The organism is Flavobacterium sp. ACN6 (assembly GCF_002304005.1).
Classification (GTDB): Bacteria; Bacteroidota; Bacteroidia; order Flavobacteriales; family Flavobacteriaceae; genus Flavobacterium.
In genome coordinates this window covers 230,686-278,274 of sequence record NZ_MRCQ01000008.1, presented here as the reverse complement: position 1 = coordinate 278,274, position 47,589 = coordinate 230,686, and the positions used below count along the sequence as shown (strand labels likewise).

Here is a 47,589-nt window from a genome sequence, read left to right as displayed (position 1 = left end):
CAAAATGGTCGACTAAAAAATCAGGAAGCATAAATTTTAAAAGCTCTATAGGATCCATCTTAAATTCTTATAGCGCAAATCTCTTATTTTATTTTGACATTTCCTCCCCAAGATTTGTTCTTGATCCGAAGTAATAACTTTAGGATCTAGGTAAAAGAATCTTGCATTAGGGAATAATTTGGAAATGCAAATATCTAGATTTTAATATTTCCCCACAACAATATGTATTGATCCGTTCTGACTAGGAATATCAAGGCTTCAGAAGGTATAAAAAAACGAAAAGCCGTCAAAAATGACAGCTTTTCCGTTAATGTACCCGGAGCCGGAGTCGAAACCATATATTTTTGTGTTTTTTATAATGCCTGTAAATACTATAAAACATTTATTAAACCGTTGCAAATATGCTAATTATTTGTTTTTAAGCAATGTGTGTTATGATCAATGAAAATCAATGAAAATTAATACGGATGTTAAAATATCGGGCAAATATCGGGCAGGTTCTTAAAGTTGCCCGATAATTAATTATATTTGCGTTGTTCAACTGTTCAACATAAAAATATGGCATCGATTAAATTTAGAGTGCGTAGTAGCGCAAATAAAAACGTCTCAATCAAAGTCCGGCTAATTTTAGGATTTAAAAAAAGTGATTTAGAATTAAACACCGCTTTCTCCATAAACCCTAAAGATTGGAGCGAGACGACAGGTTTTCCCAAACAAAACAACACTGAAAATAAAATCATTTTCAATAACCTTAAGAAGTTAGAGTCTTTTCTATTTAAAAGCCTTAATAGTGATATGGGCGAAAGTGTTGTTATTGATACACTTTGGTTACAATCAAAAATTAATGAATGCTTCAACCGAATAGAAAAAACAGATGAAGGATTAATTGTAAACTACATCCAAAACATAATTGATACTGCTGATACTCGAAAGGTAAAAGTAAAAGGTGGTTATAAACATGGTATTTCATTAAGTAGAAAAAACAGTTTTATAGCGACAAAAAACGTCCTTTTGGAGTATCAAACCAAAACTAAAAAAGCAATTCACTTTATAGACATTAATCAAACACTAATTGACAAGTTTGAACATTGGCTACTAATAACTAAAAAGTATGCCGTAAACACAGCATCAAAACACATTGCAAATATCAAAACCGTTTGTTTAGAGGCGGAAAACAAAGGGATTAAAGTTAATTCGTATGCAAAACAAATTACAATAGCGTCAGAGAGTGATGACGACCGATATATTCAAACACTATCGTTTGACGAACTTGAAAAGATACGAACTGCTAACATTACAGGCGAGGCGCACCAAAACGCTCGCAAATGGCTATTAATTGGTTGTGAGATTGGACAACGTGGCGGGGATTTATTAAATATCACTCCCGACAATATAAGATATAAAGGAGGTAATATGTATTTAGATTTGATCCAACAGAAAACAAAGAAACCCGTTACTATTGGAATAATCGCCCCATATATTATTGACATACTTGAAAATAGTTTTCCTTATAAAATCACAACCCAAAAACTAAACGACCACATTAAAAAGGTTTGTGAGATTGCCAAAATTAACGCAATGACTGAGGGTAAAATATTTGATGCTAAAACAGGACGTAAAGAGTTTAAATCATACGAAAAATATAAACTTATAACAACACATTCTTTTCGGAGAAGCTTCTGTAGTAACTATTACAAAAAAATACCGACACCGGTATTAATGGGTATTTCAGGACATAGCAAAGAATCAATTTTCCGAGTTTATATTAATGCTCCGGAGGACACAGACGAAAATGCTAATTTGTTTATGAAATTTTATAACGAAATACATAAAGACAAAAAACCGGAGATGAAAGTTATAAAAACCGGAACTAAAAACTAAAAAAAAATATACCTATGCTAAGCAATCCGCAAATATATGAAATACAATTGAGGTCGTTTTTATATAAAAACAAGGAGAAGAAAGAGATTGACTTTATAATCTATGAAATTGAAATAAGAGAAAAGTATTTAGAGGAAGTTAATAAGAAAACTGATGACGATTTTAGGACAGAAATAGAAAAGGAATATGAAGGCGTTGAAAAGAAAATGGATGAAAAGCATATGGAATATCTATTAAACGTTAAAAAAGAAAGATTAAAAGAAACAATTAGATTTACTAATAATGAGTTGTTTTCCTTAGGGATCTATAAGGATAGATTAAATCAATCCAAAACAAAAAACACAGATTTACTACACGAAGGAAAAAAATTAAATTTATCCGAACGCTACAAAATATTAAACAAACTTACAGGAATTGACAAAGAGATAAGAAAGTTGAATATTGGCGATTTAAAAAAATATGAATATTTGGCAATTGTACTTGATTGTCATCCGGACAGTGCGCGCGATTTGATGAACGGAAAATATAATAGTAAAGACAGAAATTTAGACGCTTTTTTCGATGAATTTGGTATAATCAAATAAAAAAGGGTAGAAATTTCTTTACCCACAATCTACCCACAACACCTTCATTTAATTCCTTTACTCCATAATAATTAAAACTTTAATTATGGAGAAAATTCAGTTTATTCAAACAACGCCTAAAGAACTACAGGGCGAAATTATTGCATCGGTAAAAACGCAATTAGAAGAATTTCTTAAACATTACAAGCCAACTCAGCCCACCGAGTACTTAACACGTCAACAAGTAGCAAAAATGTTTGACGTAAATATTTGTACTGTAAACAATTGGGCTAACTCAGGAGTAATTAGGCGATTAAGTTTGGGATCACGAATCTATTTTTTGCGTTCCGAGGTAGAAGCTAGTCTTAAACCTCTAAATGTTTGAGCCGTGAAGCATTATACAGAAAAAACCAGAGTCCAATGCTTGCTTATTGGATTGAAAAACTGCGAGCCAATATCAGAGAAATTGCTGATAAGACTATTTGAACGTGTAAACGTTTGTTCTAACTAATTTTTTACGGAAGAAACAAACCTTAGAAAACGAGAGTTATTCCATGCTCTCGTTTTTTGTTCAAAATTCAACTCCTTTAGGAAGCTTCTACTTCAATAAAATTTCCAATTGATTGATTTCATTAGAATATTAATTAAAAATTTATTACCCTCTATTTTGGAGGGGAATCCACTATTGGATTTTTATACGAGTGTAAACACAACTACAGGTGAGTTGGAAGCTATCAATAGAAACGGGCATAAAGTGACTCCTTCAAAAATTGCATTATACAGAGGTTTAGAATTTAAAATTTATGAAACAGGAACTATAATTATATCAGGAAGTTTGCACAAGTATTGGAATGGCGGAGAACATAATTACAATGACTTTAATATTATTGCCGTAATGTGCGTTTTAAATGATTTAAAAACAAAATTTGGAATAGATCCTGAACAATGCGTTTTGAAGTGTTTAGAAATTGGTGTAAATATTACTCCACCAATCGAAACAAATTCCATTTTAGATAATTGCTTTTTGCATAAGACTAAACCTTTCGAGTATCAAAAGAACTCGTTTGAAGGCAAATACAAACAAGTTCAACATGCTCAATATATTATTAAAATTTACAACAAAACACTTCATTGTCTTTCAAAAGGAATTAAAGTTGAAACTGAAATAATGCGGTTTGAAATTAAATATACCAAAATGCAGAAACTTAACCGACTTGGAATTTTTACGTTACAGGATTTAATGAACTATGGGCTTCATAATTTTAAAGAAGAATTATTAAGGGAGTGGCATAATGTTTTGTACTACGATGATTCTATTCAGCAAAATACTTTAGCCGCAAATGAGGAAAAAGTAATTCTAAAATATTCAAATCCAAATTATTGGACTGGCCTATTAAAAAATAAACAAATTAAAAACTTTAGGTACCACAAAAACCAATTAAAAAAAATTACCTACAAAAAATCTATAAACATTCAAAGTTTAATTTCTGAGGTAATGAGCAAAAAGATTGATGAGTTAAATAAAAATCCTATCCAAATTTACAATATATTTAAAAGGTAAATTTGGATAGGATTAAATTATTTGGACTGTCGTAGATATTTGAAATTTTGATTAAACTCCGAAATCTAAATAATTAACATAATTAATGATGGATTGCAGACGTTTTCTGAAGCTGATGGAGTTTTTGTTTTTTAGAAGCCTATTGTTTTTCGTGAAATTAAATTTTGCTTTCAAATCTGATTGAGAGATATTTTTCGCAGTTCTAGTTTCTTGCATTGGTATTCTGACCTTTTTTGTAAGAGCAGCTTCAAAATTAAATTATCTATATTTATCGGATAAAAAAAACATTCAAAAGAAAGGTACCCACAAGCGCAAAAAGTAAGTTTTTATTTGAAAAGGGATTAAAATTGAGAATGAAGGTTTTTAAAGAAAATCAGATGTTGATTGGATGAAAAAAAATAGTGATTATGATTAGAGTAGAGAAAACGTGTTGAGAATAAATCATGTCAGGGACATTTTTTTTGTATAATGAAAACTATATTTATTAGAAGTTCGAAATTATTTTTTTAAAATAAGTCTAATTCTAATTAAGCATTACGAGCTTTTCCAGATTCTTCCTCTAAAACTACTAAAGTTTCGGTTTTGATTGAATTAACAATGTCTTCTAGTTCCTCAAATGATATATTCTGCATCAAAACTTGAAAGCATGCTTTTTTTAGTTCTTCCAATTTGCCTCTAAGAATTGCTTGATTTAACTCGTTAGATAACATTAATTCTGCTTTTGTAATAAGCAAAAGTACTTTGTAGTTGTTTTCCTCTTCCATCTTTTCTGTTTGTGAAATGATGGCAATTACTGATAGTAATTCACTTATTATAGTACGAAAATCACTAACCCATAATTGTATAGTTCCAGAAAGAACGGTTTTGTTAAAGTCTCTTTCACTATTTTTTCTCAATTGCTCCATCTGTTCGGAAGCAATTATTTTAGTGTTTTTTATTTGTTCTAAAGCTATTGAAGCATTGCTTTCTCGAGATTTTTTATTAATAAATAGGTTGCCTATAGTAGTTAGTAAGCAAATTATAATCGCTCCAATCCATGGCATATCTTTAGACCAATCATTCGTGTTAGATTTATCGCTCTTATTTTGTATAAATATGGTATTTGGTATAGAAACTGTTATAGTGTCTTTTTTGCTGGGTTTTGCAATACAAGTGACGGGCACCTCTAAACTTTTAACACGAGAAATAGAGGTGCTGTCTTTTGGATTAGAATATCCTTTTACCATTAGGATAAAAAATACTCCGATAATCAATGTTTTTTTCATGTTATTTTATTGGATTTTTTTCCAAATATCATCTAAAGTTTCAGGTTGTATTGCCCAACGATATCCCATATGTACTTCCCAATCAAATCCAAAATCCATATATGAGCTTGATAAATGACTAGCCTCTTCATAAGATATTCTTAATACGTTTCCATTATCTAGTGATTTGGTCGCGGTTAAGAATCCAATTTTAAATAAAAAACTAATTAAATCTTGCGGTTTCCCAGGAATATTTGAAGCAAACCGGAATTCTCCTTGCTGAGAAAGTTTAAAAAGTTTTTCTCGTAATTCAATTGTTGTAAAATAAAACGATTCTGAAGATGTTTTGCCTTGTTTATTTGGTTTCATGCCATAAATCAAACGATCAATTGATGGCAGTTCGGATTTGTATTCCGCGATTGTGTCAGTAATAATGCTTTTTGAATATTCTGGCAATATAGATTCGATATGCTTAGAATTGATCAGAGAAGAGTTGTTTCTGTAGGCTTCTTGTGCGGCCATAGTGCATAATTTAATCAGATCACGCGGTCTATTGCGGATTAGAGAAAATAAAACATTATGCATTGGCTTATGCTCCCAAACTCCTTTACCTTCAAACTTTTCAGCAAATACTCCGCTTAAGTAATGTGCTGTTTCTTTTTGTGGCAACGCTAATAATTCATTTTCGTCAAATTTTTCACCTTTGAAAGTAAGTATACGCTTAATTAAAAGTACATATATCGCATGAAGTTTGTATCTGTAATTTATTACTAAGCCATCAAATTTATCGGAAGACTCATCTGCTGTTCGTACGGCGTTATAAACATCGGTTCTTAGAGCCAATTTAAAAACAAGGCCATCATTCGCTGTAGCCATGTCTCTAATACTATTAATCAAAGCTGATATCATAGTAAGCCCTTCTTTTCTATTTTGCCAACCACGATCCAAATCATCTAAATAAACTTCAATTGGCATTTCTTCGCTTATTTTAGCAATACACTCACTTTTTTCGTTTGCTTTTTGTCCATTTTTTTCAAGTTTTTTTATACAATCTTCTAAAAGTCGCAATATCTTTCCACCAAACTTAATAGGATCAATATTGATAGATTCAAGTTCAAAAAAACCTAATTCAAGAAGGATTTTTTCAACAATTATTTTTATTAAACCATGTTTCCATTGACGAATGCTAATTAACAAAGATTCATGTTTTATCCCAATTTCGGCAATGTCATCTGGTTTTATTAGAATACATAATTTTCCTTCTTCAATACCCTCTTTAATTGCTATTCGAAATAATGCAGATTTGCCCACCCCTTTACTTCCTACTAGAATTCTAACTGGTAAGTGAGCTTTTATAGAATCGTAAGAGTCTGTTTTTAGATAATATTGACTTAAACGAGTAATGTTTTCTCCTTCGCCATCATAAGCGCCAAATATTTTTCTAATATTCTGATCTGTGAACTTAATTTCGAGTGATTGCATTTGATTCTATTGTTAAATCAATCCAAGTTTCAACTCGGATTTTAAAAAAGGAGACGAATATAGTAAAATTTGCACAAAAAAGTAGCATTAAAAATAAATAAAAGAAGTAGTTGCTTTTATCTGTAGTAATGAAATTTATAATTTCTTAAGTAGAAATATAGAATTTCCTTTTTTAAAGGATTAGCATTAAATAAAATCAATTAAAAAACGAGATGTTTAAATCTTAGGCATTTTGGAAGTTATGAAAACTAGAATTTTAACTATCCAAAATTAAGATTTAAAATTTTAATTCTAATAAATTGCAAATTATGGGATATTTTTCAGGTGTTTATTTTAAATTTAATGCAAAGTCATTAATTGTGATTTTCAATCCATCTTTTTCAAAATGGGAAGTAGCCCACGCAATATCCTGTAGATTATAAAAAATGTAGAGTCGTTCTGCCGTGTGAAATAGTTCGTTTTTAATTTTGGTTGCAATCCACTTTATTTCTTCTTCTGAAATAATTGATTCAAGTTCTAGGGTTATATTACCTTTTGAAGTTAACCGGATAAAATACTTTTCTAATATTTTGAACTTTACAGCATCACGGCCTGTCACAGACGCTGGAATTGCAGTCATATATTTAAGTTCTGACGAAAATGGATTTTTTATATATGTAGCTTTAAATTTGTAAGATTTCTCTAAGTGTTCAATTTGGTAAAATTTAATTTCTCGGTCAGACAACTGTTTCATCATGCGTAATTTTTGATCCTTATCCATTCTCAATCCAAAATAAATTGATTTTACTGCTTCATAGTTATAGGACTGTTTTCCAAAATTATCTGTGACGATTCTGTATTCTTTTTCGTATTCCCAACGTTTAGATTTGTAAGCAGTCATTTTGTAAATTAACCCATCGTTTTTTATTGTTATATCTTTGATGGTGATTTCGGGAGGATTATTTCCATATAAAACCGAATAGGAAAATACTTTTTCGGTTTTAAAACTAGAAATTAATAAATCGGAATCATATTCAATGCAAAATCCCTTATGAGAATTTGCATAATGTGCCCAAAGTAATTCATCGAGATAAGTTTTTGATAATGCATAAATTCCGATCCTTTTATTAAAGGCAAGCAAGTTGTTAAATGCAGTATGTAAATTAACAAAAGCATCATTCCTTTTTTTGCTAAAGAAAGAACTTATCGCTTTAGTTTGTTTAAGGAATTTATCAGAAACAACTACATTTTCGCACGGATCATTCAGTTCGTCAAAGCTTGAGCCCCAGAAATAATTGTTTATTATTGATGATAAATCACGTTCAAATGTTTTTTCGTCATTGCCTCCTCTGTATTTATATACTAACATATAATGAAGTTTATCGATTGTCGTGATCGCTTTTTTTGCTTTTTTATATTTTATGAAAAAGAATGTTTTTCCGCAAAGTAAAATATGATTAAAAATTGCAATCACACTAGTCTTGCGAAAGTACTATTTGTTCTTGGTATTTGATTAAACATTTGTTTGTGTTTAAATCCCAAATTTGTGGGCCATCTGTTGTAAATACTATTTTAAAAAAGGGTTTTTTTGATAAATTGTATTCTTTCATGAATAAATTATTCACTTGTTCTGGGTAAGATTTTATTTCTTTTTCATTTTTTTTGTACCATCGATTGAAATCAATAAGTTTTTTAACTTCTGATATTGCATGCCCCGAAGAAGCTTGTCCGAATCCAGGAGAATGAATCATTTTTCCATTTACATTTATTATTCCTTCATTTATATTGTGTTTTCGTAGGTCAAATCTTTCTTTGGAACTTAGATCAGATGTAAGGTTTATAACGCCTGCTATTTCTTGTAGAACGTTGTTCCAGTTGTTGTCGATTATTTCTAAGAGTTTTTTGTCAGCGAAAGTCTCATGGGGAGGATGTTTTGCTGTGTCTAAGAATAGTACTCTGTTTTTATCAATGTAAACGAAAAGAACTAATTTGGTTCTTTTTGTAAAATACTGGTTGGGTAATTTTTCAAATGATAAATGTAAATGATATATATTCCAATCATATACAAGTTTATCATGGACGTGATAGTTGAGAAGATTTTTTGACTGATGAGCATTTACATCAATACCATTTCCAATCATTTTTTTTAACTGAAGAATTTCCTGAGAATGTTGATAATTATTATTTATCTTATCTTGAAGTTCCTTTGATATGTCTACAGTCCTTCTATATGGGTAAATTATCTTTCGTTGTAATGTAAAAAGTTTTAATAAATCATCATCAATATTTTCCGACAACTTATGTTCAATTGCTAGATAACTAAATTCCGCTAAAATATAATTTGAAATATCTTCTGTAAAATTCATGGTTTTATTTTCGATTAATAATAGCCCTTGGTTATTGACAAGTTTTTATTCAGTACGTTTTTCGAAAATGTCAAGTAATTCAAATGTTGTTTTTTCAGTTCCCGACATGAAATATGTTTTAGAATGTCTAAGATGTGCAGTACATGATTTATTTAGAAATGAGATCACTTGTTCTTCAGGAAGTTTAGGATTTATAAAGCCTGTAAATTTAAAGCCATCTTCATTGACAAATTCAAATTTTGCAGCCTCTAAGAATGCTCCCCTTAGTGTTCCATCTTCAAATAGTTCCAGATCTTCTTTTGTTGCTGCATTAACTCTTTGAAATCCTTTATGTATTAAGTCTTCCGAAATGTTAATTTGTTTTGTTCCAGAGGTCATTTTAAGAATAGACTTTTCTTTATCAATGTGTTTTAAGAAATTTTTTAGGTTATTTAGGTTTCTAGCGGGCGTAGTTTCTAAAATTTCTTCAAACTCTTTATCGCTGTTTGTGGCTGCCTCAACTAATTCCATTACTTGTTGAATTGCATTTGCAATATCTTCTTCTGCAAAAAAATCAGATGATTCAATTTGAGATAATTCCACGCCAAAAGAACCAGTCGGCAAGGCAGTTAAATAAAGGTCTGAGCTTTTAGAATTTTTAGATACGCCTCTTTTGCCAACTTTTCCGTATCTCAATAAGGCCGTTTGAGTTTTAATAAGCTCTTGAAAAGGTTTTAGAGTGTCAGTTACAAATTTAGTTTTAATCCCTTTTGATCCTGAAACAGCTCTCCCACTAAAAAGAAGGCGGACTTTCGGTTCTTTTATATGGTCAGGTAAATTTTTAAGTTTTTCGTTTAATTCTTCAATTTTTTTTGTCAAACTATATGACATTAAAGGATGGTCCTTCACTAAAGATAGCAAATGCTTAGTGTCAATAATTTGAGCTTTTAACTGTTCTTTATCTAAACTCATTTCTTAAGTGATTGTAAATATATTTTCGCTTCTTGATCCAAGGTAGGGGTGTTTAATTCTATACGTAATATTCCTTTCCAAACATCTAATCTATTATGTGAAAACAGTTGAAGCCAATATCTTGTGTTTTCAATTGTAACATCGGGGGAATACCCATAATCTACATTATAATGATCTAATTTGAATGTTGTTTTAGATAATGATGGATCAAAGAATTCTTTAAAATTGGCAATAACATTATTCATTAAAGAATCAATAGAGTTAGCATCAAGTGATATCATTTTATAAAATGTTACTAAATCTAAATCATTTGGGGATCTATTGTCGCGGCTTTCGATATCTTCAGTAAAACTACCATCAATCCATTGAAATCCATCAATTATTCCAAAATTATTTAGCTTACCTCTAAACTCTATAAAGCCTTCGAGAATTTCAATTCTTTCTTTTGATGTTGCAAATTTATGACAGAAATCTAAAATATTGCATTTATATGGACTTAAATCATTTGGCGATGTAGGATTGCCTACATGAGGAGGGATTACATGATTATGATCAAAATCTGGAATCATTCAAGAGTTTTTATAGGAGGTGTTATATTTTATAAGGTTCGTAAATATACTGATTATGAGTTAACGAACAAGAACTTATATGTGGTATTATAGTTAGGGAAAACAATATCACGTAGTTATACGTAAGAAAAGCACCCAAAATAAATAATTTTTTTTTTGATCATGTTCATAAGTTTGGAGTGTAATATTTGGGCACTGTGTTATACCCCAGATTGAACATAAAATTTCAAAATACAAAAGTTCATTTTGTAAAGGGAGGGGGTAATTTCATTAAGTCTGTTTTTTTTAGACTTTTATCTTTTTTGAAAGACTAAACTTGTAATCCATATTAAAACTAAATTTTAGTGAGTAAGTTGTTTCGGTGATATAATCTATAGCCTGAAATTTGAAGTCAAAATATATATTATTTTCATTTAATAATGATTTAAAAACATGTATTATTAAGTGAAAAACATTTTTATTGGGTAATAATAACTAAGGTTTTAATAGAAACTTATTTTTCAATTAAAAATACCTACTTTTTATTGATGTATTTTAAAGCGAATAAAATTTTATGTAAAACTTAATGCTCGAATGTTCCTTAAAGAAAACAGCATAAAAAAAACAGGAGTTGTTCAGGCTCCTGTTTTGCGTTGTTCAAACGTTGGCTTAAAATTGGCATCGTAAACCATATGCAAATGTAAACATTTTAAATTATCGGGTAAATAGCGGGCAGCTCTAAATGAAAAAAACCGTAACGTATTGATTTTCAATACAGTTACGGTTTTAATACGTACCCGGAGCCGGAGTCGAACCGGCACGGTTTCCCACAGGTGTTTGAGACCAGCGCGTCTACCAATTCCGCCATCCGGGCTTAGCAGACGAAAAAATAAATCTTAAACGACTTATTTTAACGCAATAGAATGAAGTCATAAATGGCGTCATTCCTTTAACACGGTGCAAATGTAAAAAATAAAATTAAATCAACTACTAAAAATACTTAAATTTTTCCTTTCAGTGTCCAATAAATTTTATAAATTTGCACCTCGTTAAAACGAAGCACACACAACTAACTACACCCGAGGCATTTATATATGTTTTGCTTTAACTAAAAAGATAAGGCTAAATTATACTAAAAGCAGCGGAGCAAAAACAACAATTATAATGTCGCACCTAGAACCAGAAGCTAAAATTTTTGCTTGTTCACAAAGTGTTTATCTTGCAGAAAAAATTGCAAAAGAGTACGGAATTCCGTTAGGAAAAGTAACGATGTCAACGTATAGCGATGGAGAATTTCAGCCATCTTACGAAGAGTCAATAAGAGGTTTACGAGTATTTATCGTATGTTCGACTTTCCCAAGTGCAGATAATCTGATGGAATTGTTGTTAATGATCGATGCAGCAAAACGTGCATCTGCAAGACACATTACAGCTGTTATGCCTTATTTTGGTTGGGCAAGACAAGATAGAAAAGACAAACCAAGAGTTCCAATTGGAGCTAAGTTAGTAGCTAATTTACTAACAGCTGCAGGAGCAACAAGAATCATGACAATGGATCTGCACGCAGATCAAATTCAAGGATTCTTTGAAAAACCAGTAGATCATTTATTTGCATCTACAATCTTTTTACCATACGTAGAAAGTTTAAAATTAGAAAATCTAACAATTGCATCTCCAGATATGGGAGGTTCAAAAAGAGCATATGCTTACTCTAAGTTTTTAGAATCAGATGTAGTAATCTGTTACAAACAAAGAAAAGCAGCCAACGTTATCGACACTATGGAGCTAATTGGTGAAGTAAAAGGACGTAACGTAATCTTAGTAGACGACATGATCGATACAGGAGGAACTCTAGCAAAAGCTGCCGACCTTATGATCGAAAAAGGGGCACTAAGTGTAAGAGCAATTTGTACACACGCTATATTATCTGGCGGTGCGTATGAGAAAATCGAAAACTCAAAATTAACCGAGTTAATCGTTACAGATTCTATCCCATTAAAGAAAGAATCTAATAAAATAAAAGTGGTAAGCTGTGCGCCTTTATTTGCAGAAGTTATGCAGATGGTTCACCACAATAATTCCATTAGTGGAAAATTCATAATGTAATTTAGCAATAGGCTTTAGGCAGTAAGCTTTAAGCATTTCCTAAAATACATTAAACAAAAAGCATAAAGCCTACGGCCTAAAGCTTAAAGCAAATAAGAATATTTATTAATAACTATATTTTTTTACAATGAAATCGATTACAATTAAAGGATCAGAAAGAGAAAGCGTGGGCAAAGTGTCAACTAAAGCCTTACGTAATGCTGGAGCGGTTCCTTGCGTGTTATACGGAGGAAATCAAGCAGTACATTTCTCAGCAGACGCTGCTGCGTTCAAAAACTTGGTTTACACTCCAAACGCTCACACAGTTGTGATCGAACTTGGAAAAGGAAAATCATTCAATGCAATTTTGCAAGACATTCAGGTTCACCCGGTATCTGACAAAATTTTACACATTGATTTCTTTCAATTATTTGATGACAAAGAAATCACTATGGAAGTTCCAGTAAAAGTTGTTGGTACATCTAAAGGTGTTCTTGCTGGAGGTGTTTTACGTTTAAACACTCGTAAATTAAAAGTTAAAGCTTTACCTAAAAATCTTCCTGATTTTGTTGAAGCTGACATTACTCCACTTGAAATGGGTAACAAATTATACGTTACTAAAGTTGGTGCTCCAGAATACAAAATTATGCACCCAGAGAATACAGTAGTTGCTCAAGTAAGAATTTCTCGTGCTGCTATGAAAGCTGCTCAAGAAGCTGCAAAAGCTGCAAAAGCTCCTGCAAAAGGAAAGAAAAAATAATTTTTTTCAAATTCAATACAAAAAGCCTCAATCTTTCGATTGGGGCTTTTTTTTTGAGGTTCTAAGATGCTGAGGTTCTAAGTTTTCTTCTGTCAGGCTGAGCGAAGTCGAAGCTCTTTACGAGCAATTATCTAATTGCCATATCCTCTTAATTATCAAATTATTTTTTAGAAGCAGAAAGTCTTCGTTTTCAAAAGACGCGACATTCCTGCCATCCGCTATATCTTTTCCCTGCTAAAGAAGCAGGAAAAAGGATACCGCCTCTGTCAGGGCTAGCTAGAAGTTTTGTTTTCATAAGTTTCTAAGATACTGAGATGCTGAGGTTCTAAGGCGCTAAGTTTGTTTTTTTATGTCAGGCTGAGCGAAGTCGAAGCCCCTCGCAAAACTCGACAATCTAAAGTGCAGTACTTTGCGGAACTTCGACTTCGCTCAGTCTGACAAAATTGATAACCAACACTGGCTCAGATTTTAAAATTTACGTGGAGCATTTTCTTAACGAACTTAGCGAAAAACCTTTGTGACCTTTGCGGTTAAAAATAATTATCTAATCAACCAATTGGCACATTCCCTAATTAAGTTTATTTTTGCATCATGATAAAATGGATAACAAAACTGTTTTCATCAACACCAAAAGAAGAGAACATAGACAATATGAAACTGGAGGTTCACGAACACCCAAAAAACAATATAAAAAGCGTGAGTAAAAAATATTTAATCGTAGGATTAGGAAACATCGGAGCCGAATACGTAAACACAAGACATAATATCGGATTTAAAGTCCTGGATTTTTTAGCCAGAAAAGAAGGGCTTTCATTCGAAACCGTAAAACTTGGATCTTTGGCGGAATATAAGTTTAAAGGAAGAACATTTTTGCTTCTTAAACCAAACACTTATATGAATTTAAGCGGTAAAGCCGTAAAATATTGGATGGATAAAGAAAACATTCCATTAGAGAATATTTTGGTCATTACAGACGATTTAAATCTGTCATTCGGTACCATCAGAATCAAGCCAAAAGGAAGCGACGGCGGTCACAACGGACTTAAAAACATAAATTTAGTTTTAAACACACAGCAATATACCCGTTTTAGATTCGGAATCAGTGATGAATTTAAAAAAGGACAGCAGATAGATTACGTTTTAGGAGAATGGAATGCGGATGAAGATGCAAAATTACCCGAGCGTTTAGAAACTTCTGCAGAAATTATCAGAACTTTTGGAACAGCCGGATTAGAAAATACTATGACCACTTTTAACGGAAAATAAAGATTTACAGGTATTTAATCTTTAAAAAATGGATTTATCAACTATTTAAATTGAATTATAACGAAATAGTATTTTCAATTCCAAAGTTAAATGTCTAAATTTGGAATAAATTATTATAAACCATAAAAATCCTAATATCATGGCTTTTGAATTACCACAATTACCATATGCATATGATGCATTAGAACCACATATTGATGCTCGTACAATGGAAATCCACCATTCTAAACATCACAATGCATATACTACAAATCTTAACGCAGCTATCGCTGGAACAGATTTAGAGGGGAAAACTATCGAAAATATCTTAATCAACTTAGATAAATCAAACGCAGCAGTTCGTAATAATGGCGGTGGTTTCTACAACCACAATTTATTCTGGACAGTAATGGCTCCAAACGGAGGCGGATTACCAACAGGTGATTTATTAGCAGCGATTGAGTCTTCTTTCGGATCTTTTGATGAATTTAAAGCAAAATTTGCTAAAGCTGGTGCTACACAATTCGGTTCTGGATGGGCTTGGTTAACTGTTCAAAAAGGAGGAAAATTAGAAGTTGTAGGTACTCCAAACCAAGATAATCCATTAATGCCAGATGTTGCTGGTAATGGCGGAACTCCAATCTTAGGAATGGATGTTTGGGAACATGCTTACTACTTAAACTACCAAAACAGAAGACCAGATTATATTGAAGCTTTCTTCAGTGTAATTAACTGGACAGAAGTAGCAAGAAGATTTGCTTTAGACAAATAGTCTAAGAGAGAATAGAATAAAGAATATAGAGAATAGATGAACGATCGAAAGATTGTTCATCTATTTTTTTTGTCTTTATTCTATAATCTATATTCTTTGCTCTATTTTTCTTTCTTCTATAGCTAAAATAAAAAAGGCGGAATCTCTTCCGCCTTTTTTGCCCCAAATCTACCATAAACTTAACCTACTAATGTTATGGTTTAGTAAAAGTAAGACAGGTATTTTTGCGAAAAAAACTTTTCAGATAAAAGGTAAGTAAATCCGATAAATGGCTATAATTAGCTGTTTTATAAATTGTTAAGTTTATTGCAATAAAAAAGGCGGAATCTCTTCCGCCTTTTTTGCCCCAAATCTACCATAAACTTACCTACTAATGTTATGGTATAGTAAATGTATGACAGGTATTTTTGTAAAAGAAACTTTTCAGATAAAAGGTAAGTATATCCGATAAATGGAATAAAACGGCTGTTTTAGAAATTCGTGAGTTTATTGCAATAAAAAAGGTGGAATCTCTTCCACCTTTTTTGCCCCAAATCTACCATAAACTTAACCTACTAATGTTCTGGTTTGATAAATGTATGGCAGGTATTTTTGTAAAAAAAACTTTTTAGATGAAAGGTAGAGAAATCCGATGAAGAGAATATAAATTGTTGTTTTAGAAATATTTGAGTTTATTCCAATAAAAAAGGTGGAATTTCTTCCACCCTTTTTGCCCCAAATCTACCATAAACTTAACCTACTAATGTTATGGTTTCTCAAAAGTATTGTAGCTTTTCAATTTCACCAAACAAACAGGATGAACGGCAAAAAAAACCGATGAAATGCACTATTTAACCTTTTGTTAATACTTTTTTAATAAGCTCGAGCGTCTTTTCCTTCATAAAAATTCATGAATGCACGATTTACAACTCGGTTACCTCCTGGGGTAGGATAGTCTCCTGTAAAATACCAGTCACCTAAATTTTTAGGGCAGGCAATATGTAAATCTTCTACTTTTTGGAAAATGATTTTTACTTCGGCATTAATTTCCGGAGAGCTTAACATTTCTGCAATTTTATCTGAAATCTCTTCTGGAGTAAATTGATCGTAAATTGCCGTTACATAATTTACAACATCTTTATCGTCAAAATTTTCTTGAGCTTTACATTTCGCATAAACTTCATCAACGATATGATATAAGTTTCTTTCTTTTAATAAAGTCAATGCGGCTCTAAAAGCAACAAGACCTTCAAGTTTAGCCATATCGATTCCGTAACAATCTGGGTAACGAATTTGCGGAGCAGATGAAACGATAACAATACGTTTTGGATTCAAACGATCCATCATCTTGATGATACTCATTTTAAGAGTCGTACCACGAACAATACTGTCGTCAATGATAACTAAGTTGTCTTCCGGTTTAATCACGCCGTAAGTAACGTCGTAAACGTGTGCAACTAAATCATCACGGCTGCTGTCTTCAGTAATAAATGTTCTAAGTTTAGCATCTTTAATAGCTACTTTTTCTGTACGTATTTTTACAGCTAAAAGTTCCTGAAGTGTTTCTGCAGTAAGTGTATTTCTATTTTCTAAAATATAATTGTTTTTTCTCTGATTTAAGAAATCCTGAGCAGCTTCAACTAAACCATAAAATGAAGTCTCTGCTGTATTTGGAATATAGGAGAAAACAGTATTGTCTGTATCACTGTCAATTGCTTTAAGAACTGCAGGTAAAATTAATTTACCTAAGTTTTTACGTTCCTGATAGATTTCAGCGTCACTTCCTCTTGAGAAATAAATTCTTTCAAACGAACAAGCTTTTTTAACTGTTGGTTCCAAGATTTGCTGCATCGAAACCTTGCCGCTTTTCTTGATAATTAAGGCATGACCTGGGTCAATTTCCTGAACACTTTCAAAAGGTACATTAAATACTGTTTGAATAACAGGTCTTTCAGAAGCTACAACTACTACTTCATCATCTTGGTAAAAGTAAGCAGGACGAATTCCGGCTGGATCTCTAAAAACAAATGCATCACCATGACCTAATAATCCTGCCATGGCGTAACCACCGTCAAGATTTTTAGCTGAACGGCCTAATATTTTTGCAATATCCAAACGCTCTGCAATTACTGGAGAAGCTTCTCTCTTAGAATAACCTTCTGTTTTACAGTCTTGGTACAATTGCATTACTTCTTTATCTAAGAAGTGACCAATTTTTTCCATTACCGTAACAGTATCCGCCATTTCTTTTGGATGCTGTCCCAATTCAACTAAGTTTTCGAAAAGTTCTTTAACATTAGTCATGTTAAAGTTTCCTGCCAAAATCAAGTTACGGTGCATCCAGTTACTTTGACGTAAAAATGGGTGAACGCTTTCGATGCTGTTTTTCCCAAAAGTTCCGTAACGAACGTGTCCTAAAAACAGTTCGCCAACGTAAGGAATCTGTGATTTTATTTTGTGGATATCATCACCAATTTCCGGTTGTGCTTTTAACTCTTCACTGATTCGCTCATTGATTTGTTTAAAAACATCTTGGATTGGCTGTGCATGATTCGAACGAACTCTGCTGATATAGCGTTGTCCAGGTTCAACATCCAATTTAATGCTTGCAAAACCAGCACCGTCTTGTCCACGGTTGTGCTGTTTTTCCATCATTAAATACATTTTCTGGATTCCGTAGAAAGCAGTTCCGTATTTTTCTTTATAATATTCAAGCGGTTTCAGTAGTCTAACTAAGGCTATACCACATTCGTGTTTTAAAGCGTCGCTCATTGTTTTTTTGTATTTGTGTTGTTGTAAGTTGTGTGTATTAACGTAATAAAAAAAGCCCCGTTTTATCGAGGCTTTTGCGCATTATATTTCTATGTCAAACTGAGTTAACGACTTAAATTGCTGTAATCGAATCGCCACCTCGGCTTTGCTTAATGTTTCCATCCTTTCGGTTCCAAATTTTTCTACGCAGAACGAAGCTAAATTTGAACCATAAATAATTGCATTTTTCATATTGCCAAATGAAATGTTTTCGCTTTGTGCAATAAATCCTGAGAAACCACCAGCGAAAGTGTCTCCAGCTCCAGTTGGATCAAAAACATCTTCTAATGGTAAAGCAGGTGCAAAGAATACTTCTCTGTTGTGGAATAAAAGTGCGCCGTGTTCTCCTTTTTTGATCACCACATATTTTGGTCCCATATCTTGGATTTTAGCGGCAGCTTTTACTAATGAATATTCACCAGAAAGTTGTCTTGCTTCTTCGTCATTGATTGTGATAACATCTACACGTTTAATAACGTCTAATAATTCTGGAAGAGCGCAGTCCATCCAAAAGTTCATTGTGTCTAAAACAACTAATTTTGGTTTTTTCTCCATTTGATCTAAAACACTGCTTTGTACTAAAGGATGTAAATTTCCTAACATTACAACATCAGCATCTTTATAGTTTTGAGGAACTTTTGGCTGAAAATCAGCTAAAACGTTTAGCTCAGTAACCAATGTATCTCTAGAGTTTAAATCGTTGTGGTACAAACCGCTCCAAAAAAACGTTTTACCGCCTTTTATAATTTCGATACCAGAGATATCAATATTTTTTGAAGTTAATAAATCTAAATGTTCTTGAGGAAAATCGTCGCCAACTACAGAAACTATGGCCGATTGCAAGTTAAAAAATGAAGCTGATAAACCAATATACGTTGCAGCACCACCTAATATTTTATCTGTTTTTCCGAAAGGAGTTTCGATCGCGTCGAAAGCAACTGTTCCAACAATCAATAATTTATTCATTTTATGAATTTCGAATTAGGGTGCAAAGATACTCTATAAGTTACAATCTTGCAACGGTTTAGGTTCTCAAAATTTTCTTAAAAAAACAATATCGATTTCGGGTCTAATTCTATTGTAAATGAATGAATTATATTTTGTTTTGCGGAGTGCTTAAAATATGTTTTCTGGTTTTAAATTGCAAGTTTTATTTTGGAAATATGTTTAAATTTTTATCTGAGTTTTTTAAAAGAAGTAGTTTTTCTTTTTCAATTAAAAACTGGAAGAATTTGTTGCATATAATTCTTAAATTATTTTATGCTTTTAATCCAATTGATCGCATCTTTCATGGGCTCTTCAGAGTCTGAAAATGCTGTGTTGTGCCCCAAGTCTGGAAACAATTTATATTCATAATTTTTTCCTTTAGATTTTAAGAGATCAAGATATTCGATTGATAGCTTAACGGGCACTTGAATGTCTTTGCCTCCAAAAATCCAGATACCTGGAATTGATAATTTAGAAAGAATATCATTGGGATTTGTATCGATGAATTCATATTTGTCTGGATCATTAAATACATGTTTTCTTGCTTCTTCTTCAGAGTGCGTTTCCCAAAATTTTTGATCTCCATTGGTATAAAATTGGAATCTCAATTGTTCTTTAACCGTTATAAGAGCGCCGCTAAAGATTGTCATAAATTTGACTTTCTTATTTTTCTCTGCCGTCAAAGGAATTATCCACCCAGCTTGACTGCCGCCTATCAAACCTATCGGAATTTGGTTATTTGATAAGTATTTAAATAAAGTATTTACGGCAGCACTCGCATCTAAAGACAAAAGATTTAGATTTGAAAAATCAACATTGTTAGTTCCAACTTCAGGTCCGGCATATACACCAGCTGATTCTCCAACGCCGCGTTTATCATACGTTAAAACTGCAATTCCATTGCTGGCGAGTATTGCAGCAAAGTTTGTCATTCTTTTTTCTTGTCCAGATCCATGAACTATGACAACTGCTGCCTGTACTTTTTTAGGTGTAAAAACAGTTCCGGCTAGTGAAATTCCTTCACTAACAAACTTTATTTCTTTAGTAGTAAAATTTGGTGGAATTGCTGATGCATAATTAGTAACAAACAACAATAACACTAAGAGCGAATATAAAGCCGTTTTATTTTTCATTTTTAAATTTATATTTGGTACTTTTTATCAAAATAATTCTTCAAAATTCCAACCTGAACCAAAATCATAACTGGCAGAATCAAAATCGCATACAAGATATTTTTAGAAAAATGAATTCCTGAAAACGCTGTTGACATTCTATCAGAATATAATTTTCCAACTTGTTCGATTTCAATATTGCTTTCAGAAACTGAAAAAAGCGAAACATAAATCACCAATAAAGCCAAAGCGATTCCAATTGAAATCCAGATTGGTTTCGAAATTAAAGGTTTATAAGCTTTGAGTTTTTTCTCTTCTATTACATGAACTTCAGCCATTATTTTAGAAGTAAAATCTATCGATGGAGACTGTAGTTTGTCTTCAGCCATCATTTTATCAATAAGTTGTTCTATATTTTTATCGCTCTCTTTCATAACAATCTATTATTTCTGGTTCTAACTGCTGTCTCAAAATTACGGCTAATTTTTGTCTGCTTCTAAATAATTTTACTTTCGCATTGTTAGCCGATATATTCATAATTTTTCCGATTTCTTCTAAATTCTGATCATCAAAATAAAATAAGGTCAAAAGGAAATTTTCGTCACTGGGTAATAAATTTAAACATTTTTGAATCGTCTGCTTTCGTTCTTTTTCTTCCAAAGCACTTAAAGCATTGTCCATTGTTTTAATTAAATGAGATGAAAATTCATCTATCGAAATATTCAGGTCTTCTTTTTTACTTTTCTTTAATCTGTCCAGACAAGTATTATAAGCAATCTTATAAATCCAGGTTGAAAATTTAGAATCGCCTTTAAATTTATTCAGTGAACTATAAATTTTGATAAAGGTATCTTGCGCAACTTCTTCTGCTTCTTCTCTGTTCTTTACCATTTTGAGCGCCAAACTAAAGATCATGTCCTTATAACGATCAACAAGTACAGCAAAGGCATTTGTATCGCCCTGCAGCACTTTGTCTATATAATGTTGATCATTTATTGTACTCATATTTATATAGGACGACAGTTTGTTTGTTTAGGTTACAGAAATTTTAAAATAATTTTAAAATTTTTAAAATTCCAATGATGAAATTCCAATGATGAAATTCCAAATTCCAAATTCCAATCTTATAGAGCTTTGTCAAAGTTTTAAATTTTGACAAAGCTTAATCATAATATTGTTATTTCGACGACAAAAATGCCGGCAATAACTTTGTTGTTTTAAAATTCGATAAAGATTTCTATTATTAAAAGGAATTATAAAACTCAAAATTAACTGATAATCAGTGACTTTTGAAATTCGGAATTTCTTTTTTTAGAATTTTTCGAAATTCTTGTAACCTAAATAAAAAAAGCCTCGTCTTATGAAGTATCAATCAATTAAAAACAAAATATTATGGATGAGAAAATTTTAATCCCAATCAGTTTTTTTCTAATGATCTTCGGGATCGTTTATTTAATTTATTCAACGAGAAATAGAGAGCGTTTGGCACTTATAGAAAAAGGTGTAGATGCCAGTATCTTTATGCAGGGAAAAGGAAATGGTGTTCCAGCCTGGAAAATCTTTGTTGTAAATCTGGCTTTCTTATTAATAGGAAGCGGCGTAGGTATTTTTATTGCCTTGTTAATTACAACTTACACTTCTTTAAATGATGGAGCGGTTTACCCTTCAATTATTTTCATAATGGCCGGTATCGGACTTTTAACAGGTTTTAAAACTGCAAAAGATTTAGATAAGGAATAAGTAAGCATTTAAGTTAGTACAAAAAACGCATCAATTATTGATGCGTTTTTTTTTATTCTTTAGATCCTATGGTTTCGTAATAAACATCTACAGAAAGTTTAGGCTGAAGAGATGCCATAACGGCAAGCTGATCACAGCGTTCGTTTTGCGGATGATTGTTGTGGCCTTTTATCCATTTAAAACCAACTTGATGTTTTCGGTAAACGATTAAAAAACGTTTCCATAAATCGGGATTTTTTCTGCCGGCGAATTTCTTTTTTTCCCAGCCTAAGACCCATTTCTTTTCAACAGAATCCACAACATATTTAGAATCTGAAATTACCAAGACTTTCATATTTGGGTTTTTCAGTTTTTCTAAACCAACAATTACAGCCAGAAGTTCCATTCTATTATTAGTAGTAAGACGAAAACCCTCGTAAAATTCTTTTTTATGCGGTGTTCCAACCAATTCCATTACTACGCCGTAACCTCCGTTTCCAGGATTTCCTTTTGCAGCACCATCGGTATATATATGTACTTCGTGAGCCATTTATTTTAGATTTTAAATTTTAGATTGCAGATTTCTGCGATCTAAAAATTGGAATTTGGAATTTAATTTTTGGAATTTGAATCTTCCAGAATTTTATGAATGATCTCAGGAAAATGGGTTTGCTCTAATTCATGAATCTTTTCTGCAACAGTTTCAGGTGTATCTTCGTCTGTTAAGACTACATTGGCTTGAAAAATAATACCGCCTTCATCATAATTTTCATTTACATAATGAATAGAGATTCCGGTTTCTTTCTCTTTATTATTTACTATTGCTCTGTGTATATGCATTCCATACATTCCTTTGCCGCCATATTTAGGTAAAAGTGCTGGATGGATATTTATTATTTTGTTCGGATACTGCTCAATTATGTTTTCGGGGAATTTCAATAGGAAACCAGCAAGAACGATCAAATCCGGGTCGATTTTTTGTATTTTTTGTAGTAGGTTTCTCTCTAAAAGTTCGTTTTTTGAGAAGATTTCGACTGGAATTTGATGATTTTTTGCTCTGTCAATAACTTTTGCCGAAGCATTATTTGTAAAAATCGAAACCACTTTAGCAATTTCGATGTTCGAAAAATATTTTATAATGTTCTCTGCGTTAGTTCCTGATCCTGAGGCAAAAACGATAATTTTTTTCATAATAGAATTTATTTTGAGAATGCAAAAAACGGAATAAAAATCGAAAATAAATAGCTTTAAAAGACCTTTCTTGAAATTAATTTTATAAATTAGTGTCACATTTATAAACTAAATAGTTGTTTTAAAATAAAGTTTTTTATTTTTGCCAACAAATTAAATTCTAAAATTAAAGATTATGTCAGACATTGCATCAAGAGTAAAAGCGATTATCGTAGACAAATTAGGTGTTGACGAAAACGAAGTTGTAACAGAAGCAAGCTTCACTAATGATTTAGGAGCTGACTCATTAGACACTGTTGAGCTTATTATGGAATTCGAAAAAGAATTTGATATTCAAATTCCAGACGATCAAGCAGAAAACATTGCTACTGTTGGTCAAGCTATTTCTTATATCGAGGAAGCTAAAAAATAATAATACCACACCCGAATTTTAAAAATTCCAAAATTGAATATCCAAATTCCAAAATTGGAATTTGTTTTTAAAAAATTGGAATTTATAAAAATCGGGTGTTATTATTTTTTTAAATTTAAATTTCGATTGATTTTCAATCAAAAAGATATATTTATATTGTAATTCCCATGGCTCTTAAGTAACATATATGTTAAGAAAGCATGGGTTTTATTTGTTTAAAGTACAAAATACATATTTATGGAATTAAGGCGAGTTGTTGTAACAGGATTAGGTGCACTTACTCCTATCGGGAATAATATCCAGGAATACTGGGATGCACTTTTGAATGGGGTTAGCGGAGCGGCTCCTATAACATATTATGATACAGAAAAGCATAAAACGAAATTTGCCTGCGAAGTAAAAAACTTCAACATTGAAGATTACATGGACCGCAAAGAATCTCGTAGATTAGATAAATTTGCACAATATGCAATTGCTGCCAGTGATGAAGCTATTAAAGATGCTGGAATTACAAATGATAACGTAAACAAACAAAGAGTTGGTGTTATCTGGGGAGCAGGAATTGGAGGTTTAGAAACTTTCCAAGACGAAGTAATGTATTATGCTAAAGGTGATGGAACTCCAAAGTTCAATCCGTTCTTTATCCCTAAAATGATTGCCGATATCGCTCCTGCGCACATTTCTATGCGTAACGGGTATATGGGACCAAATTATACTACGGTTTCTGCATGTGCATCTTCTGCAAATGCTTTAATCGATGCTTTCAACTACATTCGTTTAGGAATGTGTGATGTTATTGTTTCTGGTGGTTCTGAAGCAGCAGTTACAATTGCAGGTATGGGAGGTTTTAGTTCTATGCACGCTTTATCTACAAGAAACGAAAGTCCAGAAACAGCTTCAAGACCTTTTGATGCAACCAGAGATGGTTTCGTTTTAGGAGAAGGAGCAGGAGCTTTGGTTCTTGAAGATTACGAACATGCTAAAGCAAGAGGTGCAAAAATCTATTGTGAAATTGGCGGAGGCGGAATGTCGTCTGATGCTTATCACTTGACTGCACCACATCCAGAAGGAATTGGAGTAATTGCCGTAATGGAAAATACTTTGAGAGACGCTGGAATGAACCCAGAAGATGTAGATCACATTAATACTCACGGAACTTCTACTCCATTAGGAGACGTTGCTGAGTTAAAAGCGATCAGTAAAGTTTTTGGAGAACATGCTAAAAACATCAACATCAACTCAACAAAATCAATGACAGGACATTTACTTGGTGCTGCCGGAGCTATTGAAGCAATTGCTTCTATCTTAGCAATGAAACACAGTATTGTTCCTCCAACGATTAACCATACAGTTGTTGACGAAAATATTGATCCATCATTGAATCTTACTTTAAACAAGCCTCAAAAAAGAGAGGTAAATGTTGCTATGAGTAATACATTTGGTTTTGGTGGACACAATGCTTGTGTATTGTTTAAAAAACTAGCTGACTAATTTCTGTATATGAATATTATCAAAAAAATATTTTCTAAATCCCGTTCTCTAGAAGACGGGATTTTTTTTGACACTATTCAGAAAATTCTTGGTTTTCAGCCTGCCAATATTGATTTCTATAGGAGAGCCTTTACGCATCGCTCTTCTAATAAGCTAGATCAGAATGGGCATCCTATCAATTACGAACGCTTGGAATTTTTAGGAGATGCGATGTTAAGTGCCGTAATTGCTGCACATTTATTTAACAAAGCACCAAATGGCGATGAAGGTTATTTAACCAAAATGCGTTCAAAAATTGTGAGCCGTGAGCATTTGAATGAATTAGGGAAAGATTTAAATTTAGTACAGTTTGTAGAGAGTAAAGTGCCGATTCAGCATTTTGGAGAAAATATTCATGGAAATATTTTTGAATCTCTTATTGGAGCTATTTATTTAGATAGAGGCTATCCTTTCTGCGAAAAATTTATCCAGAAAAGAGTAGTAACACCTTATGTCGATATTGCACGGCTTGAGGGAAAAGTTATAAGTTATAAAAGTCTTGTTATCGAATGGTGCCAGAAAGAAAAAAGAATTTTTCATTATGACATTTTTGAAGATAACGGCATAGACGGCCAGCGCTTATTTGGTGTTAAATTAAGTATTGATGACAAAGTGGTTGCAAGAGCGAGAGCAACTTCAAAAAAGAAAGCCGAAGAGAAAGCATCTCAAAGAGCTTATTTTGCATTTCAAGAGAAAATTGACAAGAAATAGCTGCAAAAATGTTGTAAGTATCACAATGCTATAACGTTTTCGTTTATAATTTAACAAAACAAGCATGTCATAACTGTTGAAGCTCCGTTTAGAAATAGTATATTTACAACTTGATTTTTCAAGACATGGCTATTCATAGATTGGATTTAGACGAATTTGACGAAATTGATTATTATTTAATGGCAATTCATACTTCATTAGAAGATTATAGATTAGCCTATTTTATAAATAAAATCCTTCCGATAAACTTAAGTAAGAGCAAAAACGAGATCCATGCTCAAACTAAGGAAGGAGAAGCAAATTTTTCTAGATTCTATTATTATGATGAAGAAAAAGCTGTTTCTTGGAATTTAATTCAGAATAAAAATGAAATCATTTCTGTGAGTACGAATGATTTTCAGAATTTGTTTTCTAATGAAACAAGTGAGGTTTCTACAACAATTCATTTACTTCCTGAATTTAAAAAAGTCGATTTTTTCCTGAAAATAGACAATAGCGAAGAGGCGCTTAATTTTTCAGAAATTCAACAAAAATTAAATACCATAGAAAGTATTGCAGCTATTTACGCTGTAGATACAGATAAAATAAAATCAAAAAACAATCTAATTTTTTAAAAAAAATGTTAACAAACAAGAAAACCAAAATTGTTGCTACACTTGGCCCGGCTTGTAGTACAAGAGAGATCATTAAAGATATGATCGACGCAGGGGTTAATGTGTTTAGAATCAATTTTTCGCATGCAGATTACGAAGGAGTAAAAGAAAAGATTAATATTATTAGAGGCTTAAACGAAGAGTTTGGTTATACTACTGCAATCTTAGGAGATTTACAGGGACCAAAACTTAGAGTTGGTGTAATGGAAGAAGGTACTGTAGTACACGACGGTGATGAAATCACTTTTACAACTGCAGAAGATGTTATCGGAACGGCTCAAAAAGTGTTCATGAAATATCAAAACTTCCCAAATGATGTTAACCCAGGAGAGCGCATTTTGCTTGATGATGGTAAACTTATTTTTGATATTGTTTCAACAGATAAAAAAACAGAAGTTGTTGCTAAAGTTATTCAAGGTGGAGAATTAAAATCTAAAAAAGGAGTTAATCTTCCAAACACAAAGATTTCTTTACCAGCTTTAACTGAAAAAGATATTGCTGATGCTATTTTTGCAATTGAGCAAAAAGTAGACTGGATCGCACTTTCGTTTGTAAAAACACCACGCGATTTACAAGATTTACAAGAATTAATTGCTAAGCATTCTGAAGTTAAAATTCCAATTATTGCTAAAATTGAAATGCCGGAAGCTCTTGAGAACATGGATAAAATTGTAGCATATTGCGATGGTTTAATGGTAGCTCGTGGAGATCTTGGAGTTGAACTTCCTGCTCACGAAGTACCTTTGGTTCAAAAAGATTTGATCCGCAGAGCAAAAACGGCTAGAATTCCTGTTATCGTTGCTACACAAATGATGGAAACAATGATTACAAGTTTAACGCCAACAAGAGCAGAAGTAAATGACGTTGCTAACTCAGTAATGGACGGTGCAGATGCTGTAATGTTGTCTGGAGAAACTGCTACAGGAAACTATCCAGTACAAGTAATTCAAAGAATGACTCAAATTTGTGAAGCAGTAGAGAATTCTCCTCTTATTCAGGTTCCACAAAATACACCTCAAATTAAAACAAAACGTTTTGTAACTAAAACAGTTTGCCACCAAGCAGCTTTATTAGCGAACGAAATTGAAGCTAAAGCAATTTGTACTTTAACAAACAGCGGTTATACAGCTTTCCAAATTTCGGCTTGGAGACCATCAACAGCTCATATTTTAGTATTTACTTCAAACAGAAGAATCTTAACACAATTGAATTTATTATGGGGAGTTAAATCTTTCTATTATGATAATGACGAAAGTACAGATGATACTGTAACAGACGTAAATCAAATTGCAGTTGAAAAAGGATATGCACAAAAAGGAGATTATTTAATTAATCTTGCTGCAATGCCAATTAAAGATAAAGGAATGGTTAACACGATGAGAGTATCTGAAATCGAATAATTATTTTTATAAAATTTTCTAAAAGCCGTTTACAATGTAAACGGCTTTTTTTGTTTACACTATTAACTATTTTTTTGTCCCTAATAAACTTTATGTTTTTTGAGGGTAATTTTTTATTTCTTTTCCCTCTAAAATACTTTTCTTGTGTGAAACGGAAAAAAAAATATTTCATTTATAGAAAACTATTATGTTGTAGTAATAATTTTTACTCTTCCTTTAAAGGAACATCAATCTTTTCTGATTTATACTGAAAGCCATTTTCTTGTAAATTCCCATCACTTTTCTCTGTTTCATTTTATAAAATGAAACGTATTGTTTCAAATTCCTAAATTTTGTTGTTTCATTTTATAATATGAAACAAGCTCATGCCATATAAATGCGATTCTTGGCTTATTAATTAGTTAATTTTGAGAAGCTTAAAAAAAAGTTAAAAAAACATTTCAGATTCTTCATTTAAAAAATAAATCTGAAACATCTTAAAAGAATACAGCCGCATCTGGCAAAAGTGTTTTTTGAAATTGCATTTTTCTCCTATTATTTTTTTGGATTTACAAAACTCATATAAATAACAAGATCATTAACGAATTTTTTTATCATGAAACAGAGTAAACTTAGAAATGCCATAATGCTTTTCGCATTAGTATGCTTCACAATAGTTGAGGCGAATGCTCAGAATAAAAAGCCCAATATTCTAGTTATGTGGGGAGATGATATTGGTATAACTAATATTAGTGCTTACAGTGACGGTGTGATGGGGTATACGACTCCCAATATTGATCGAATCGCCAATGAGGGAATACGCTTTTTACAATATTATGGAGAGCAAAGCTGTACTGCAGGACGTGCCGCATTTTTGACAGGACAACATGGAATTCGAAGCGGACTAACTAAAGTTGGTTTTCCAGGTGCTCCTATGGGTATGAGTCAGCTGGATCCTTCTATAGGGGGAGTTATGAAAAGCTTAGGATATGCAACTGGACAATTTGGTAAAAACCACGTTGGAGACCGTAACGAAAGTTTACCAACCGTAAATGGATTTGATGAATTCTTTGGAAACCTGTATCACTTAAATGCAGAAGAAGAACCAGAATTACCAGATTATCCTAAAGACCCAGCCTACGTCAAAAAATTTGGACCAAGAGGAGTTTTGAAATGCGCAGCAACAAATGTGGATGATACTAGTATTCCTGATGTCCGTTTTGGAAAAGTGGGAAAACAAAGAATCGAAGATACAGGTCCGCTTACTAAAAAGAGAATGGAGACTGTAGATGACGAAACATCTGCAGCCGCTATTGATTTTATTAAAAGACAGCATGCAGCGGGTAAACCATTTTTCTGCTGGTTCAATGCTACACGTATGCACCTTCGCACTCATGTTAGAGCAGAACATAGAGGAAGATATACACATGGTGATAGTGAATATATCGATGGTATGATCGAACATGATGAAACTATTGGAAGCATTTTAAAAGTATTAGATGATTTAGGAATTGCTGATAATACTATTGTCGTTTATTCTACAGATAACGGCCCGCACATGAATACATGGCCAGATGGTGCAATGACACCATTTCGCTCAGAAAAAAACACAAACTGGGAAGGTGCTTTCCGCGTTCCATGTATTGTTCGCTGGCCTGGGGTTATTAAACCAGGACAAGTTAGCAATGAAATTATGTCACATAACGATTGGATGCCAACATTGGCCTCCATTGCAGGAGAGCCAGATTTAATTAAAAAATTGCTAACAGGATATAATGCTAATGGCAAAAATTATAAAGTGCACTTAGATGGATTTGATCAATCTGCCTTGCTTCGCGGCTCTGGAAAAAGTGTTAGAGATAAGTTCTTCTATGCTGATGATGACGGGCAATTAGTATGTTTAAGACAAGGAGATTACAAATATGTTTTTGCTGAACAGCGAAAAGAAGGAACTATGGGAGTTTGGGCAGAACCTTTTACAGAGCTTCGTCTTCAAAAGATATTTAATCTTATGCAGGATCCGTTTGAAAGAGCAGATATTACTTCTAATACTTTTTGGGACTGGAACCTTAATCACGTAGGGAGCGCATACGGAATGATGCAGGAAGTTTTTGCTTTCGCTGAAACATTTAAAGAATATCCACCACGCTCATTTCCACCTAGTTTTAACCCAACAAATGTTCTTAGACAAACACTTAATGGTATAAAAGCTAAGGCATTTATTGAGAAAAATATAATGCCTCATGATGGTAAAGAAAGTGTTGATGATGCAAGTGCAAAAGCAACAAAGAAGAAAAAATAAAATAGGAATAAAAAATAATAAGCTTGAGTTACCCCATAACTCAAGCTTTTCAATAACTTAAAAATCAAGATCATGTATAGAAAATTATATATTGTACCCCTATTTTTATTGTTATTAGGTTCGTGCAAAAAATCAGATACGGTTACCACTACAAGTACTAAAGACAGTACAGCAGCCACGGTTACAACTGGAGATCCATTACCAAGTTGGAATGATGGTGCCCTAAAAAAAGACATTATAGATTATGTTACAAAAGTTACTAAAGAAGGAAGTCCGGATTTTATTCCGATAGAAAATAGAATAGCCACTTTTGATAATGACGGAACACTTTGGGCTGAAAAACCTTATGTTCAGGAATTATTTGCTTTTTACAGAGTAAAGAAAATGGTAGAAGCCAATCCGGCATTGGCACAAAAACAACCTTTTAAAGCTGTTGTCGAAAAAGACAAAACTTTTTTTGAAAAGGGCGGCGATAAAGCTCTTATCGAATTAGTAGCTGCAACACACACAGGCATGACAGAAGATGAATTTGAAGCTTCTACAAAAGAGTTCTTCTCAGGTGCCAAATATCCTGGAAAAAATACAGCATTAAAACAAATCAGATACCAGCCTCAATTGGAGCTTTTGAATTACCTACGCGCAAACGGATTCAAAACTTTCATTGTTACTGGAGGTACGATTGAACTGGTGCGTGCTATTTCATCCGATTTTTATGGTATTCCAAAAGAACAAGTAGTAGGAACATCTTTTAAATATGTTTTTGATGATGCAACAAACAGCGTAAAAAGACTGCCAGCTTTAGATCTTTTAGATGATAAAGCAGGAAAACCAGTCGGTATACAATTGCACATTGGTCAAAGACCCGTTTTTGCCTGCGGTAATGAAGGCGGGGCCGGTGATCTTGCTATGTTAAGATATTCTTCAGGAAGTAAATATCCTTCTTTTCAAATGATCGTAAATCATAACGATTCTATCAGAGAATACAATTATCAGGAAAAGGATAATTTATCTCTAAGTACAGCTGCCAAATACAAATATCATGTAATCAGCATGAAAGACGATTGGAAAACCATATTTCCAGCCCAATAATCTATTTTTTTGAAGAAGTAGTAAAATCCCCATTTGAATTTCAGGTCAGAAAATAGATTAATAGTATTGAGTTTTAATTTATCCCATACGAACTATGAAAACAAATTTTAAACCAATGAAAACAGCCCGCTTTGCAAGAGTTCTTGGCGCACTGTTTTGCTTTTTAATAGCCAATGTTGGTTATACTCAAAAAAGCCCAAATATTATAATATTATTGTCAGATGATACCGGATGGGGAGATTTAGGTCCTTATGGCGGTGGAGAAGGCCGTGGTGCCGCAACCCCTAACATAGATAAGATGGCCAAAGAAGGTATGCAGTTTTGGTCTTTTTATGGACAGCCAAGCTGTACTCCAGGTAGAGCAGCCTTAATTACAGGAAGAATTCCAAATCGTAGCGGTATGACAACTGTTGCCTTTCCTGGAGATGGTGGAGGTTTACCAAAAGCCGAATGGACATTGGCTTCTATCTTAAAACGTAAAAACTACAACACCTTCTTTGCCGGAAAATGGCACCTTGGAGAAGAAGATTATTCGATGCCAATTGCACAAGGTTTTGATGTGATGAAAAACGTAACCTTATATCACTTAAATGCTTATACCTATACAGATCCAGAATGGAATGCAGATATGCCGGACGATATTAGAGCACAATGGGCAAAAGGAACAAAAGGAGCTCTTGAAGGAGAAGCTGGAAAACCATATAGAGAAGTCAAAAAAATAGATGGAAAAGTAATTCCGTTTTTGGATCAATACACGGAAGAAGAATCTATTAAATGGCTGAAAGAAAATGCAAAAAAAGACAAACCATTTTTTATGGAAATCTCTTTTGCAAAAAACCATCAGCCAAACTTGCCTCATCCTGATTTTGCGGGGAAATCTGCAGGAAAAAACAAATATGCCGACTGTATTGTAGAATTGGATACCAGAATTGGCCGTATTATGGATGAAGTTCGAAATCTTGGTATTGCCGAAAATACATTAATTATTTACACAGTAGATAATGGTACTTGGCAGGATGTTTATCCAGACTGCGGTTACACCCCTTTTAGAGGAACAAAAGGAACGGATCGTGAAGGCGGAAGCCGTATTCCGACATTGGCATGGTGGCCTGGAAAGATTAAACCTGGAACACAAAATCATGATATTTTAGGAACACTGGATTTCATGGCAACATTTGCAGCATTATCTGGTCAAGAATTACCAACTGTAGACAGAGACGGTAAGCCAACTATTTTTGATAGTTATGATATGTCGCCAGTTTTATTTGGAACAGGTAAATCAAAACGGACAATGTGGTTTTATTTTACAGAAGATGAATTATTGCCGGGAGCAATCAGAATTGGAAAATTCAAAGCAGTATTTAATTTACGAGGTGATGATGGCGCACATACAGGAGGTTTGGCGGTAGATTCTAATTTAGGTTGGAAAGGGGCGGCGAGTTATGTAGCAACTGTACCACAGATATTTGACTTATGGGCAGATCCGCAAGAGCGCTACGATTTATTCATGAACAACTTTACAGAGAAAACTTGGTTTTTGCCAACTGTTCAGAACATTATTGGAGAATTTGCCAAAACCTATGAAAAATATCCACCTCATGTAGTACAAAGTAATCTGTATCCTGGTCCAATTACTATTGATAATTATTTGAAACTTAGAGATGCACAAGAGAAATTAAAAGCCATATCAACTGCTAAAAGAAGCGGTGGAGGATGATAATAAAGCATTACGATAATATTTTGAATTGAAAAATGAAACAGCTTTTGCTAATTGGGAGCTGTTTCATTTGATTAAAAAGTGTTTTAATCCTTAAAAGAAAATTATGAAACGATCCCTTTCAATTTTAATCAAATCGCTGTTGGCTTTCCCTTTTTTTCTTTTAAGTATTGACGGATATGCTCAAGAAGAAAAAGCTGGAGCAAGTGCACAGGAACTGGCAGATAAATTAGCAAATCCTGTAGCAAGTTTAATAAGTGTGCCTTTACAGAATAATTTAACGTATGGAATTGGTCCGTACAATGGATCAAAATACCAAATAAATATTCAGCCGGTCATTCCTTTTAAATTAAGTGAAAATCTAAATTTAATTACACGATATATTCTTCCGGTTGTAGATCAGCAGGATGTTATTGCAGAAAACAGCCATGAATTTGGTTTAAGCGATGCAACCGTTACAGCATTTTTTGCCCCTAAAACAAAGGGAATTATTTTAGGAGTTGGTCCTGCTTTTTTAGTACCAACGGCCACAGAAAAATTCCTTGGAACAGAAAAATTTGGAGTCGGTCCAAGTGTTTTGGTTATGCATCAGGGAAAGGGACTTTCTATAGGATTCATTGCAAATCAGATATGGTCCGTAGCAGGAAACGAAAACAGAGCCGATTTCAATCAATTTTATACCCAGATATTTTTAACCCATAGTTACAAAAGTGGTGCAAGTTTAGGAATTACTTCAGAGATTACACAAAACTGGGAAGGAAATACGACACTAATTACCCTTAGTCCAAATGTTGGAGCCATTACAAAATTAGGTGGTCAAACGATGCAGTTTGCTGTTATGCCTTTAATACCAATTGTAGGTCATTCAGATATAAGACCAGATTGGGGATTGAGAGCGGTTGTGGCTTTTGTATTTCCAGGTTCTTAAATTTCTATATAATTAAAATAAATACCTCTGAGGTAAAAAATTTCTTAATTATTGATTTTGTCAGATGTAGGGTAAAGTTAAAGAATGATTTCATGGCTGAAAAATTGGAAAATATCGAAATTTCATTTGATCCATTAGCATCAAAAGCAGAGCGTTACGATAAAGGTACAGCTATTAGAAAAAGTGTGCCGCGTTCTTCTCATGAGGAATATTCGCCTGCAGAAAATCGGGAAGATCCAATCGAAATTTTGATTAAAACCAGTCTTGGAAGAATAGAAAGTTTACTGCCCATTCGATACAGCAGAATGATGGAAAGTCCTTTTGCATTTTTTAGAGGAGCGGCGGCAATTATGGCTGCAGATTTAAAAACAACATCCAATACAGGAATAGATTTACAGCTTTGCGGTGATTGCCATTTAATGAATTTTGGAGGTTTTGCAACACCAGAACGCAAACTGGTTTTTGATATAAATGATTTTGATGAAACCTTTCAAGGTCCGTGGGAATGGGATTTAAAACGATTGGCAGCAAGTTTTGCCATTGCCGGAAAATGGAAAAAATTTTCTAATAAAAGTTGTAAAGAATTTGCCTGGCATGTTGCAGATAGCTATAAGAGACATATGCTGGAATACAGTAAATTATCGGCGCTGCAGATTTGGTACGCCGATATTGATCTGGCTGAACTTATTGAACTCGGACACGATAAAGAGCTAAAAGAATTTCATCACAAACGAATTAAAAAAGCAGTAGAATATACGGCGCACGAAAAAGAATTTGCAAAAATGACGTATCAAGACGGAGTTCGTGCCAAAATAAAAGATGAACCTCCACTAATCTATCATCCCACAGAAAGTGAAGAAAAAGAAATTTTAAAAGAAGCCGAGACCATTCATAAACGATATATGAAATCACTGTCTCACGATAAACAAATTTTGTTAAGCAGATATTCATTGCACGACGTTGCTATAAAGGTGGTAGGAGTAGGAAGTGTGGGAACACTCTGCGGAATTAGTTTATTAATGTCGGCTACAGGAGAACCTATTTTTTTACAATTTAAAGAAGCTAGGCAAAGCGTATTAGAACAGCATGTAAAAACTCAAAGCAGATACAGTCATCAAGGCGAACGAATTGTGATGGGACAAAAATTAATGCAGTCCGCTTCAGATATGTTTTTAGGATGGACAAATGATGACAAAGGCCGATTTTTTTACATCCGTCAGCTTCGAGATGCAAAAGTGAAACCCGTTCTGGAAATAATGAAAGAAACCAACATGGCAGATTATGCCAAAGCCTGCGGATGGGCGCTTGCAAGAGCACACGCACGTTCTGGAGATCCTTCGATATTGTCGGGATATATAGGAAACAGCGATGAATTTGCCCATGCTGTTTCAAAGTTTTCGATGTTGTATGCAGATCAAAACGAATCTGATTATCATAAAATGATCAAAGCTGTCAAAGAAGGCAGATTACCGATAGCCGCAGAAGTATAATTTTTATTAATTAAATAATTATAAGTATGAATAAGAAGTTTTTGTTTTTAATGGGCTTTGTAATGATGACCAGTATAATTAAAGCTCAAACCCAGCGAATTGATTCTTCGGCTGTTTATATTTTAAATAGAACGACAGAATCATTACAATACATAAAGTCATGTAGTTTCAAGGCGGTTTTAACCTACGACATTTTTAACGAAAGCCTCGGCTTAGTGAAACATGCTGTACACGAAAAAGTCTCAATTAAATTTCCAGATAAAATGAAAATTACTTCTACAGGAGATAAAGGAAACCGTAGCTTATTATACAATGGCAAGAACCTAACCTATTATTCTTTCGACAATAATACGTATGCCGTTACAGCAGCACCAAAATCGGTTATAGAGACTATTGACGAAGCCAGTAAAAAATTTGGAATAGAGTTTCCAGCAGCAGATTTCTTTTATGAAACATTATTAGAAGATTTAAAATCAGAGCAGGGAACTTTACTGTTTCTAGGGAAAACAATTATCGACGATAAAGAATGTTTTCACATTGCAGGAAAAGACAAAAACAAAAGTTTTCAATTCTGGATTGCAAACGACGATAATTATCTCCCAATGAAAATGGTAATTGTTTACACCAATGATCAAGACAAACCGCAATATGAAGCAGTTTATAAAGACTGGATCATCAATCCTGATTTTTCAGAATATATGTTTGAATTTTCGGCACCTCCAAAAGCCGCTAAAGTAAAATTACAGTCTAGAGAAGATAAAAAATAATCATTTATAAATTCTTTGTCATGAAATTAGAGATACTTAAAAATATAAAAACAGGAATTCTTGCAGTAGTATTTATACTAATGCTAATGCCGGAATCTGTTACCGCACAACGTTTTGGGCATTTTAGACCTCACGCTGTAATGCCTCGGCCTATGCCAATGCCGCATCCAGAACCAATGCCTCATCCAGCGCCAAGACCGATTCCTCCTGGACCTGGACCAAGGCCAATTCCGCCGGGACCAAGACCAATCCCTCCAGGACCGCGCCCAATACCGCCGCATCCATATCCGTATCCGAGACCATTGCCGCCGCCGCCTCCGTTTCATCCTTATCCGGTGCCGTTTCCATACATCTATCATCCATTTGTACCTTATTATTGGGGGCCAACTTGGTATCCTGTAGGGTTCTTTTTAACCACATTAACAACTGCTGCAATAGTTATTTCTGTAGAAAATAATAGCTACAATTATGATGACGGCGTGTATTATGTAAAAGACTCTAATGGTTACAAAGTAGTTCCTGCACCATTGGGAGCAGCCATTCCTGAATTGCCTAAAGGATATACGACAATTACAGTTTCTGGAGTAGAATACTATTATTATGGCGGAACTTATTATATAAAAGATACCTCAAAATATAAGGTCGTAACGCCGCCAGTTGGAGCAGTAGTTTCACACTTGCCAGAAGGTGCCGAAGAAAAAACCATCGACGGACAAAAATATATGATCTACAATAATGTCTATTATCAGCCAATTTCAAAAGATGGGCAAGACAGTTATGTAGTTGTACAAGGTAAATAATTTTGAAAATCTGCAGGGTAATTGAAGAAAAAAATATAGTAAGATTTTATTTATTTTTTTAATATTAATTAAATAAAATGATTTATCTTTGAGAATGAGCTAAGTAATTGCTAAATAGTTACTTATGCTATTTTAATAATTCTATATTCATTCTACGCCTTTCAATTCAAGATTTTTAAGATTTTAATACATTCGAGTTAAACTGATTTAATTAACAATTTAAATACTACAACATGAATATTAAAAGAACAAATCTTCGTATACTCCCAATATTATTTTTGGGATTAATTTACAGCTGCTCTCCAACTGTAAAAGTCACATCAGACTATGACCATTCTGCCAATTTCGGCGAATATAAAACTTTTGCGGTATACGATTTGAAAGCGCAGCAGGGTCAGGTTAATCAGTTAAATGTCGATCGTGTGACAAAAGCAATTCGAAATGAAATGCTTGCCAAAGGATTTACAGAATCTGACAATCCAGATTTAAAAGTAAATGCCGTTTCCATTTTAAAAAATAAAACTTCTGTTAGTGCCAATACGGACTTCTATGGATATGGGGGAATGTATCGCCCTTACGGATATTGGGGTGGCGGTGCCATGATGGGCGGTGCCAATACTACATTTAATACTTATGATTATGTAGATGGCTCGCTGGTAATTGATATTGTATCGACCAAAACACAAAAACTGGTTTGGCAGGGTATTGGGAATGCTGAAATTGACAGTAAACCAGATAATCCAGAGGAATTTATCAATGCTTCTATCAAAAAAATATTAGCTGGTTTTCCTCCGGGAGCAGAGCAAAAATAATCTAGAAATAGATCTAAAAAAAAAGCAAATGTGCTTGGTCTAATCAGCCAATAAGCACATTTGTTTCCTAAAATGAAAGTCCCCTCTTTCGAAATTCTTTTTTAAGAAGTCCAACAAACAAATTTAAACTTAAAAAATGATCGATATTTTACTCTCGCTATTCTTTTTTATAGCCGTAATTGCAGGTCTTGCTACTTCGATTAGGGTTATTTTTTCCAGAAAAAATTATTCAAAAAGTTTCTTTTTGGGACTGTTTTTATTGAGTCTTGCTGTGGTGAGTATTTATAATTTTTATCTATCGGCAAACATATTCAAAGAGTTTCCAGAATTATTTACAATTACAAAATCGTTTATCTTTTTAGCCGCTCCATGTTCTTTTTTGTATGTCCGAAATATTTTATCTCAGGGTAAAAAAATTAGAAAGTATGACTGGCTTCATTTTGTGCCTTTTGTTATTTATTTTACCCTTACACTTTTTGTATATATTGGAAGTTTTACAAACTTAAAAATTGTAGATTATATTGCTGTCAAAATCAAAAGTCCATTTTCTATTTTAACCTTGACGATTTGGCTTTCTTATGTCTTTTTTCAAACCATGTTGATTTTAAACTATGATCTGAAAAAATTTAAAGGAAACGAATTTCATCAAATTAAAGTTATCAATTGGATCAGGGTTTACAACCTTATGATTTTGTTTTTATTTTCAGCACTTTTTGTTCATCATTTTCTACAAGGAAAAATAGGTGTTGTAGATCTTTCCTGCTATTTCTTAATTTCTTCTGTTTTGTTTTTTACGGTTGGCTGGCTTTATTTCAAACCTCATATTTTTCACGACGAAGAGGAAACTTTCGATTTTGTCAGTGACATTAGTATTGCAGTAAAATCTAAAGAAATTAAAACCTCTCTGCCAATCGCGCACGAACTCACAATGGAGAAAAAAGAAGATTATCTATTAAAACTGGATTACGTTTTAAATGCTAATAAACTCTTTTTAAAGAAAGATTTCGTTATCCGAGACCTATCTGAAGAAACAGGAATATCTGTTCATCATTTATCCAATTTAATTAATTCTGAATTTGGACTTCATTTTCAGGATTATGTCAATCTCAAAAGAATTGAATATTTCAAAGACAAAATAAACGATCCAGAGTGGAAAGATTTATCGCTCGAAGGAATGGCTTGGGGCTCTGGTTTTAAATCCAGAACAACCTGCTTTAGAGCATTTATAAAACATACCGGAAAATCGCCGTCAGAATATTTTAAAACCATTAGAATAAATCCTGATCGTGCAAGTGCGTACTATTTTAAATAAAAAATTACTTCTAAATCAGTTATTAAAAGCTGCAGTAAAGTCTTGATTAATTTTAAAACGTTTCAGCATGAAAACAAAAATTAATACTTCAAAATCAATTAAATCAATTCTAGCAATAATGCTATTATTGGTTTCTTTTTATACCAATGCACAGTTAAAAGGCGGACATATTTTGGGCGCTATGGGACTTCAATCGGGAACTCAGGCTCCAGAAAATACTTTAAGTGTATATGTTCCAGGTTACATTTACACCGCATCTTCTCTGCGAAATAGTGATGGCGATAAAATGGGAAATCCAGATTTAACCATGTTTATAACCGGTGCTGGAGCATCTTACATAAGCGATTTTAAAATTTTAGGAGCCAATTATGGTGCGGCGATTTTAGTGGCTGGAGCATCCAATACCATTCAAGGAAGTTACGTCGATTCAAAGAGCGATTTTGCTTTTACAGATATGTATGTACAACCCATTCAGTTAGGATGGCATAATAAAAGAGCCGATTTTGTATTCAGCTACCAATTGTATCTTCCAACAGGAAAATATGAATTTGGAGGCAGTGAAAATAGTGGTTTAGGGATGTTTATGAATGAGATTTCGGCAGGAACCACTTTGTTCTTTAATGACAAAAAAACATTTCATTTTTCTGCATTAGCGGCTTATGAAATCAACGGAAAGAAAAAAGATACTGATATAAAAACGGGTGACATTTTAAGTATTGAAGGCGGTTTAGGAAAGACTTTTTATTGTATGAATGCAGAAAAAACAGCACCAAAAGGAATATTGAACGCAGGATTAATTTATTACCTGCAATACAAAGTCTCCGATGATAAAATTCCAGTTGGAACCCTGCTTTTGGAACCAGATAAAGATCACGTTGGCGGACTTGGCGCCGAGATTAATTATCTGCATATTGGCTGTATGACTTCGGCTGGTTTTAGATGGATTGGAGAAGTAAATGCCATAAACAGATTTCAAGGAAATACTTTCTTTATCACATTGGCACATGTTTTCAGCTTCAAGAAAAAGGAATAGATGAGATCGAAGAATATAAGGTGATTTTTAAATGTAAAACGATTTAGATTCTTATATGAAAAACAAAAAAACAACACAAAAAATTATCTTGTTCTCGCTTTGGTTTCTCTTGTCGTTTAATGTTATAAATGCACAAAAACCGCATATAAGTGTTAAAGATTCTCTCGACGGCGCATTCGATTTAAGCGATTACATTATTTATGCGCACGGCTTTATTGTTGTGCCAACCATAATTACAGAACCCGCTCTGGGAGGAATAGGAGGTGCAATCGTGCCCGTTTTCCTAAAAAAGCACGCACCTGTTGTAGATGAAAACGGAAAAAAACGGTTTATAAATCCAGATATAACTGGAGGAATCGGAATGTACACCGGAAACAAAAGCTGGATGGTAGGCGCTTTTCGTTCGGGAACACTTATTAAACCCAAAATATTATATCGTGTCATGGCAGGTTACGGCGATATGAATTTATCGTTTTATGCCAACAATCGTCCAAATCTGGCAGATGAGGAATTCAAACTCAATTTTAAGTCTACTATTTTTTATACCCAATGGCTCAAACAATTTAACAATCCAAAATGGAGCGCGGGACCTCAATTTCTTTTTTTAAATTCTAAAATAAACCTGCCCGATGTAAATCTCCCGCCGCCGTTTGTTGAGCCAAAAGATATTAAAAGTACAGTGAGCCAGCTTGGAGGAGCATTACAATTTGACGGACGCGACAATATATTTACACCAGATAAAGGAATCAGGCTTCAATCAGATTTCTTTTGGTCAGATAATATTTTGGGAAGTGATTATGATGCCTGGCGCGTCAATTTATCTGCAATAGGCTATTATCCATTAACTAAAAAATTAATTGGCGGGCTGAGGATTGAAGGGGAACAGGCGTTTGGGAACCCGCCTTTTTATTTAAGACCGGGAATCAATTTAAGAGGAATTCCTGCAGCAAGATATCAGGGAAAAACAAGTATTGTAACCGAAGCCGAATTACGCTGGGATGTCTACAGAAGGTGGAGTCTTATGGGATATGGCGGTCTTGCCAGCGCTTTTAACGATTGGGACAAAGCTTTTGCAAAACCTGTTGTCTACAGTTACGGAACGGGTTTTAGATATTTACTAGCTCGAAAATTCAAACTCAGAATGGGAGTCGATGTTGCCAGAGGTCCGGAAGATTGGGCTTATTATATTGTTTTTGGAAGTAATTGGCTGAGATAATTGTTAATTGTTGATTGTTGATTGTTGATTGTTGATTGTTGATTTTGAAAAGTAAAATTCCCGATAATTATTACCGGGAAATCAAACTTAAAATTTTATTTTTTAACACCACTAATTGTCAGGCTGAGCGAAGTCGAAGCCCTTTCCTTCCTGAGTGTTCTTTGCTTTATTTATTCCAATACGGTTTAACAATCTTATTTTCTTTGTTACTCAATACCAGTAATATTATCGTTCCTATAAGACAAATTACGCTTGCCTGAATGCTCCCTTCGGGACCAAATTCTCCTCCGGTAATTAATTCTGAGCCTTGTATTTTGGCTGTTAATAAACTAGGTGTTTTTTCATTTCCAGAAGTAATTGTTCCAAAAATACCCGATTGTGTAAAATTCCAAGCAAAATGCACTGCAATTGGAAACCATAAATTACGGCTGTAAATAAAAGCAGCACCCAATAAAAATCCTGCCAGCGTAATACATAAAGTCGAAAGAAAACTACTGTGAGGATTCACAAGATGCAAAGCTCCGAATATAACTCCAGAAATTAGCAGTGAAATATAACTTCCCAGTTTTTCTTCGATAATTCTAAATACAATACCGCGAACTAATATTTCTTCAATAATAGCAACAGTAAACATAATTGCCAGCGGAATCAAGATAAACGAAATTGGATTTACAGACACAACACTATAACTTCCGTTGAGGTAAATTACTAAAATGGTAAGTGATTGAAGAAGAAAACCAAATAAAACACCAGTACTAAGATTTTTCAAAATCCCTTTTGAAGCAAATTCTGTCACCGATCTTTTATCGTACTTTTTGAAGAAAACAATATAACTCAAAACAGCTGCAGTCGTAACAAAAAGTCCTTTTAAAAGATTTCTGTAATCTTTTTCCAGCGAAGTCAATGCCAGTAATTTTGCAGCAATTTGCTGTCCGATAATTACAACTGCCATAAAAGTAAGTAAGGCAAGAATAATTTTGGTTATAGGAGAATTAAAAGTTTTTTGTTTTAAAGTAAGCGTTTCCATTGGTTTGATTTATATGATTTGATGAAGCAAAAGTAATTGGCATCAAAATCAAAAAATAGAATGAAATTTGCCTTCTTTATAATTTTTGAAATTGTTTGGGTAAAAATCCAGTCTGGTTTTTAAAAGTTCGGATAAAGTGGCTTTGGTCGGCAAAACCGCATTGGAAACTAATTTCGGTCAAATTACTTTCTTGAGATTGTATCAGCGAAAGCGAACGGTTAACTTTAATTCTCCGCATGTATTCGCCCAAAGTACAGCCAAAATATTTCGGAAAATGCTTGGAGATGGTAATGGGATTTAAATTTAAAACCTGCGCCAAATCCTGTAAATTCGGGTTTTCGTTCCAGCAGTCATTTAATAATTCATTTAGACTTTTTACCCAAAACGGACTCTTTTCGTAGCGTTCCAAATAATTATTCGTTGCTGCCAGCTGCGAGAATAGCATTTTTATAGTATCGTTAGAAAAAGTATCAGCTGTCTGCGTTTCTTTAAAAATTTTCAAGATCAAAAATTTGGTAAACGTGCTGTTCTGAATCGATTTTTCGATTATTGCTTCATCAATTTGAAGTTCTTTTAAAAGTCCTTCTTCAATTTCAATATTAATATTTCGGGATGGAAAAAGCGTATCTTGGTTCAAATGCAATTCGTCGCTGTGATAAAATAACAAAGAACCAGAGCCGACCGTTTCCGTAGAATTCTTGCGTTTTTCGGTTGTGCCTCCTTTTAGAAAAAGTGTAATATGCGCATTATTATGCGAATGCCAGCCTTCGTAAACCTTATTTTGATACTCGGTTTCTACAACCGCAATTCCTTGATCGGTATTGAAGATGTTTTTGGTGTTGCCCAGATATTTTTCTTTTTCCAGTTCGTACATTTCGAGTTTGGTTTTCGCAATTTTCCGAAACCAAATTACCACTTATTTCATTAGAACTGCATTTTGATTCTAAACCGATTGTTAGTTTTGCATAATTTGTAATCTTATACACCTTAATTAAAAGATTGTGAAAAAATTAACCGCACAATAGCAACAAATTACAAAAAATTTAATTGTTTTGTAACAAATTAGAAACACTAGAGACTAATTTTGTTAAACCTTAAACATCAATTATGAATACATTTTCATTCAAATCAGTGTTTGCAGCATCAGTATTCTTGGCTGGAACAGCAGGCTGTTTTGCGCAGGACGTTTTAGTAAACTCACTTAAACTAAACGCGAGCGACAAAAGTAAAGAGAACTTCAAATTTACAGAAGTAATTAACTTAGGAACAACATCAGTAAAAACTCAAGGTTCATCTGGAACTTGCTGGAGTTACTCAACAAATTCATTCTTAGAGTCAGAAATGATTCGTTTAGGAAAACAGCCGGTTGAGTTATCTCAAATTTATTCTGCAAGAAATGTATATGTTGAGAAAGGGATTAACTACGTTCGTATGCACGGAGCAATTACACTTGGAGACGGAGGAGCTTTGCACGATGTAATTAACATGTATAAAAAATACGGAACTGTACCAAGAGAAGTTTACACAGGACTAAACTACGGAACAGATAAAAATAAATTTGGCGAAATGGCCGCTCTTATCGAAGGAGTTTTGACAGCAGTTGTTAAAAATCCAAACGGAGAATTGACACCAAACTGGCAAAAAGCGTATGCAGCAGTTATTGATTCTTATCTAGGAAAAGCACCAGAAAACTTTACTTACAAAGGAAAAAACTATACACCGCAATCTTTCGCTAAAGAAGTAGTAGGAATTAATCCAGATGAGTATGTAGAATTATCATCTTTTACAAATACGCCATACTACCAAAAAACGACGATGATGGTGCCAGACAACTGGTCATTGGATCAAGTTTACAACGTAAAAGTAAACGATATGACAGATGTTATCGACAATGCTTTGAAAAAAGGATATACTGTAGCTTGGGCAACAGATGTTAGCGAGAAAAGTTTCAGCTGGAAAAATGGTGTAGCTTACGTTCCAAGCAAAAAATTCGATGATATGACTGCAGAAGAAAAAGCAGACATGTTTAACGGACCAAAAGCAGAACCAGAAATTACTCCAGAAATGCGTCAGGCTGCGTTTGACAACTACGCTACAACAGACGACCACGGAATGCACATTATTGGTTTAGCAAAAGATCAAACTGGTAAAGAATACTATATCGTAAAAAATTCTTGGGGAGAAACAAACGACTACAAAGGTTTCTTGTTTGTAACTAAGAACTTCGTAAAATATAAAACTACAGCATTATTAGTAAACAAAGGAGGAATTCCAACTGAGATTGCTAAGAAATTAGGGGTTTAATTGCTCTGATTTTTAAATAAAATAGGAAAGCGCCGTGATTATTGGGATTACGGCGCTTTTTTTATGCTTTTGTACTAATTTAGATCTTGTTTAAGAATCTATAGTAATTTTTTTAGTCTTCTTTTAACTGATGGTGAATTTTTAAAACACTCTATTATGTTTTCAAGTTCAGTTTGATCTAAAACGCCTTTAATTTCATAATGAAAATCTGGAATAGGATAAGTTTGAAAGAATAAAGTTTTGTCAATTTCTTTTAACCAGCATCCATGTAAATAAGTATCTTTTGAAAAAGAAAAACTATTGTTCGAATCTAAGATATAATTAGCTTTAAAACAATATGTGGTTTGTTGGGCATCTATTAAATCTATACAACCATGATTTATTGTTGTATCTGATGGGAAGTATTGAATGCTCGATGGCAATGAAACTATCAATTGTACACTATCTACTTCTTTTAACAGTAAAAAGAATTTATTTTTTGAATCACCATTTTCGAAAACATAATTAGGAATATGTAATAAAGTCCCGTCCTTCATATTAACGAATTCTAAATCCGCTTAAACTTGATTCAAGCTTTTTATGATGATTATAAATGGAAAGCTTAAGAGGTTCGTTTTTTAAAATTTCCTCAAAATTCAATTCCACATTCGAGCTGTTTTTTACACCCATCTCAAATTTTTCAATAAGATTGTGACGAGATGCTGTGTTGTACCATAAAGAATCTTTTTTATGCGTAAAATTAATTAAAACATAAGCAGGTTGATTCTTTACTGTTTGTGTTAATTTTTCTAAAAGATCTAATTCATTATCTGAAAATTCATCATCGTTAAATGCTTTTTTAGATTTGATGTATCTTTTATTTTCTAAAGTATTTATTTCTATATAATCTTTTAGAATTATCGGATCGTCTGATAGGTCAACAAATATTTCTTGAGATACAGGCCCTAATTGCCAAACTTCATATTTTAAATTTAGAAAAGGTAATCCAAACTCTTTAATAGAAAATTCATCCAACAAATAGAGAATCTTTAAAAGTTTAGTTTTAGACAAATCATCAATTTTATCTGCTAGATAAATGATTGTATTTCCAATTTTTTCTATGTCGTTTTTAAAATGCATATTTAAGTTGTAACATGCTGTTTTTTTTACATGTTAAATTAAGATTTGTAGTGACAAATTTACGGCTTTTATTTTATAAAGGCAATAATCATTACTTTTTGTAGGTTAAAGATTGCGCTTTGTTGATAAAAAAACATTTTTGAGAAAATAAGAAAAAACAATACTACTTCCCTTTCAACAACTTCTCCAAATACGCCACTTTATCTTTTTCAGCCTGAACCAAACGCTCATAAAGTTCCACGACTTTATCAAGCGGGTTGAAAGAGCAATTATGATTTACCGTCGGTCCACTATGAACAACTGAGCCTTCGTAATTATTTTGGATATTATTTAAAATCGCTTCTTCAGAAAAATTCTTAATTCCTTCCACAGACACACCTAAAGCTTCGGCAATTGCCTTCAGCTTTTCTTCGTCGATTGTTTCGCTGTTTTCAATAGCAGAAATCGTTTGTTGGTTGGTGCCTAAAGCCTGTGCCAATGCTTCCTGTTTCATATCACGAAGTTCACGAATACGGCTTATTTTTCGCCCTATATGATTTGGTTTTGTTAGTGTGCTCATAAGTCAAAGATATTTAAAATTCCTGATAAAATTATTTGTGCTGTAAAATACAAACGGCTTTTGTATAATACAAATTATTGGGTTTTGCTACAATAGAATCTATTGTTTAATTCGTAGAAACAAAAATACAATTTTTCGTACATTAAAACTAAACACCATGAAAATAGAAAACAAAACCACGACAGATCAAAAGGTAATGGAATCTGTATCTCAATTCCTTTCGGATATTTGTTTCGAGGGAGAATTTAAAAATCATCCCGAATATCTAACAGAAATTTTTGAGTACATTCTTGAAACCGAAATCGGTAATAATCTCGATTTACGAACCAAAATGCTGAGTTGTATTAAAATGAGTATGAAGCTCGCCAAAACCCTCGAACCATTTTCGGACAACGAAATTAAGGATGCTTTTTCCGTAATCAGGAACGCTTAAGATAAAAGGGGTAATTAAACGTTTTTTCCAGTTGTTTGCAGAGATTTTAAACCTTAACCGTCTGAATAGTATATATTTAATAAAATTTTAAGATAAACCAATAATTTTATTGAATTATTATGAAAAACGGCAAATCGCTTTTATGTGCATTTTTAATATTATGTTCTTTCGTTTGTTTTGCGCAGCGCATGGCAAGTCTTTCTGCTTCGACATCTGGAACTACGGTGCTTTTGACAGACAAACTTTCTTCTGACAGCGATTATGTGATAAAATCATATTATGTAGAAGAAAGAATTAATAAACTTTTTGGAGGCAGAATTACCACTTATGAGGTTACAAAATTAGATATGGTTTACACGAACGATTTGGGACCAAATAATACCAGGACTATAATTCCGAGATATGTAAAGCGAAAACAAGAAGTAAAAGTAAGTTTAACACAGCCAGAGCTTTCTATGGAAAATATAACAGCATCTTCTGAACCAGTTATTGTTGAAGAAGCAGATCCTGCGGAGCCTGTAAAATATGTCAAAGTAGATATAGCAGGAACATATGAGAAAGTGCTTGAAAAAGGCTATAAATCACCAGAAATGCTTCAGAAAGTGGCAGACCGTCTTTACTTCGACGGAAACCTTAATACCGCGGCGGGCTATTATGAGAAATTGTTTGATTTGGTGAAAGACCCAGATGTTATTTATTACTACAGATACGCGCAGTCTTTAAAAGCAATCAATCAAATAGAAAAAGCCGATATTTTAAT

General features: G+C 33.2%; 46 protein-coding genes and 1 tRNA gene (1 of these 47 only partly in view). 28 read left to right on the top strand and 19 right to left on the bottom strand.

Annotated elements, in window-relative coordinates; translation table 11 throughout:
• Positions 1 to 558 precede the first annotated feature (558 nt).
• The 4 genes from BSF42_RS14520 to BSF42_RS14505 all read left to right on the top strand — a co-directional run bounded on the left by BSF42_RS14520 (position 559) and on the right by BSF42_RS14505 (position 4,005).
• On the top strand, positions 559 to 1,881 hold the full coding sequence (locus BSF42_RS14520; protein WP_095953796.1) for a phage integrase SAM-like domain-containing protein: 1,323 nt from the start codon (positions 559 to 561) through the stop codon (positions 1,879 to 1,881).
• Between the two features lie 14 nt (positions 1,882 to 1,895).
• Complete coding sequence (locus BSF42_RS14515) at positions 1,896 to 2,465, top strand: hypothetical protein (protein ID WP_095953795.1); 570 nt, start codon at positions 1,896 to 1,898, stop codon at positions 2,463 to 2,465.
• Positions 2,466 to 2,550: 85 nt separating this feature from the next.
• Entirely contained in the window at positions 2,551 to 2,829 is a 279-nt protein-coding gene (locus BSF42_RS14510; protein WP_095953794.1) for a helix-turn-helix domain-containing protein, read from the top strand.
• A gap of 282 nt (positions 2,830 to 3,111) precedes the next feature.
• Positions 3,112 to 4,005, top strand: a complete 894-nt coding sequence (locus BSF42_RS14505; RefSeq protein WP_141248459.1) for a hypothetical protein — start codon at positions 3,112 to 3,114, stop codon at positions 4,003 to 4,005.
• Positions 4,006 to 4,532: 527 nt separating this feature from the next.
• Here BSF42_RS14505 and BSF42_RS14500 read toward each other — a convergent pair.
• The 7 genes from BSF42_RS14500 to BSF42_RS14470 form a co-directional block, all read right to left on the bottom strand.
• Positions 4,533 to 5,270, bottom strand: coding sequence for a hypothetical protein (locus BSF42_RS14500; RefSeq protein ID WP_095953792.1), 738 nt, complete (start codon positions 5,268 to 5,270; stop codon positions 4,533 to 4,535).
• Positions 5,271 to 5,276: 6 nt separating this feature from the next.
• Positions 5,277 to 6,731: a P-loop ATPase, Sll1717 family gene (locus BSF42_RS14495; protein ID WP_095953791.1), complete on the bottom strand. Its 1,455-nt coding sequence runs from the start codon at positions 6,729 to 6,731 to the stop codon at positions 5,277 to 5,279.
• Between the two features lie 328 nt (positions 6,732 to 7,059).
• Positions 7,060 to 8,079: a DUF2971 domain-containing protein gene (locus tag BSF42_RS14490; protein ID WP_141248458.1), complete on the bottom strand. Its 1,020-nt coding sequence runs from the start codon at positions 8,077 to 8,079 to the stop codon at positions 7,060 to 7,062.
• A gap of 106 nt (positions 8,080 to 8,185) precedes the next feature.
• A complete protein-coding gene (locus tag BSF42_RS14485) occupies positions 8,186 to 9,076 on the bottom strand; it encodes a hypothetical protein (protein ID WP_095953789.1) in 891 nt (296 codons plus the stop codon).
• 45 nt (positions 9,077 to 9,121) lie between these two features.
• Positions 9,122 to 10,027, bottom strand: coding sequence for a hypothetical protein (locus tag BSF42_RS14480; protein WP_095953788.1), 906 nt, complete (start codon positions 10,025 to 10,027; stop codon positions 9,122 to 9,124).
• Entirely contained in the window at positions 10,024 to 10,596 is a 573-nt protein-coding gene (locus BSF42_RS14475; protein WP_095953787.1) for a hypothetical protein, read from the bottom strand. Before BSF42_RS14475 ends, BSF42_RS14480 begins: the two co-directional genes overlap by 4 nt.
• A gap of 773 nt (positions 10,597 to 11,369) precedes the next feature.
• Positions 11,370 to 11,449 (bottom strand) — tRNA-Leu (locus BSF42_RS14470).
• 290 nt (positions 11,450 to 11,739) lie between these two features.
• On the opposite strand from BSF42_RS14470, the gene BSF42_RS14465 reads away from it, so the two are divergent.
• The 4 genes from BSF42_RS14465 to BSF42_RS14450 all read left to right on the top strand — a co-directional run bounded on the left by BSF42_RS14465 (position 11,740) and on the right by BSF42_RS14450 (position 15,437).
• Complete coding sequence (locus tag BSF42_RS14465) at positions 11,740 to 12,681, top strand: ribose-phosphate pyrophosphokinase (RefSeq protein WP_057115983.1); 942 nt, start codon at positions 11,740 to 11,742, stop codon at positions 12,679 to 12,681.
• A 127-nt stretch (positions 12,682 to 12,808) separates the two neighbouring features.
• Positions 12,809 to 13,420, top strand: a complete 612-nt coding sequence (locus BSF42_RS14460; protein WP_095953786.1) for a 50S ribosomal protein L25/general stress protein Ctc — start codon at positions 12,809 to 12,811, stop codon at positions 13,418 to 13,420.
• Between the two features lie 591 nt (positions 13,421 to 14,011).
• Positions 14,012 to 14,686, top strand: a complete 675-nt coding sequence (gene pth, locus BSF42_RS14455; RefSeq protein ID WP_095953785.1) for an aminoacyl-tRNA hydrolase — start codon at positions 14,012 to 14,014, stop codon at positions 14,684 to 14,686.
• 139 nt (positions 14,687 to 14,825) lie between these two features.
• The gene (locus BSF42_RS14450; protein ID WP_095953784.1) at positions 14,826 to 15,437 is read left to right on the top strand and encodes a superoxide dismutase; all 612 of its coding nucleotides are present in this window, start codon (positions 14,826 to 14,828) and stop codon (positions 15,435 to 15,437) included.
• Positions 15,438 to 16,289: 852 nt separating this feature from the next.
• Here BSF42_RS14450 and BSF42_RS14445 read toward each other — a convergent pair.
• The 5 genes from BSF42_RS14445 to BSF42_RS14425 form a co-directional block, all read right to left on the bottom strand.
• Complete coding sequence (locus tag BSF42_RS14445) at positions 16,290 to 18,188, bottom strand: amidophosphoribosyltransferase (RefSeq protein ID WP_095953783.1); 1,899 nt, start codon at positions 18,186 to 18,188, stop codon at positions 16,290 to 16,292.
• An 81-nt stretch (positions 18,189 to 18,269) separates the two neighbouring features.
• The gene (locus BSF42_RS14440) at positions 18,270 to 19,193 is read right to left on the bottom strand and encodes a PfkB family carbohydrate kinase (protein ID WP_095953782.1); all 924 of its coding nucleotides are present in this window, start codon (positions 19,191 to 19,193) and stop codon (positions 18,270 to 18,272) included.
• 287 nt (positions 19,194 to 19,480) lie between these two features.
• Entirely contained in the window at positions 19,481 to 20,347 is an 867-nt protein-coding gene (locus tag BSF42_RS14435) for a S9 family peptidase (RefSeq protein ID WP_095953781.1), read from the bottom strand.
• A gap of 8 nt (positions 20,348 to 20,355) precedes the next feature.
• On the bottom strand, positions 20,356 to 20,760 hold the full coding sequence (locus BSF42_RS14430) for a hypothetical protein (protein ID WP_095953780.1): 405 nt from the start codon (positions 20,758 to 20,760) through the stop codon (positions 20,356 to 20,358).
• On the bottom strand, positions 20,744 to 21,331 hold the full coding sequence (locus tag BSF42_RS14425) for an RNA polymerase sigma factor (RefSeq protein WP_095953779.1): 588 nt from the start codon (positions 21,329 to 21,331) through the stop codon (positions 20,744 to 20,746). Before BSF42_RS14425 ends, BSF42_RS14430 begins: the two co-directional genes overlap by 17 nt.
• Before the next feature lie 387 nt (positions 21,332 to 21,718).
• Between BSF42_RS14425 and BSF42_RS14420 the strand changes: the two genes are divergently transcribed.
• On the top strand, positions 21,719 to 22,066 hold the full coding sequence (locus tag BSF42_RS14420) for a DUF6249 domain-containing protein (RefSeq protein WP_095953778.1): 348 nt from the start codon (positions 21,719 to 21,721) through the stop codon (positions 22,064 to 22,066).
• Between the two features lie 52 nt (positions 22,067 to 22,118).
• On the opposite strand, the gene rnhA is transcribed toward BSF42_RS14420, so the two are convergent.
• Complete coding sequence (gene rnhA, locus BSF42_RS14415) at positions 22,119 to 22,595, bottom strand: ribonuclease HI (RefSeq protein ID WP_095953777.1); 477 nt, start codon at positions 22,593 to 22,595, stop codon at positions 22,119 to 22,121.
• A gap of 62 nt (positions 22,596 to 22,657) precedes the next feature.
• A complete protein-coding gene (gene purN / locus BSF42_RS14410; protein ID WP_095953776.1) occupies positions 22,658 to 23,236 on the bottom strand; it encodes a phosphoribosylglycinamide formyltransferase in 579 nt (192 codons plus the stop codon).
• A 175-nt stretch (positions 23,237 to 23,411) separates the two neighbouring features.
• Here purN and BSF42_RS14405 point away from each other — a divergent pair, with 175 nt between their 5' ends.
• The 16 genes from BSF42_RS14405 (at position 23,412) to BSF42_RS14330 (ending at position 41,387) form a co-directional block, all read left to right on the top strand.
• The gene (locus BSF42_RS14405) at positions 23,412 to 23,648 is read left to right on the top strand and encodes an acyl carrier protein (protein WP_007137004.1); all 237 of its coding nucleotides are present in this window, start codon (positions 23,412 to 23,414) and stop codon (positions 23,646 to 23,648) included.
• 237 nt (positions 23,649 to 23,885) lie between these two features.
• On the top strand, positions 23,886 to 25,139 hold the full coding sequence (fabF, locus tag BSF42_RS14400; RefSeq protein ID WP_095953775.1) for a beta-ketoacyl-ACP synthase II: 1,254 nt from the start codon (positions 23,886 to 23,888) through the stop codon (positions 25,137 to 25,139).
• 9 nt (positions 25,140 to 25,148) lie between these two features.
• Positions 25,149 to 25,889 (top strand): ribonuclease III, encoded by a 741-nt coding sequence (rnc, locus tag BSF42_RS14395; protein ID WP_095953774.1) that lies wholly within the window; start codon positions 25,149 to 25,151, stop codon positions 25,887 to 25,889.
• A gap of 125 nt (positions 25,890 to 26,014) precedes the next feature.
• Positions 26,015 to 26,503, top strand: a complete 489-nt coding sequence (locus tag BSF42_RS14390; RefSeq protein ID WP_095953773.1) for an IPExxxVDY family protein — start codon at positions 26,015 to 26,017, stop codon at positions 26,501 to 26,503.
• A 5-nt stretch (positions 26,504 to 26,508) separates the two neighbouring features.
• Positions 26,509 to 27,942 carry a pyruvate kinase gene (gene pyk / locus BSF42_RS14385; protein ID WP_095953772.1) on the top strand — a complete coding sequence of 478 codons (1,434 nt, stop codon included), beginning with the start codon at positions 26,509 to 26,511 and terminating at the stop codon, positions 27,940 to 27,942.
• Between the two features lie 595 nt (positions 27,943 to 28,537).
• Entirely contained in the window at positions 28,538 to 30,223 is a 1,686-nt protein-coding gene (locus BSF42_RS14380; RefSeq protein WP_095953771.1) for an arylsulfatase, read from the top strand.
• A 72-nt stretch (positions 30,224 to 30,295) separates the two neighbouring features.
• The gene (locus BSF42_RS14375) at positions 30,296 to 31,312 is read left to right on the top strand and encodes an HAD family phosphatase (RefSeq protein WP_095953770.1); all 1,017 of its coding nucleotides are present in this window, start codon (positions 30,296 to 30,298) and stop codon (positions 31,310 to 31,312) included.
• 115 nt (positions 31,313 to 31,427) lie between these two features.
• Positions 31,428 to 33,029, top strand: coding sequence for an arylsulfatase (locus BSF42_RS14370; protein ID WP_095953810.1), 1,602 nt, complete (start codon positions 31,428 to 31,430; stop codon positions 33,027 to 33,029).
• Positions 33,030 to 33,135: 106 nt separating this feature from the next.
• Positions 33,136 to 33,957, top strand: a complete 822-nt coding sequence (locus tag BSF42_RS14365; protein ID WP_095953769.1) for a hypothetical protein — start codon at positions 33,136 to 33,138, stop codon at positions 33,955 to 33,957.
• A gap of 92 nt (positions 33,958 to 34,049) precedes the next feature.
• A complete protein-coding gene (locus tag BSF42_RS14360) occupies positions 34,050 to 35,447 on the top strand; it encodes a DUF2252 domain-containing protein (protein ID WP_095953768.1) in 1,398 nt (465 codons plus the stop codon).
• A 26-nt stretch (positions 35,448 to 35,473) separates the two neighbouring features.
• The gene (locus BSF42_RS14355; protein WP_095953767.1) at positions 35,474 to 36,214 is read left to right on the top strand and encodes a DUF2092 domain-containing protein; all 741 of its coding nucleotides are present in this window, start codon (positions 35,474 to 35,476) and stop codon (positions 36,212 to 36,214) included.
• Positions 36,215 to 36,234: 20 nt separating this feature from the next.
• Entirely contained in the window at positions 36,235 to 37,014 is a 780-nt protein-coding gene (locus BSF42_RS14350) for a DUF6515 family protein (protein WP_095953766.1), read from the top strand.
• 233 nt (positions 37,015 to 37,247) lie between these two features.
• Positions 37,248 to 37,826: a DUF4136 domain-containing protein gene (locus tag BSF42_RS14345; protein ID WP_095953765.1), complete on the top strand. Its 579-nt coding sequence runs from the start codon at positions 37,248 to 37,250 to the stop codon at positions 37,824 to 37,826.
• A 136-nt stretch (positions 37,827 to 37,962) separates the two neighbouring features.
• A complete protein-coding gene (locus BSF42_RS14340; RefSeq protein ID WP_095953764.1) occupies positions 37,963 to 39,138 on the top strand; it encodes an AraC family transcriptional regulator in 1,176 nt (391 codons plus the stop codon).
• Between the two features lie 67 nt (positions 39,139 to 39,205).
• Positions 39,206 to 40,171, top strand: a complete 966-nt coding sequence (locus BSF42_RS14335; RefSeq protein ID WP_095953763.1) for a transporter — start codon at positions 39,206 to 39,208, stop codon at positions 40,169 to 40,171.
• A gap of 55 nt (positions 40,172 to 40,226) precedes the next feature.
• Positions 40,227 to 41,387 (top strand): BamA/TamA family outer membrane protein, encoded by a 1,161-nt coding sequence (locus BSF42_RS14330; RefSeq protein ID WP_095953762.1) that lies wholly within the window; start codon positions 40,227 to 40,229, stop codon positions 41,385 to 41,387.
• Positions 41,388 to 41,553: 166 nt separating this feature from the next.
• On the opposite strand, the gene BSF42_RS14325 is transcribed toward BSF42_RS14330, so the two are convergent.
• Positions 41,554 to 42,414 carry a CPBP family intramembrane glutamic endopeptidase gene (locus BSF42_RS14325; RefSeq protein WP_095953761.1) on the bottom strand — a complete coding sequence of 287 codons (861 nt, stop codon included), beginning with the start codon at positions 42,412 to 42,414 and terminating at the stop codon, positions 41,554 to 41,556.
• 76 nt (positions 42,415 to 42,490) lie between these two features.
• Positions 42,491 to 43,288, bottom strand: coding sequence for an AraC family transcriptional regulator (locus BSF42_RS14320; RefSeq protein ID WP_095953760.1), 798 nt, complete (start codon positions 43,286 to 43,288; stop codon positions 42,491 to 42,493).
• 233 nt (positions 43,289 to 43,521) lie between these two features.
• Between BSF42_RS14320 and BSF42_RS14315 the strand changes: the two genes are divergently transcribed.
• A complete protein-coding gene (locus BSF42_RS14315; RefSeq protein WP_095953759.1) occupies positions 43,522 to 44,718 on the top strand; it encodes an aminopeptidase C in 1,197 nt (398 codons plus the stop codon).
• 98 nt (positions 44,719 to 44,816) lie between these two features.
• Here the strand turns inward: BSF42_RS14315 and BSF42_RS14310 are convergent, their stop codons facing one another.
• The 3 genes from BSF42_RS14310 to BSF42_RS14300 all read right to left on the bottom strand — a co-directional run bounded on the left by BSF42_RS14310 (position 44,817) and on the right by BSF42_RS14300 (position 46,396).
• Positions 44,817 to 45,254: a hypothetical protein gene (locus BSF42_RS14310; RefSeq protein WP_095953758.1), complete on the bottom strand. Its 438-nt coding sequence runs from the start codon at positions 45,252 to 45,254 to the stop codon at positions 44,817 to 44,819.
• Between the two features lies 1 nt (position 45,255).
• Positions 45,256 to 45,837 (bottom strand): Panacea domain-containing protein, encoded by a 582-nt coding sequence (locus BSF42_RS14305; RefSeq protein ID WP_095953757.1) that lies wholly within the window; start codon positions 45,835 to 45,837, stop codon positions 45,256 to 45,258.
• A 163-nt stretch (positions 45,838 to 46,000) separates the two neighbouring features.
• Positions 46,001 to 46,396, bottom strand: a complete 396-nt coding sequence (locus tag BSF42_RS14300) for a helix-turn-helix domain-containing protein (protein WP_095953756.1) — start codon at positions 46,394 to 46,396, stop codon at positions 46,001 to 46,003.
• 157 nt (positions 46,397 to 46,553) lie between these two features.
• On the opposite strand from BSF42_RS14300, the gene BSF42_RS14295 reads away from it, so the two are divergent.
• Both BSF42_RS14295 and BSF42_RS14290 read left to right on the top strand, forming a co-directional pair.
• A complete protein-coding gene (locus tag BSF42_RS14295) occupies positions 46,554 to 46,829 on the top strand; it encodes a hypothetical protein (RefSeq protein ID WP_095953755.1) in 276 nt (91 codons plus the stop codon).
• 119 nt (positions 46,830 to 46,948) lie between these two features.
• Positions 46,949 to 47,589 carry the 5' portion of a hypothetical protein gene (locus BSF42_RS14290; RefSeq protein WP_095953754.1) on the top strand. 37 nt of this gene lie beyond the right edge of the window, so 641 of the gene's 678 nt are visible here — the first part of the coding sequence; it begins with the start codon at positions 46,949 to 46,951; the stop codon falls past the right edge of the window.

Excerpts from the sequence above, each read along its gene's own strand:
- BSF42_RS14520 (WP_095953796.1), top strand. The coding sequence starts at position 559 with ATGGCATCGATTAAATTTAGAGTGCGTAGTAGCGCAAATAAAAACGTC.
- BSF42_RS14515 (WP_095953795.1), top strand. The coding sequence starts at position 1,896 with ATGCTAAGCAATCCGCAAATATATGAAATACAATTGAGGTCGTTTTTA.
- BSF42_RS14510 (WP_095953794.1), top strand. The coding sequence starts at position 2,551 with ATGGAGAAAATTCAGTTTATTCAAACAACGCCTAAAGAACTACAGGGC.
- BSF42_RS14500 (WP_095953792.1), bottom strand. The coding sequence starts at position 5,270 with ATGAAAAAAACATTGATTATCGGAGTATTTTTTATCCTAATGGTAAAA.
- BSF42_RS14495 (WP_095953791.1), bottom strand. The coding sequence starts at position 6,731 with ATGCAATCACTCGAAATTAAGTTCACAGATCAGAATATTAGAAAAATA.
- BSF42_RS14490 (WP_141248458.1), bottom strand. The coding sequence starts at position 8,079 with ATGTTAGTATATAAATACAGAGGAGGCAATGACGAAAAAACATTTGAA.
- BSF42_RS14485 (WP_095953789.1), bottom strand. The coding sequence starts at position 9,076 with ATGAATTTTACAGAAGATATTTCAAATTATATTTTAGCGGAATTTAGT.
- BSF42_RS14480 (WP_095953788.1), bottom strand. The coding sequence starts at position 10,027 with ATGAGTTTAGATAAAGAACAGTTAAAAGCTCAAATTATTGACACTAAG.
- BSF42_RS14475 (WP_095953787.1), bottom strand. The coding sequence starts at position 10,596 with ATGATTCCAGATTTTGATCATAATCATGTAATCCCTCCTCATGTAGGC.
- BSF42_RS14465 (WP_057115983.1), top strand. The coding sequence starts at position 11,740 with ATGTCGCACCTAGAACCAGAAGCTAAAATTTTTGCTTGTTCACAAAGT.
- BSF42_RS14460 (WP_095953786.1), top strand. The coding sequence starts at position 12,809 with ATGAAATCGATTACAATTAAAGGATCAGAAAGAGAAAGCGTGGGCAAA.
- pth (WP_095953785.1), top strand. The coding sequence starts at position 14,012 with ATGATAAAATGGATAACAAAACTGTTTTCATCAACACCAAAAGAAGAG.
- BSF42_RS14450 (WP_095953784.1), top strand. The coding sequence starts at position 14,826 with ATGGCTTTTGAATTACCACAATTACCATATGCATATGATGCATTAGAA.
- BSF42_RS14445 (WP_095953783.1), bottom strand. The coding sequence starts at position 18,188 with ATGAGCGACGCTTTAAAACACGAATGTGGTATAGCCTTAGTTAGACTA.
- BSF42_RS14440 (WP_095953782.1), bottom strand. The coding sequence starts at position 19,193 with ATGAATAAATTATTGATTGTTGGAACAGTTGCTTTCGACGCGATCGAA.
- BSF42_RS14435 (WP_095953781.1), bottom strand. The coding sequence starts at position 20,347 with ATGAAAAATAAAACGGCTTTATATTCGCTCTTAGTGTTATTGTTGTTT.
- BSF42_RS14430 (WP_095953780.1), bottom strand. The coding sequence starts at position 20,760 with ATGAAAGAGAGCGATAAAAATATAGAACAACTTATTGATAAAATGATG.
- BSF42_RS14425 (WP_095953779.1), bottom strand. The coding sequence starts at position 21,331 with ATGAGTACAATAAATGATCAACATTATATAGACAAAGTGCTGCAGGGC.
- BSF42_RS14420 (WP_095953778.1), top strand. The coding sequence starts at position 21,719 with ATGGATGAGAAAATTTTAATCCCAATCAGTTTTTTTCTAATGATCTTC.
- rnhA (WP_095953777.1), bottom strand. The coding sequence starts at position 22,595 with ATGGCTCACGAAGTACATATATATACCGATGGTGCTGCAAAAGGAAAT.
- purN (WP_095953776.1), bottom strand. The coding sequence starts at position 23,236 with ATGAAAAAAATTATCGTTTTTGCCTCAGGATCAGGAACTAACGCAGAG.
- BSF42_RS14405 (WP_007137004.1), top strand. The coding sequence starts at position 23,412 with ATGTCAGACATTGCATCAAGAGTAAAAGCGATTATCGTAGACAAATTA.
- fabF (WP_095953775.1), top strand. The coding sequence starts at position 23,886 with ATGGAATTAAGGCGAGTTGTTGTAACAGGATTAGGTGCACTTACTCCT.
- rnc (WP_095953774.1), top strand. The coding sequence starts at position 25,149 with ATGAATATTATCAAAAAAATATTTTCTAAATCCCGTTCTCTAGAAGAC.
- BSF42_RS14390 (WP_095953773.1), top strand. The coding sequence starts at position 26,015 with ATGGCTATTCATAGATTGGATTTAGACGAATTTGACGAAATTGATTAT.
- pyk (WP_095953772.1), top strand. The coding sequence starts at position 26,509 with ATGTTAACAAACAAGAAAACCAAAATTGTTGCTACACTTGGCCCGGCT.
- BSF42_RS14380 (WP_095953771.1), top strand. The coding sequence starts at position 28,538 with ATGAAACAGAGTAAACTTAGAAATGCCATAATGCTTTTCGCATTAGTA.
- BSF42_RS14375 (WP_095953770.1), top strand. The coding sequence starts at position 30,296 with ATGTATAGAAAATTATATATTGTACCCCTATTTTTATTGTTATTAGGT.
- BSF42_RS14370 (WP_095953810.1), top strand. The coding sequence starts at position 31,428 with ATGAAAACAGCCCGCTTTGCAAGAGTTCTTGGCGCACTGTTTTGCTTT.
- BSF42_RS14365 (WP_095953769.1), top strand. The coding sequence starts at position 33,136 with ATGAAACGATCCCTTTCAATTTTAATCAAATCGCTGTTGGCTTTCCCT.
- BSF42_RS14360 (WP_095953768.1), top strand. The coding sequence starts at position 34,050 with ATGGCTGAAAAATTGGAAAATATCGAAATTTCATTTGATCCATTAGCA.
- BSF42_RS14355 (WP_095953767.1), top strand. The coding sequence starts at position 35,474 with ATGAATAAGAAGTTTTTGTTTTTAATGGGCTTTGTAATGATGACCAGT.
- BSF42_RS14350 (WP_095953766.1), top strand. The coding sequence starts at position 36,235 with ATGAAATTAGAGATACTTAAAAATATAAAAACAGGAATTCTTGCAGTA.
- BSF42_RS14345 (WP_095953765.1), top strand. The coding sequence starts at position 37,248 with ATGAATATTAAAAGAACAAATCTTCGTATACTCCCAATATTATTTTTG.
- BSF42_RS14340 (WP_095953764.1), top strand. The coding sequence starts at position 37,963 with ATGATCGATATTTTACTCTCGCTATTCTTTTTTATAGCCGTAATTGCA.
- BSF42_RS14335 (WP_095953763.1), top strand. The coding sequence starts at position 39,206 with ATGAAAACAAAAATTAATACTTCAAAATCAATTAAATCAATTCTAGCA.
- BSF42_RS14330 (WP_095953762.1), top strand. The coding sequence starts at position 40,227 with ATGAAAAACAAAAAAACAACACAAAAAATTATCTTGTTCTCGCTTTGG.
- BSF42_RS14325 (WP_095953761.1), bottom strand. The coding sequence starts at position 42,414 with ATGGAAACGCTTACTTTAAAACAAAAAACTTTTAATTCTCCTATAACC.
- BSF42_RS14320 (WP_095953760.1), bottom strand. The coding sequence starts at position 43,288 with ATGTACGAACTGGAAAAAGAAAAATATCTGGGCAACACCAAAAACATC.
- BSF42_RS14315 (WP_095953759.1), top strand. The coding sequence starts at position 43,522 with ATGAATACATTTTCATTCAAATCAGTGTTTGCAGCATCAGTATTCTTG.
- BSF42_RS14310 (WP_095953758.1), bottom strand. The coding sequence starts at position 45,254 with ATGAAGGACGGGACTTTATTACATATTCCTAATTATGTTTTCGAAAAT.
- BSF42_RS14305 (WP_095953757.1), bottom strand. The coding sequence starts at position 45,837 with ATGCATTTTAAAAACGACATAGAAAAAATTGGAAATACAATCATTTAT.
- BSF42_RS14300 (WP_095953756.1), bottom strand. The coding sequence starts at position 46,396 with ATGAGCACACTAACAAAACCAAATCATATAGGGCGAAAAATAAGCCGT.
- BSF42_RS14295 (WP_095953755.1), top strand. The coding sequence starts at position 46,554 with ATGAAAATAGAAAACAAAACCACGACAGATCAAAAGGTAATGGAATCT.